Origin of the sequence: Rathayibacter sp. AY2B9, from assembly GCF_002931595.1 — a bacterium.
Classification (GTDB): Bacteria; Actinomycetota; Actinomycetes; order Actinomycetales; family Microbacteriaceae; genus Rathayibacter.
The window spans coordinates 450243-506621 of record NZ_PSUB01000001.1 but is presented as its reverse complement, the minus strand read 5'-3'; the positions used below and the strand labels follow the sequence as shown (position 1 = coordinate 506621).

Genomic DNA, 56379 nt, shown 5'->3' with positions numbered 1-56379 from the left:
CTGCTGCTCGACGGGGGCCTGGGCACGGAGCTGGAGGCGCAGGGCGCCGCGGTGGACTCCTCTCTCTGGAGCGCCCGGGTCCTGCTGGAGGAGCCCGGCCGGGTCGTCGCCGCGCACCGCGCCTTCGCCGAGGCGGGCGCCCGGGTCGCGGTGACCGCGAGCTACCAGGTGTCCGCGAGCGGATTCGCAGCCGCGGGGCTGGCCCCGGGCCTCGCCGAGCGCGCCCTCCGGGAGAGCGTCGACCTGGCCCGGCGCGCGCAGAGCGGCTGGGTCGCCGCCTCCGTCGGCCCTTTCGGTGCGAGCCTCGGCGACGGCTCCGAGTACCGCGGAGACGACGGCCTCACCGTCGGCGAGCTCGCCGCCTGGCACCGGCCGCGCCTGGAGGCCCTGGCCGCGGCCGGGCCCGACCTGCTCGCCGTCGAGACCATCCCGTCGGTGCGGGAGGTGCGGGCCGTCGTGGAGGCCCTCGCGGGCTCCTCGGTCCCCGCCTGGATCTGCGTGAGCGGCCGTTCGGGCCGCACCGCGGCCGGCGAGCCCCTGGCCGAGGCGTTCGCCGTCGCCGCCGCCTCCGAGGAGGTGGTCGGCGTGGGAGTGAACTGCTGCCCGCCCGGCGACGTCGCCGAGGCGGTCCGCATCGCCCGCTCCGTCACCGGCAAGCTGGTCGTCGTGTACCCGAACAGCGGCGAGGAGTGGGACGCCGTCGAGCGTCGCTGGGCAGGCGACGCGGCCTTCGACCCCGCGCTGGTCGCCTCCTGGCGCGCCGCGGGAGCGGATCTGATCGGCGGCTGCTGCCGCGTGGGACCTGCGGCGATCGCTGCCCTCGGACGAAGCCTGGAGGAGGAGTCGTGACCACCCTGAGAGCCGTGCGCGGCGACCTCACCCGCGAGCACGTCGACGCGATCGTGAACGCGGCGAACTCGTCGCTCCTCGGCGGCGGCGGCGTCGACGGCGCGATCCACCGCGCGGGCGGACCGGAGATCCTCGCCGAGTGCCGCCGGCTCCGCGGGACCGAGCTGCCGGACGGCCTGCCCGCCGGCTCCGCGGTCGCCACGACCGCCGGCCGCCTCCCCGCCCGCTGGGTCGTGCACACCGTCGGTCCCGTCCACTCGCGGTCGGAGGACCGCAGCGCCGTCCTCGCCTCGGCCTACCGCGAGTCTGTGCGCACCGCCGTCGGTCTCGGTGCGCGGACGCTCGCCTTCCCGGCCGTCTCGGCGGGCGTCTACGGCTGGCCGATGGACGACGCGGCGCGCATCGCGGTGGAGACGGTCCGCGAGGCGACCGCGGACGGCGCACTCGACGAGGTCCGGTTCGTCCTCTTCTCCGCGGACGCCCTCGCGGCCTTCGAGGCCGCCCTGGCCGCGGAATGACGGAAGGGGAGCCGACCCTGCGGTCGACTCCCCCTCCACTGTGCTGCGCTAGGCCGTCTTCGGCCGCGCGAACTCGTCGTAGGGCAGCGTGATCGGGCGGGTCCGCGGAGGCATCCGCACGACCGCCTCGAGCGCCGGGCCCAGAGCCTCGCGCCAGGCGCGGTAGCCGTCCTCGTTGAGGTGCAGGCCGTCCGGCGAGTACTGCTCGAGCAGTCCGCCGTCCTCGCCCGCGAGCACCGGCCACAGGTCGAGGTAGCCCGCGTGCGCCGTGGGCGCGAACTGCCACAGGTGGCGGTTGATCTCGCGGATCTGCGGCGCGAACTCGTGTCCGCGCGGCAGGACCGAGGTCACCAGGATGCGCACGTCCGGGAGGTCGCGCCGGAACGTCGCGACGATCGTCTCGATGTTGCGCACGACGTGCTCCGTCGTGCGGTGCCAGGCGAGGTCGTTGGTGCCGATCAGCAGCACCACCGTGTCCGGCTCCTGCGCGACCAGCTCGGCGAGCCGCGCGACGACGTCCGCCGTGGTGGCCCCTCCGACTCCCTCGTCGACGACCGTCGACTCCGTCAGCCACTCGCCCCAGGCTCCCGCCTGGATGATGCTGTCCCCGATGAAGAGGACCTTCCCCAGCTGGAGTCCGCGCCCCGCGTCCGTACTCGACCGTTCGCTCATCGTGCTCCTCTCGTCGGCGTCCCGGGCGGCCTCGCCGCCGCCGGACCCCTCCATTGTCACCGCTGCACCCGGCGCCCGCCAGGGGAGCGCTCGTCGCCGGAGTCCGGCAGGTCGGCCGCGGTGGCCGTGATGCGGTTGGCCATGCCGTTGAAGATGATGCCGTGGAAGGGCAGGATCGCGAACCAGTAGAGCCTGCCCGCGAGGCCCTGCGGGAAGAACACCGCGCGCTGCGTGTAGACCGAGCCGCCGTCTCCGGAGGGCTCGGCGCGCATCTCGAGCCAGGCCCCGCCGGGCACCTTCATCTCGGCGCGCAGGCGCAGGAGCTTCGGCCGCTCGATCTCCTCGACGCGCCAGAAGTCGAGGGCGTCGCCGGCGTGCAGGCGCGCGGAGTCGCGGCGCCCGCGCTGCAGGCCCACTCCCCCGACGAGGCGGTCCATCCAGCCGCGGATCACCCACGCGAGCGGGAAGGAGTACCAGCCGTTGGTGCCGCCGATGCCCTCGATGACGCGCCAGAGCTTGGCCGGGTCGGCCGGGGTGCGGCGCTCCTTGAGGTCCACGTAGACCGTGTGGCCGGCCCACTCCGGGTCGCTCGGCAGCGGATCGCTGGGAGCGCCGACGACCTCCGCGTTCTGCCAGCTCGTCTCGATCTCGCCCGCCTGCATCTTTCCCAGCGCGAGCCGGACGGCGCGGCGGTAGGAGGTCAGCCCGCCCTCGGGGTCGGGGATGAGCGCGCGGATGTCCTGCTCGTGCACGACGCAGTCGTACTGCAGCGAGGCGATGATGGGCACCGCGAGCGAGCGCGGGATCGGCGTGACCAGGTTGACCCACTGCGAGGCCAGCCACGGGGTGAACACCGGCAGGGACGCGATCGGCCGCTGCGGGAGTCCGGCCTCGACCGCGTAGCCGTTCATCATCTGGCCGTAGCGGAGCACGTCGGGCCCGCCGATGTCGAAGGTGCGGTTGAGCGTGGCGTCCTCGAGCGACGCGGAGCCGATCAGGTAGTGCAGCACGTCGCGCACGGCGATCGGCTGGATGAAGTTGCGCACCCACTGCGGCGCGGGCATGTACGGCAGCACGTCGGTGAGGTGGCGCACCATCTCGAACGAGGTCGACCCGGAGCCGATGATCACGCCCGCCTGCAGGGCGATCGTCGGCACTCCCGACTCCATCAGGATCCGGCCCACCTCAGCGCGCGAGCGGAGGTGCTTCGAGAGCTCCTGGCCCTCGGGGTGCAGGCCGCCGAGGTAGACGATGCGGCCGACGCCGGCCGACCTCGCGGCCGTGGCGACGTTCTGCGCGGCGCGGCTCTCGACCTCCTCGAAGTGGGCGTGGTCGTTGCCCGAGCCCATCGAGTGGACGAGGTAGTAGAGGACGTCGACGCCCTCGACCGCGGCCTCCAGCGACTCCGGATCGCCGAGATCGCCCTGGGCGACCTCGACCTCCTCCGCCCACGGCACGTCGACCAGCTTGCGCGGGTCGCGCACCAGGACGCGCACCCGGAAGCCCGCCTCGAGGAGGCGCGGCGTCAGCCGGCCGCCGATGTAGCCGGTCGCGCCGGTGACGAGCGCGAGGGGGCGCGCCGAGTCGGAGGGGGTTTCGCTCATGCGGCCACGGTACGCCGATGGCCCCGGGACCTCTCCCGCTGGTGCGGGCCCGCGGCCCCTGCTAGGCGGCGGCCGGCATCCCGCTCAGTCGATGCCGAGGACCTCGCGGACCTGCACCACGTCGTGGTTCATCTGGCGGATGAGGGGCTCGACGCCCTCGTAGGCGACCTGGCCGCGGATCCGGCCGACGAACGCCACGTCGACCACGCGGTCGTAGAGGTCGAGGGTGTCGAGCGTCTGATCGAGCACGTACGCCTCGACCTGCTTGGGCGGCACTCCGACGAAGGTCGGGTTGCTGCCGACCGAGATCGCGGCGGGATGCGTGACGCCGTCGGTGGTGAGCCGGCCCGCGTAGACGCCGTCGGCCGGGATCAGGCCCTGCGACTGCGGCGAGAGGTTCGCGGTCGGGAAGCCCAGCTCGCGGCCGCGCTTCGCTCCGTGCACGACCACGCCGCGGACGACGGGCTCGTGCCCGAGCAGGCGCGTCGCGTGCTCCACGTCGCCCTCGGCCAGCAGCTCGCGGATCCAGGTGGAGGAGACGCGGCGCCCGTCCTCGGGCCGCACGTCGTCGATCAGCTCCACATCGAATCCGTGCTGCCCGCCGAGCACGCGCAGCAGGTCGACGTCGCCCGCTCCCCGGGCGCCGAAGCGGAAGTCGGAGCCGACGAGGACCACGCGGGCCTCGAGTGCCTCCACCAGCACCTGCTCGACGAACTGCTCGGGCGAGAGCGCCCGGAACGCCTCGTCGAAGGTGAGCAGCAGGGTCGCGTCCACGCCGGTCCCGGCGAGGAGCTCGAGCTTCTGCTCGTTGCCGACCAGGACGGGCGGGCACTTCTCCGGCGCGATCACGCTGAGCGGATTGCGGTCGAAGGTGACGACGACGGCGGCGAGCCCCTGCTCGCGGGCCCGCTCGTGCAGCCGGCCGATGACGGCCCGGTGCCCGGAGTGGACGCCGTCGAACTTGCCGATCGTGACGGCGGAGGGTCCGATCCCGGCCAGGTCGCCGGGGCGGGTCTCGACGCGCATCAGGCGGCCGCCCGGGGCGTGCGCCGCCCCTGCACGCGGAGCCACCAGAGGCCGAGCACGGGCAGGACGAGCGGGATGAGCAGGTAGCCGGCGCCGAAGGCCGCCCACACCGTCGACTGGCGCCCGAACGGGTCGGCGCTCGCGAGCCCGAGGAGCTGCGGAGCGAGGAGGCTGAGCGCGCCGACCACGAGCACGCCCACCAGCTCGAAGGTGATCGTCACCCACGCGACGCGCTGCCAGGCGCGGCCCGGGACGATCAGGGCGACCGTCGCGACGATGTACACGACGGCCGAGAGCGCCGAGAGCGAGAACGCCAGCGGCGCCTCGTCGAACCGGTCGATGATCTGGAAGACGGAGCGCCCCGTCGCGGCGAGCGCGAGGATCCCGTAGACCACGACCAGGAGGCTGCCGATCCCGCGCGAGCGGGCGGAACGGTTCGGCTCTCCGCTCCCGGGGGCCGAGGGGACTGAGGGGTCGTGAGCGGCCCGTCCGGACGCATCGCTGGCTGGTTTCGACATCGCACGTCCATGCTAGGCGCTCGCCGGGCCGGGCCCGGTGGCGGACCCGATCAGGCGCTCTGGAAGAACCAGATCTGGTGCATCCGGTAGACCATGACCGCGATCGAGAGGCAGGCGACGCCCAGGATCACGGTGCTCCAGCGGCTCCGCTCGATGAGCGCCCAGAACCCGGCAGCGAGCGGCAGGAGCAGCGCCGAGATCAGGTAGATGTAGTACTCCGGCAGGCTCCCCGACGGGCGGTTGCCGACCAGCGGCGACACGATCGCGACCGCCAGCTGGACGATCAGCAGCAGCTCGACGATCGCCGTCGCGCCGACCGAGACGTCCGAGGGACGGCGGGCGAGCAGCCCGAGCACGAGGCAGAGCAGGCCGGCCGCGACGGCGATCCCCACCTGGAGGATCGTGAACCACTCGATCACGAGGCGGCCGTCCGCAGGTCCTCGGTCGGGAAGTTGACGACGCTCTTGAGCTGGGTGCCGCGCCGCTCGGCGAGGCCGATCAGCCGCTCCCCCGGGCCGACCGCGGCGAGGAGGCCCTTCGCTCCCGCCACCGCCTCCGGGGCCGGGATGCGCTTGCCGTTCGCGAGATCGCCCGCCTCCTGGGCGTCGAGGCGCAGCAGGGGGAACAGCTCGCCCGCCACGAGCGTCGGCGGCAGGAGCGCGGCGGGGACGTCGAGCTCGTCGATCTCGCCGGCCTGGGCCACGGAGAAGGGGCCGACCGCGGTGCGCCGCAGCGCGGTCAGGTGGCCGCCGACTCCGAGGGACGCGCCCAGGTCGCGGGCGAGCGCGCGGATGTAGGTGCCGGAGGAGCAGGTGACGCGCACGTCCAGGTCGAGGAACCCCTCGACCGGGCGGCTCGCCAGGACGGCGAACTCCGAGACGGTCACGGGGCGGGAGGCGAGCACGACCTCCTCGCCGTCGCGGGCGCGGGCGTAGGCGCGGCGGCCGTCCACCTTGATCGCGCTGACCGTGCTCGGGACCTGCTCGATCGCTCCGGTGAGGGCCGCGATCGCGTCGGACACCGGCTCCGGGGCGAGGGCCGCGACGAGGGCGGGCTCCGCCGAGGCGAGCACCTCGCCCTCCTGGTCGTCGGTGGTGGTGGAGGAGCCCAGCCGGATCGTCGCCTCGTACTGCTTGTCGAGGCCGACGAGGTAGGTGAGCAGGCGCGTCGAGGGGCCGAGACCGAGGATCATCAGCCCGGTCGCCATCGGATCGAGCGTCCCCGCGTGGCCGACCTTGCGGGTCCCCGCGCGGCGGCGGGTCCGCGAGACGAGGTCGTGGCTGGTGATGCCGCCGGGCTTGTCCAGCAGGAGGATCCCGTTCGGAGCCGGGGCGGGGGTCTCGAGCACGGGTGCGAGGATACACGGACGGATCGGGAGTACCCCCGGGGTGGGGCCGGAGCCCTCCCCCGCCCGTCCTAGGCTGTCCGGATGAGGATCGCAGTACTCGGAGCAGGCGCCGTCGGCGGCACCATCGCCGCCCTTCTCGACCGCGCCGGGCACGACGTCGAGGTCACCGCCCGAGGCGACCACCTCACCGCGATCCGCCGGTCGGGGATCCGGCTCGACGGGGCGTGGGGCGAGCACACCGCCTGGGTCCGCTGCGGCGAGTCCCTCGACCTGGTGCCCGATCTCGCCTTCGTCTGCACGAAAGCGCAGGACGCCGAGGACGCGCTGCGCACCAACCGCCGCACGGTCGACGGCACTCTCGTCGTCGTCGTCCAGAACGGACTGGACGGACTCACCGCGGCGGCCCGGCAGGTGCGCGACGCCCGGCTCGTGGGTGCTCTCGCCCTCTTCGCCGCGAGCCACCTCGAACCCGGCCGGGTCACCGTCACGGCTCCTGCCACGACCACGCTCGGCGTCCCCGGCCGCCCGGCCGACGACGACGTCCGACGGGCCGCCGCCGTGCTCGGCGAGGCGGTCCCCACCGCCGTCACCGACGACTTCACCGGAGCGCAGTGGACGAAGCTGCTGATCAACGAGGTCAATGCCCTGCCCGCGATCACCGGGCTCTCGGTCCAGGAGACGATCGACGATCCGGGGCTGCGGCGCGTCCTCGCCCGGTCGATGCGCGAGGCCGCCCGGACGGGCCTCGCGTCGGGCGTCCGCTTCGGCTCGCTGCAGGGACTCTCGAACACGTCCGTCCGCGCCCTGGCCGCCGCTCCCCTGCCCCTGGTCGAGCTGCTCCCCCGCCGGATGGCCGCGCGGATGGGCGAGGTGCCGAACCCCGGGTCGACGCTGCAGAGCGTCCGCCGCGGAGTGCCGAGCGAGATCGACCACCTGGCCGGGGCCGTGGTCCGCACCGCTCACCGCGGCGGGCGCGAGGCACCGGTCAACCAGCTGCTGGTCGACCTGGTGCACGAGGTCGAGCGGGCGGGCGCCTTCGTGCCGCCGGCTGAGGTCGTGCGCCGCGCCGCCCTGGTCTGAGCCCGCGGCCCTGTCGGACGGATGCCGCCCGCGGCGGCGGCCTCCGTCCCGAGGCTCAGCAGGAGTCGGCGAAGAGGCGCCGGGGCTGCTCCGGGTCGCGGATGTCGACGAGGATCCCCGCCAGTCGGCGCGGGTCCGTCGTGGCGCGGTACGCCGCGTCCACCGGCGGCTCCTGCGTGTCGAGGCGGATGCTGGTGCTCCACGCTCCGCGCAGCTCCGGCCGGAGGGCGAACTCGCCGTCGACGAGCAGCACCGCGTCGCGGCCGGCGGTCCGCCAGCGCGCCTGCCGCGCCTCGTCGCGCACTGCGTCGAAGCCCGCGAGCACGAACCCGGTGCTGCCGCCGAGGGTGAACGGATCGAGCAGCACGCGGCGCAGGAGCTCGTAGTCGTACCCGGCCGCGTAGGAGCGCTGCTCGTCGGGCACGGCGGGGTCGTCCCGATCGGCGCGGGGACGTCGGAAGTCGGCGAGTTGCGCGACGATCGCGTCCTTGCCGGCCCGGCGGAGCGCCTCCGCGAGGTCGAGAGCGAACGCCGCGCTCACCGCGGGGTCGTCGCCGTCGATCCCGACCTTGACCCGCCCGCGCCCGTAGTTGTGCAGCACCTCCGCCGCGAGAGCGTCGAGCACATCGGCCTTCTGCGGAGCCCACCTGGTCATCCGCCCACGATACGCGCCGCCGCCTAGTGTGGGCTGATGCCCTCCGACCCTCTCGCCGACGCGATCACCGCCTGGTTCCGCACGAGCGCCCGCGACCTGCCGTGGCGCCGCGAGGGCTTCCCCGCCTGGGGCACGCTCGTCAGCGAGTTCATGCTGCAGCAGACCCCGGTGGTCCGCGTCGTCCCGCGTCTGGCGGAGTGGCTGGAGCGCTGGCCGACACCCTCCGCGCTCGCCGCCGTCCCTCCCGGCGAGGCGGTGCGCGCCTGGCAGTCCCTGGGCTATCCGCGGCGGGCCCTGCGCCTGCACGCCTGTGCCGTGGCGATCGCCGAGGAGCACGGCGACGTGGTCCCCGACGACGTCGAGACCCTCCTCGCGCTGCCCGGCATCGGCGACTACACCGCCCGCGCCATCGCCGTGTTCGCCTACGGGAGGCGGCACCCCGTGGTCGACACCAACGTCCGCCGGGTCCTCGCGCGCGCGGTCGACGGAGCGGCGGAGCCCGGCCCGCCCCGCGCGAGGGCCGACCTCGCTGCGATGTCGGCGCTGCTGCCCGAGTCGCTCTCCGAGGCGGCGGCCTTCAACGCGGGCGCGATGGAGCTGGGGGCGATCATCTGCACCGCCCGCGCTCCGCGCTGCGACGAGTGCCCGATCCGCGACCTCTGCCGCTGGCGGGCGGAGGGGTACCCCGAGCACACCGGGCCCGTGAAGGCGAAGCAGAAGCGGTTCGAGGGCTCGGACCGCCAGGTCCGCGGCCTCATCCTCGCCGAGCTGCGCGCCGCGCACGGCCCGGTCACCGCGGCCGAGGTGGAGTCTCTCTGGCCGGACGCCGACCAACGCGGTCGCGCCCTGGCCGGGCTCCTCGCCGACGGCCTGGCGACGGGCGGCCCGGAGGACGGCTACCTCCTCCCCGGCTCCTGAGGGCCCGTCGACCGCCGTCCGCGTCGGAGGAGGCGGGTAGGGTCGGCGCCGTGACCGGTCGCCGCCTCCGCCTCCCCCGCCCCGACGCCGCCGTCGAGCGCGCCCTCGACGTCGACCTCGCCCAGGACGTCCAGCGCGCCCTCGCCGCGGTCCGCGTCGAGAACGACCTGCCCGGCCCGTTCCCGCCGGCCGCGCTGGCCGAGGCCGAGCACGCGGACGCCGGAGCGGACGACGAGGACCGCGTCGACCGGACGGACCTCCCCTTCGTGACGATCGACCCGCCCGGCTCGCTCGACCTGGACCAGGCCCTCCACCTGGAGCGCACGTCGGAGGGCGTCGTCCTCCGCTACGCCATCGCGGACGTGCCCGCGGTCGTCCGCACCGGCGGAGCGCTCGACGCCGAGACGCGCCGCCGCGGCCAGACCTACTACCTCCCGGACGGCCGCGTCCCGCTGCACCCCGCGGTCCTCTCCGAGGGGACCGCGTCGCTCCTGCCGGACGAGACGCGCCGAGCGCTGGTCTGGACGCTGACCCTCGACGAGCGGGCGGAGCCGCGCTCGGTGCACCTCGAGCGGGCGCTCGTGCGCAGCGTGGCCCGGCTCGACTACGAGGGCGTGCAGCGCAGCGTCGACGCGGGCGATCCGCACCCCTCCCTCGCCCTCCTCCCCTGGTTCGGACCCGAGCGCCTGGCGCGCGAGGCCGAGCGCGGAGGAGCGAGCCTGACACTGCCCGAGGAGGAGATCGTCGCCGCCGACGGCGGCTACCGGGTCGAGCGCCGCGCTCCCCTGGCCGTCGAGGGCTGGAACGCCCAGGTCTCGCTGCTGACCGGTATGGCGGCGGCGACGATGATGCTCGACGCGGGGGTGGGCATCCTCCGGACCATGCCCGAGGCCGACCCCGCCACCGTCGCGGCCTTCCGCTCCCGAGCCGCGGCGCTCGGCGTCCCGTGGCCCGAGGAGGAGGCCTACGGCGCCTACCTGCGCCGCCTCGACACCGACGACCCCGCCCAGCTCGCCATCATGTACGCCGCGGCGAGCCTGTTCCGCGGCGCCGGCTACACCGCCTTCGACGGCGCCCCGCCGGAGCATCCCGCGCAGGCGGCCCTCGCCGCGCCGTACGCGCACGTCACCGCGCCGCTGCGGCGCCTGGTCGACCGGTTCGGCCTCGCCGTCTGCCTCGCGGTGTCCCGCGGCGGAACGATCCCGTCGCAGCTGCGCGAGGCGCTGCCCCTGCTCCCGCCGCTCCTCGCCGCGAGCGACCGCCGGGCCGGAGCCGCCTCCCGTGCGGCGACCGCCATCGTCGAGGCCGCCGTCCTCCGAGGCCGCGAAGGAGCCTCCTTCAGCGGGATCGTCGTCTCCTCGGCGCGCACCCGCTCCTCGGTCCAGCTGCTCGACCCGGAGATCACCGTCGACCTCCCGGCCCCGCTCACGCCGGGAGCCCGTGTCGTCGTCGTCCTGGAATCGGTCGACGTCGCCACGGGCTCCGCGGTGTTCGGGCTCGGCGCCTAGTCCTCGTCGTCCTCGCGGGGCTTCACATAGGGGTCGGCCTCGCCGGCGTAGTCCGCCTGAGCGGCGAGCGACTGCACCTGCGAGTCCTGGCTGCGCGCGGCGGCGAGCAGGTCCTCGATGTGCTTCGCGTTCTCGGGCACCGCGTCGAGGATGAACTCGAGCGACGGCGTGAGCCGGGACGTGATGTTCCTGCCCACCTCGGTGCGGAGCATTCCGGTGGCGGCCTTGAGGGCCGCGGCCGAATCGGCGCGCTCCTCATCGGTGCCGTAGACCGTGTAGAACACCGAGGCGTGCTGCAGGTCGCCGGTCACCTGGACATCGGTGATGGTGACGAAGCCGAGGCGCGGGTCGCGGAGACCGCGCTCGAGCCGCTTCGCGACGATCACCTGGATACGTTCGGCGAGCTTCCTCGCCCGGGCCGGATCTGCCATGGCTGGTCCTCACATCTCTCTCGGCGAACCGTTCAGCTCGCCATTCAACCACTCTCCGCCCGGACGACCGGTCGCGTCCGAGGGGGCCTTGCTTCTGGGGCGTGATGCCCCTCGACCGCGCGTCTGCGACGGCGCGGGTGGGGTGCCTTCTCGCGGCTCCCTGATCCTCGGGGACCGGATGGGGAGGGAAGGCTCAGGTGCTGGATCGGGAGCCGGACATCGCCCGCAGGCTCGCTGCTCGCGAGCTGCTCGCTCAGCGGGCGCACCCACCGAGACGGGAGCGGCTGATCTTCGACGGCCTCCCACGCCCGGAGGTGCGGAAGCGCCCTCTGGAGGGTCCGCATCTCCGGGACACGGACGGCCCCCGATTCCTCCCGCAGGGCGCGAGAGGACGAGAGTCCCCTCCCGATCCCGCACGAACAGCGCCGTGAGACGCCGGAAGGCCCGGGCGCACCCGGGCCTTCCAGTGGAGCGGATCAGCCTCGCGGCTTCTCCTTCATCTCGATCGTCTCGATCTCGTCGCCGATCTGGATGTCGTTGTACTTTCCGAGTCCGATACCGGCCTCGTAGTCCGTACGGACCTCCGTGACGTCGTCCTTGAAGCGACGCAGCGACTCGATGGCCAGGTTGTCCCCGACCACGACGCCGTCACGGATGACGCGCGCCTTCGAGTTGCGGGTGATCGTGCCGGAGCGGACGATGACACCCGCGATGTTGCCGAACTTGGAGGAGCGGAACACCTCGCGGATCTCGGCGACACCGGACTGGACCTCCTCGAACTCGGGCTTGAGCATGCCCGTGAGCGAGTTCTCGACCTCTTCGATCGCGTTGTAGATGACCGAGTAGAAGCGGATGTCCACTCCTTCTCGAGCAGCGCGCTCGCGGGCCTTCGGGTCGGGGCGGACGTTGAAGCCCACGATGATCGCGTTGTCGATCGTCGCGAGGTTGACGTCCGACTCCGTGATCGCACCGACACCGCGGTGGATGATGCGCAGCTGCACCGAGTCGTCGACCTCGATCTTGACGAGCGACTCCTCCAGCGCCTCGACGGCACCGGACACGTCGCCCTTGATGATGAGGTTGAGCGACTCGACCTTGCCCTCCTCGAGAGCACGGGTGAAGTCCTCGAGCGAGATGCGCTTGCGGGCCTTGGCCAGCAGGGCGTTGCGCTGAGCGGCTTCGCGCTTCTCGGCGATCTGACGGGCCGTGCGGTCCTCCTCGGTGACGAGGAAGGTGTCGCCGGCGCGGGGCACGGACGAGAGTCCCTGCACCTGCACCGGACGCGACGGCACGGCTTCGAGGACGGCGTTGCCGTTCTCGTCCGCCATCGCACGGACGCGGCCGTAGGCCGTTCCGGCGACGATCGCGTCTCCGACGCGCAGCGTTCCCGACTGGATGAGCACGGTCGCGACCGCACCGCGTCCCTTGTCGAGCTTCGCCTCGATCGCGACTCCGCGCGCCTCCTTGTTGGGGTTGGCGCGCAGGTCGAGACCGGCGTCCGCGGTGAGCAGCACGGCGTCCAGGAGGTCCTGGATGCCGGTACCCGCGCGAGCCGACACGTCGACGAACATGACGTCTCCGCCGTACTCCTCGGCGACGAGCCCGAACTCGGTGAGCTGCTGGCGCACCTTGGCCGGGTTGGCGTCGGGCTTGTCCACCTTGTTCACCGCGACCACGATCGGCACGTTGGCCGCCTGGGCGTGGTTCAGCGCCTCGATGGTCTGCGGCATGATGCCGTCGTCCGCCGCGACCACGAGGATCGCGATGTCCGTGACCTGGGCACCGCGGGCTCGCATGGCGGTGAACGCCTCGTGACCCGGGGTGTCGATGAAGGTGATCGGGCGCTCGATGCCCTCGTGCTCCGCGACGACCTGGTACGCACCGATGTGCTGCGTGATGCCGCCCGCCTCGCCGGCGACGACGTTGGCGTTGCGGATCGCGTCGAGCAGGCGCGTCTTTCCGTGGTCGACGTGACCCATGACGGTGACGACCGGCGGACGGATCTCGAGGTCCTCGTCCGTCTCGTCGTCGAGCTCCTGCTCGAGGTCGAGACCGAAGCCCTCGAGGAGCTCCTTGTCCTCGTCCTCGGGCGAGACGACCTGGATCTTGAAGCCGAGCTCGGAGCCGAGCACCTCGAAGGTGGCCTCGTCGAGCGACTCGGTCGCCGTCGCCATCTCGCCGAGGGCGAAGAGGACCGTGACCAGGTTGCCGGGGGGCACCGGCACGCCGGTCATGGCCTCGATCTTGTCGGCGAAGTCCGAGATCGACGCGCCGCGGCGCAGACGGATGACCGTCCTGCCGTCGCCGCGGGGGACGCTGACGCCGCCGAGCGACGGGGCCTCCCTGAGCTCGAACTCCTGACGCTTCGTGCGCTTGGACTTCCGGGCCTTGCTCTTGCCGCCGCCGCGACCGAAGGCTCCTGCGGTTCCACCGCCGGGGCCGCGACCGCGACCGCCGCCGCCACCGGGACGCGGGGCGAAGCCGCCACCGGCACCGGGAGCGCCGCCGGGGCGCTGGAAGCCGCCGCCGGCCGGACGACCGGCACCGCCGGGACGTCCTGCTCCGCCGCCGGGTCCGCCGGGACGCTGGCCGAAGCCGGCGGGGCGCTGGCCCATGCCGGGTCCGCCGGGTCGGGGCGCGCCGGGGCGCGGAGCAGCCGGGCGGGGGATGTTGCCCGGGGTCGGACGCGATCCCATGCCCTGCGAGCTGGCGAAGGGGTTGTTGCCGGGGCGCGGGGCGGCGGGACGCTGTCCCATGCCCTGGTTGCTGGCGAACGGGTTGTTGCCCGGGCGGGGGGTGCCGCCGGGGCGGTTGGAGCCGCCCGAGGCGCCGCCGGGGCGCGGGGTGTTCGCGGCGGGAGCCGGACGCGGGGTCACGGGCTTGGGTCCGCCGGGGGTCGCGCCGGACGCAGGCTTCTCGGCGGCGGCCGGAGCCGCGGGGGCCTCGGTCGGAGCCGGAGCGGCGGCCTCGGCGGGCGCGTCCTTGGCTGCCTGGGCGCGCTGAGCGGCCGCGGCCTCCTGGGCGGCCTGAGCCTGGGCCTGGCGCTCGGCGACCGACATCGGCGGTGCCGGCGCCGGAGCGGGCGGCTTGGCCGGTCCGGGCGTGGGCGCGGACGGACGCGCGCCGGAGGGGCGCGGGGCCCCGGGACGGGCGCCGGCGGCGGGGGCGGCCGGGGTCGCCGACGCTCCCGCGGAGGAACCTCCCTGGCCCTGGAGGGCCTGGCGGAGCTTGCGCGCCACCGGGGGTTCGATGCTCGAGGACGGGCCCTTGACGAACTCGCCGAGCTCCTTCAACTTCGCAAGTGCGACCTTGCTATCGACACCCAGTTCGGATGCGATCTCGTGTACGCGTGGTTTTGCCACTTCTCTCCTGTCTTGGGCCTGCACCCAAGACGGGGGCAGGCGTCACGAACGGACGGGTCTCATTTCGAGCCGCTCATCAGTCTTCGCTCATGATCAGTTCACGGGCCGTTCTGCCTGTTCTCTATGGTGTGATCGTGCGCTGCTCCGGCCCCTCCGGTCGAGGGGCCGAGCCGGTCGGATCGTGCGATGTACTGCTCCAGCTCGCTCGCGTCCACGCTCTCGCGCGTCCGGAACGCTCTTCCGAACGCGCGGCGCTTGACCGCGAGCTCGTAGCAGTCGGCTGTGTCGTGGAGCCACGCTCCCCGACCAGGACGGACGGCACGCGGGTCTACCGCGAGGACGTTCGAGTGGAGGACCAGCCTCAGAAGAGAGGCCCGGGGGGCGCGCAGACGGCAGCCGACGCACGTTCTGACGGCTTCCACTCTACTCCCTCCCCTCCGGGACCGCTCCCCCGCACGGCCGATGCTCGGGGATCACTCCCCGTCCATCACCGAATCGGGCTGGATGTCGATCTTCGCGCCGGTCAGCTTGGCGGCGAGCCGGGCGTTCTGGCCCTCCTTGCCGATGGCGAGCGAGAGCTGGTAGTCGGGGACGAGCGCCCGGACGGCCTTGAGGCTCTGGTCGATCACGAACGCGCTGGTCACCTTGGCGGGCGAGAGCGCGCTGGCGACGAAGGTCGGCAGGTCGGAGGAGTAGTCGACGATGTCGATCTTCTCGTTGTTGAGCTCGGCGGTCACCGCGCGCACGCGCTGGCCGAGCTCGCCGATGCAGGCGCCCTTGGCGTTCACGCCGGGCTCGGTCGCGCGCACCGCGATCTTGGTGCGGTGGCCCGCCTCGCGGGCGAGGGAGACGATCTCCACCACGCCGGACGCGATCTCGGGGACCTCGAGGGCGAACAGCTTGCGCACCAGCGACGGGTGGGTGCGGGACACCTGGACCGACGGGCCCTTGGGTCCGCGGCCGACGCTCGTGACGTAGACGCGGATGCGGCGTCCGTGGCTGTAGTCCTCGCCGGGCACCTGCTCCTCGGGCGAGAGGATCGCCTCGATGGAGCCGAGGTCGACGTGGATCATCCGCGGGTTGGGGCCCTGCTGGATGACGCCGGCGACGATGTCGCCCTCGCGGCCCTTGAACTCGCCGAGCACGTGCTCGTCGGCGATGTCGCGCAGGCGCTGGTTGATGACCTGCTTCGCGGCGAAGGCGGCGATGCGGCCGAAGTCGCGCGGGGAGTCCTCGGCCTCGCCCACGACGGCGCCCTCCTCGTCGAGCTCGGGCACGAAGACCGAGACGTGACCGGTCTTGCGGTCGAGGTGCACTCGCGCGTCGACGGCGGTGGCCTTGTCGGCGTCGTCGGCCTGGCCGATGTGCTTGAGGTAGGCGGTCAGGATCGCCTGCTCGATGATCTGCACGAGTTCCTCGAAGGGGATCTCGCGCTCGCGCTCCATGAGTCGCAGAACGCTCAGGTCGATGTCCACGGGCGGGCCTTTCTCTCTATTCACTTGGATGCCGCGGTGGTGACCGCGGTCGTTCGCCTGCCGGGCTCTCACCCGGATCAGCCCTCAAGGGTACCCGACGCGGCCCGGGGTTCCACCCGCGGATCCTGCCGACGCACGGAGGGCCCCGCCTGCCACGGGAAGCGGTGGCGGGCCCCTCGGCGTGTCGGGTCTAGGCGCCCAGCCGGGCGAGCGCCTCGGCGACCGGGAGCTGCTCGCGCTCGCCGGACCGGCGGTCCCACAGCTCGACGATCCCGTCGGCCGCTCCTCGGCCCGCGATGACGATCACGGGCACCCCGATCAGCTCGGCGTCGCCGAACTTGACGCCGGGCGAGACCTTCGGGCGGTCGTCGATCAGCACGTCGCGGCCGGCGGCCTCGAGGGAGGCGCCGACCGACTCGGCGAGCTCGAGAGCCGCCGCGTCCTTGCCGGTCGCGATGACGTGCACGTCGAACGGCGCGACGTTCGCGGGCCAGAGCAGCCCTCGGTCGTCGTGGGTGGCCTCGGCGATGATGGCGAGGATGCGGGTCACGCCGATGCCGTAGGAGCCCATCGTGACGGTGACGAGCTTCCCGTTCTCGTCGAGCACCTTCAGCCCGAGGACGTCGGCGTACTTGCGGCCGAGCTGGAAGACGTGGCCGATCTCCATGCCGCGGGCGGTCTCGATCGGGCCCGAGCCGTCGGGCGCCTCGTCGCCGGTGCGGACGTCCGCGACCTCGACGGTGGCGTCGCCGTGGAAGTCGCGGCCGGCGACCAGGTCGAGGACGTGCTGCCCGGAGACGTTGGCCCCGGTGATCCAGGCGGTGCCGTCGACCACGCGCGGGTCGAGCAGGTAGCGGACGCCGGTCGCTGACTCCTCGCCCAGGACGGCTCCCTCGGCCGACCAGGGTCCGATGTAGCCCTTGACCAGTCCGGGGTGCTTCGCGAAGTCCTCCGCCGTGGCGGCCTCGACCTCGGCCGGGGCGAAGGCCACCTCGGCGCGCTTGAGGTCGACGTCGCGGTCGCCGGGCAGGCCGACGATCACGAGCTCGCGGGTGCCGTCGAGCGCGGTGAGCGCGAGGACGACGTTCTTCAGGGTGTCGGCGGCGGTCCAGGCGCGGCCGTCGGGGCGGGGCTGCGTCGCGTTCGCCAGGTCGACCAGGGTCTGGATGGTCGGGGTGTCGGGCGAGTCGAAGACGCGCGCCTCGGGCAGGCCCTCGACGGGCAGCGCCGCGGGGACGGGCGTGCGGTACGCCTCGACGTTCGCCGCGTACCCTCCCGCCGACCGGACGAAGGTGTCCTCGCCGACGGGGGTGGGGTGCAGGAACTCCTCGCTCCGGGAGCCGCCCATCGCTCCGGCGTCGGCCTGCACGATCACGTACTCCAGGCCCAGACGGGCGAAGATCCGCTCGTAGGCGTCGCGCTGGCGCTGGTAGCTCGCGTCGAGGCCGGCGTCGGTGTAGTCGAAGGAGTACGCGTCCTTCATCGTGAACTCGCGGCCGCGCAGGAGGCCCGCGCGGGGCCGCGCCTCGTCCCGGTACTTGTCCTGGATCTGGTAGATCGACAGGGGCAGGTCCTTGTAGGAGGAGTAGAGGTCCTTCACGAGCAGCGTGAAGAACTCCTCGTGCGTGGGAGCCAGCATGTAATCGGCGTCCTTGCGGTCCTTCAGGCGGAACACGCCGTCGCCGTACTCGGTCCAGCGGCCCGAGAGCTCGTAGGGCTCGCGGGGCAGGAGCGCGGGGAAGTGCACCTCCTGGGCGCCGGCGGCCTCCATCTCCTCGTGGATGATCCGCTCGATGCGGCGCTTGACGCGCAGTCCCAGCGGCAGCCAGGCGAAGACGCCGGGCGCCTGACGGCGGATGTAGCCCGCGCGGACGAGGAGGCGGTGGCCCGCGACCTCGGCGTCGGCGGGATCCTCCCGGAGCGTGCGGACGAACAGATGCGAGAGACGGGTGACCACGAGGGACGATCCTATCCGCTGCGCTCCCCCGGCTCGCGAGGGCGCCGGGAGCCTCAGTCGGGGATCCGCGAGAAGACGACCGCTCCGCCCGTGCCGTCCAGCAGCACGTCGTCGGGGGTGCCGCCGATCGTCATCGGGCCGGAGAGGAGCGCCCGGAGCCGGATGGCCTCGGGGCTCGGCGTGTCGGAGCAGGTGTCGGAGCCGGTCACCTCGTCGCCGGGGATCAGCACGCCGTCGTCGATCCGGTAGGCGGCGCTGACCACGAGGCAGCCCGTGCCGACGACCAGGGTCGGCGCACCCCCGACGCTCTCCGAGCGGAGGCGGACGCGGGCGTCCTCGACCCAGGCCGTGTACGGGGTCTCCCCCTCTGCCGCGGTCAGCACCCAGCGGTCGCAGCCGAAGGGGTCCTGCGGGGTGCGGCTGTCGATGCACTCGCCGGCCTCGGAGGACGGGCCGCTGCGGAGCGCGGCGACACCGGAGGCGAGGAGCGCAACGGCGACGACCACGAGCGCGAGACGCAGTGCGGGGCGGACCACGTCGATCCGCCCCGCGCCGTCAGTTCGCGCCGACGGTGACGACCGGGGCTCCGGTCGAGGTGTCGTCGGCCGGCATCTCGGCGGCCAGGCGGTTGGCCTCCTCGATGAGGGTCTGGACGATCTCGGCCTCGGGGACGGTCTTGATGACCTCGCCCTTGACGAAGATCTGGCCCTTGCCGTTGCCGGAGGCGACGCCCAGGTCGGCCTCGCGGGCCTCGCCGGGTCCGTTGACGACGCAGCCCATGACGGCGACGCGCAGCGGGACGCTCATGCCCTCGAGGCCGGCGGTGACGTCGTTGGCGAGCGTGTAGACGTCGACCTGCGCGCGGCCGCAGCTGGGGCAGGAGACGATCTCGAGCTTGCGCTCGCGGAGGTTCAGCGACTGGAGGATCTGCAGGCCGACCTTGACCTCCTGCGCGGGCGGGGCCGAGAGGGACACGCGGATGGTGTCGCCGATGCCCTCGCCGAGGAGGATGCCGAAGGCGGTGGCGGACTTGATGGTCCCCTGGAACTCGGGGCCGGCCTCGGTGACGCCGAGGTGGAGGGGCCAGTCGCCGCGCTCGGCGAGCTGGCGGTAGGCCTTCACCATGACGACGGGGTCGTTGTGCTTGACCGAGATCTTGAAGTCGTGGAAGTCGTGCTCCTCGAAGAGGCTGGCCTCCCAGACGGCGCTCTCGACGAGGGCCTCGGGGGTGGGCTTGCCGTACTTCTGCAGGATGCTCGGCTCGAGCGAGCCGGCGTTGACGCCGATGCGGATCGAGACGCCGGCGGCCTTCGCGGCGGCGGCGATCTTGCCGACCTGGTCGTCGAACTTGCGGATGTTGCCGGGGTTCACGCGGACCGCGGCGCAGCCGGCGTCGATCGCGGCGTAGACGTAGTTCGGCTGGAAGTGGATGTCGGCGATGACCGGGATCTGGCTCTTCTTGGCGATGATCGGCAGCGCCTCCGCGTCGTCGCGGCTCGGCACCGCGACGCGGACGATGTCGCAGCCGGACGCGGTGAGCTCGGCGATCTGCTGGAGGGTCGCGTTGATGTTCGTCGTCGGTGTGGTGCACATCGACTGGACGCTGACCTGCGCGTCACCGCCCACGAGCACCTTGCCCACCTTGATCTGGCGGGACTTGCGGCGGGGGGCGAGGGTCATGGGGACCTTGGGAAGACCCAGATTCACTGCTGGCACGCGCCCCATCGTACGCGCGCCGCGGTACCCCTCGTCCGCTCGCCGCACCTTCCCAGCCGCCGCCCCTCCTGCGCGCCTCGGAACCCGTCCACCGCACCTGCTCTCAACCCGAGACCTCACGACGATCCGCGGTCGCCTCGCCCCCGAGCCGAACCGCCGATCCCGTCCGAGCGATTCACCGCAGACGCTGCCAGCCCGCTCCCTTCACAGAGCGGACCGCGCCACGCCGGTCAGCGACCGCCCTGCCACCCCCGAGGCGAACGGGTGAATCGCGTCCCAGCGATTCGCCCCAGCCGTCCGCACCCCGCTCCACCCACGCCCCCACCCCGAGAAGCCGACCGCGCCACGCCGGGCGAGGCCCGGCGTGGAATCCGACTCAGAACAGCGTGATCGGCTTGACGATGTCGGCGTAGATGAGGAGGGCGCTCATGCCGCCGAGGACGAGGACGACGACGTAGGTGAGCGGGAGCAGGCGGGCGATGTCGACGGGGCCGGGGTCGCGGCGTCCGAAGAGCTTGGCGATCCGGCGGCGCAGGCCCTCCCAGAGGGCGCCGGCGATGTGGCCGCCGTCCATGGGGAGCAGCGGCACCAGGTTGAAGACGAGGAGGGCGACGTTGAGCGAGGCGAGGACGCCGACCATCGTCTGCACCTTGGACACGACGGGGAGCTGGTCGGAGGCGGCGATCTCGCCCGCGATCCGGCCCACTCCGACGACGCTGATCGGGCCGTTGGCGTCGCGCGCCTCCGAGCCGAACGCCGCCTGGGCGACGTCGATGAGGCGCTGCGGCAGGTTGAGGATGACGTGGGCGACGCTGGTGATGTTCGACCAGACCGTCTCGGGCACGGCGGTGACCGGCTGCTGCGCGAGGGCCGATGTGGGCGAGATGCCGATGAAGCCGACCGTCTGCGTCTCGATCGCACCGGAGGCGTCGGTGACGGGGGCGCCGTTCGCGTCGGTCACCGCGACCTCGTTCTCGGCGGGGGTGATCGTGAGGGTCAGCGGCGCGCCGTCGCGCTGGACGGACACGCTGAGCGGGACGCCCGCGGAGCGCTGGATGATCGGGGTCAGGTCGTTCCAGGTGCTCACCGGAGTGCCGTCGATCGCCGTGATCGTGTCGCCCGGCAGCAGGCCGGCCGCGGCTCCGGGTGCCAGCGGGTCGTCGGCGGTGCAGGTCGCGGTCGCGCGCTGCGACTCCGGGACCACGCACTGCGAGACCGCGGCGAGGGTGCTGGTGCTCTGCGGGATCCCGATGCCGCAGAGGAGGACGGTGAAGAGGACCGTGGCGATCACGAGGTTCATGAAGGGGCCGCCGGCCATGACGATCACGCGCTTCCACACGGGGAGCCGGTAGAACGCGCGATGGTCCTCGCCGTCGCCGATCGTCTCGGCGCTGGCGGCACGGGCCTCGTCGATCATCGTGGCGTAGGCGCCGCGCCGGGGCTCCTCGAGCTGGGCCTCGGAGGACGCCAGGCCGTTGAAGAAGCCGGTGCTCGACTCCGTGGGCCGGTCCCCCGGGTGCTTCGGCGGGTACATGCCGATCATGGCGATGTAGCCGCCGAGCGGGATCGCCTTGACGCCGTACTCCGTCTCGCCTCGGCGCCGGGAGAAGAGGGTCGGCCCGAACCCGATCATGTACTGCGTGACCTTGACCCCGAACAGCTTGGCGGGGAGGAGGTGCCCGACCTCGTGCAGGGCGATGGAGAGGGCGACGCCGACGGCGATGATGACGACGCCGAGGACGAAGAGCAGCACGGATTCCACCGACACACTGTAGGCCGGGCCCGCCCGTCCACGCTGGGGTGCGCCTGCACGGATCCGATGAACTCCGCGGCCGAGCGGATCAGCGGCGCGACGTCCGCCGACAAGGATCCGCGGAGACGGAGCCCGTCCGGATGACCCCTGGTCAGACTCCGGCGATCCGCTCGTCCGCCGTGCGGCGCGCCCAGTCCTCCGCCGCGGCCAGCGACTCGCGGGTCAGCGCGCCGTCGACGCTGTGCGCGTCGACCACCGCCTCCACCGTCTCGAGGATGTCGAGGTAGCCGATCCGCCCGGCGTGGAACGCCTGCACGGCCTGCTCGTTCGCCGCGTTGAACACGGCCGGGTAGGAGGCGCCCGCCTCCCCGACGCGCTTCGCGAGCCGGACCGAGGGGAACGCCTCCTCGTCCAGCGGCTCGAACGTCCAGGAGTGGGAGCGGGTCCAGTCGAGCGGGACGCCGACCCCGGCGACGCGGTGCGGCCAGTCGAGGCCGAGCGAGATCGGGAGCCGCATGTCCGGCGGCGACGCCTGGGCGATCGTCGAGCCGTCGACGTACTCGACCATCGAGTGGATCACCGACTGCGGGTGCACGGTGACGTCGATCCGGTCGTAGGGGACGTCGAAGAGCAGGTGCGCCTCGATCACCTCGAGCCCCTTGTTGACCAGAGTGGAGGAGTTGGTCGTGACGACCAGGCCCATGTCCCAGGTCGGGTGTGCGAGCGCCTGCGCCGGAGTGACGTCGCGGAGGGAGGCGCGGTCGCGTCCCCGGAACGGCCCGCCGGACGCGGTCAGCACGAGGCGGCGGACCTCGCGGTGCTCGCCCGCGAGGAGGGCCTGGGCGATCGCGGAGTGCTCGGAGTCGACCGGCACGATCTGGCCGGGACCGGCGAGCGAGGTGACGAGCTCGCCGCCGACGATCAGCGACTCCTTGTTGGCGAGGGCGAGCGTCCTGCCCTCCTCGAGCGCCGCGAGCGTCGGGCCGAGCCCCACCGAGCCGGTGATCCCGTTCAGCACGACGTCCGCGTCGACCGAGCGGATCAGCTGCTCGGCCTCCTCCGCGCCGAACGCCGTGTGCTCGACGCCGAACGCGGACGCCTGCTCGGCGACCGCCGCCCGGTTCGAGCCGGCGGCGAGGCCGACGACCTCGAACCGCTCGCGGTTCGCGCCGATGACGTCGAGAGCCTGCGTGCCGATGGACCCGGTCGAGCCGAGGATGATGACCCTGCGCATCCGCCCATCCTGGCACGGAGCGCCCAGCGCCTCCCGGTCAGCTGATGGCGAGGATGTCGACCACGAAGACGAGGGTGTCGGTCCCGCTGATCCCCGCGTTCTGGTTGCCCTGGTCGCCGTAGCCCTTCGACGGCGGGATGGTGACGAGCACCTGCGAGCCGACGGTCTGGCCGACCACGGCCTCCTTGAAGCCCTCGATCACGTCGCCGGTGCCGAAGGCGGCGGGAGCGGGCTTCCCCCAGCTCTGGTCGAACGCCTCGCCGGTGCCCCAGACCACGCCCTGGTACTGCACGATCAGCTGGTCGCCGTCGGCCACGGTCGTGCCGCTCCCCTTCTTGAGGACGGCGAGCTGCAGGTCGGCGGGCGGGTCGGTCGAGGGGATGGTGACGGTGGGCGCCCCGTCCTCGGCGAGCGCCACCGTCGGCAGGCCGTCGACCGGGGGCTGCGGCTCGCCGTCGGCGGCGGTCGGCACGATCTGCTCGACGTCGATCACCATGACGATCGAGTCGGTCGCGGCGATGCCGAACTGGCTCTGCCCGGCGTCGCCGAACGCGTCGGCCGGGGGAACGACGGCGACGACGCGCGAGCCGACGGTCGCGCAGTTGACGGCCTTCACGAGGCCGGCGAGGTACTGGTCGGTGTCGACCTCGAAGGCCGCGCGGCCACCGGACGCGTAGCTGCTCGCCGAGAACTCGGCACCGCTCGTCCCGTTGTAGAGCGTGTAGTCGACCAGCACGGTGTCGCCCTCGGCGACCTCCTCGCCGGTGCCCTCGATCGCGACCGAGCGCTCGGTGACGTCCACGCTGACCGGGCTGGGGAACACGGTGACCGGCTTGGTGGCGAAATCGCCGCTGGTCTGCACCGCGGCGGTCGCCTCGCCCTCGGTCGCGCAGCCGAGCGGGGTGGCGGAGGCGGACGGCGCTGCATCCGGCTCCCCGGGGGTGCAGGCCGCCAGGCTCAGGGAGGCGCCGAGGACGGCGAGGATCGCGAGGGTTCTGCGCACAGGGGCACCTTTCGTGACCGGCGGCGGCCGGTGGACGTTCGGGGATCGCCTCCATCCTGCACGGCGCGCCTCGCAACGCGCTGGGTGCGGGTCCTCGAACGGTCCCAGGCCTACCATCGGGGAATGCGTGAATTCTCGGTCCCCCAGTCCCGAGAGCTCGTCACCGAGCTCCCCGGCCCGCGCTCCGTCGCCCTCCAGGAGCGCCGCGTCGCCAGCGTCTCCCGCGGCGCCGGGACGCTCGCGAACATCTACATGGACCACGCGTCGGGCGCGGTCCTGGTCGACGTCGACGGCAACCGCCTGATCGACCTCGGCTGCGGCATCGGAGTGACCACCATCGGCCACGCGCACCCCGCGGTCGCCGCGGCGGCCGCCGCGCAGGCCGAGAAGCTGACGCACACCCTCTTCACCGTCACTCCGTACGAGAACTACGTCCGGGTCGCCGAGAAGCTCGCCGAGATCACCCCCGGGGACTTCGAGAAGCACTCGATCCTGGTGAACTCCGGCGCGGAGGCGGTCGAGAACGCCGTCAAGATCGCGCGGAAGTTCACCGGCCGCCGCGCCATCGCGACGCTCGACCACGCCTTCCACGGCCGCACCAACCTCACGATGGCGATGACCTACCGCCCCTGGCCGGAGCGCGCGGGCATGGGCCCCTTCCCGGGCGAGATCTACAGCCTCCCGATCAGCTACCCGTTTCGCGACCCCGAGGGCATGACGGGCGAGGAGGCGGCCGAGCGCACCATCGACTACATCACCACCCACATCGGCGCGCAGGAGCTGGCCGCGCTCTTCGTCGAGCCGATCCAGGGCGACGGCGGCATCATCATCCCGGCGCCGGGCTACTTCCGCCGCCTGTCCGAGTTCTGCACCGAGAACGGCATCGTCTTCGTCGCGGACGAGATCCAGGCCGGCATCGCCCGCACCGGCACCTGGTACTCCATCGAGCACCACGGCGTGGTCCCGGACCTCATCACGACGGCCAAGGGCATCGCCGGCGGCTTCCCGCTCGCCGCCGTCACCGGCCGCGCCGAGATCATGGACGCCGTGCAGCCCGGCGGCATCGGCGGCACGTTCGGCGGCAACCCCGTCTCCACCGCCGCGGCGCTCGCGACGTTCGAGGCGATCGAGTCCGAGGGCCTGCTGGAGGAGGCGCAGCGGGTCGAGCGCCTGCTGCAGGCGCGGATCGGCGACTGGGCCGAGCGCTTCGCGGTCGTGGGCGAGGTCCGCGGCAAGGGCGCCATGTGGGGCGTCGAGCTCGTCCACCCGGGCACGAAGAAGCAGTACCCGGAGGCGCTCACGGCGATCCTGAAGCACGCCACCACGAACGGCGTGATCGTCCTCGACGCGGGCAGCTGGGACAGCGTGCTGCGGATCATGCCGAGCGTGGTCATCAGCGAGGAGCTCATCGACGACGCCGCGACGGTCATCGAGGAGGCGCTCGCCCAGTTCGGCTGATCCGCCGCATGACCGGAGCGGCATGGACGCCCCGGTAGCTTCGTCGGAATGCGGATCGACGACGACCACGAGAGGCCGACTCCCCCGGGGATCGGCCTCTCCGCGCGTCTGGCGCGCCTGTCCATCGGCGGCGTCGGCCGGCTGGTCTACCGGCCGATCGTGGAGGGGCGCGACAACGTCCCGGCCGAGGGACGCGTGATCCTGGCGGCCAACCACCTCTCGTTCATCGACTCCCCTGTGCTGACGCTGCTCGCCCCGCGGCCGGTGCAGTTCCTGGCCAAGTCGGACTACTTCATGGGGACCGGCGTGCGGGGCGCCCTCTCTCGCGCCTTCTTCACGAGCGTCGGAGCCGTCGCGGTCGAGCGCGGCGCCGGCCAGGCCGCTCAGGAGGCGCTGGACCTCGGCCGGGCGATCCTCGAGCGGGACGAGGCGTTCGCCGTCTACCCCGAGGGCACCCGCTCCCGCGACGGGCGCCTCTACAAGGGCCGCACCGGAGTGGCGTGGCTCGCCCTCACCACGGGCGCGCCGGTGGTCCCCGTCGGCATGATCGGCACGCAGGAGCTCCAGCCGGTGGGCACGAGGGTGCCGCGCCTGCACCGGATCACGGTCCGCTTCGGGGCTCCGCTGGACCTCTCGCGGCACGGCTCCGCCGACTCCGGCCGCGCCCGACGCCACGCCACCGACGAGGTGATGGCGGCCGTCCACGCGCTCTCCGGGCAGGAGCTCGCCGGTGCGTACAACGAGTCGCCTCCGACGACCACGGTCGAGCGCATCCGCCGGGCGCTCCCGCACGAGCGCCGCTGAGCCTCAGCGCGCAGACGCCTCCGGCTCGTGGGAGACGGGGAAGTTCACCGAGTTGGCGATGAAGCAGAGCCGGGAGGCCTCGGCGTGCAGCGTCTGGGCGATCGCCACCATCGACTCCTCGGCGACAGTGACGCGGGGCCGGAGGGTCACCGAGGTGAAGCGGCCGCTCTCCCCCTCCTGCAGCATCGAGCCCACCGCGTCGTCCGTGTAGCCGGTGACGACGACTCCGTTCTTGACCGCCACGTGCAGGTAGGAGAGGAGGTGGCACTGCGCGAGCGCCGCGAGGAGCAGCTGCTCCGGGTTCCAGCGGTCGGCGTCGCCCCGGAAGGGCGTGTCGGCCGAGGCGAGGATGGGCGCCCGGCCCTCCGCCGTGACGGTCAGCTGGCGCCCGTACTCGCGATAGCCGCTCGTGCCGGTGCCCCGGTCGCCCTCCCAGACGACGGACACCGCGTACTCGTGCTCGGACTTCATCGGGCTCCTCCTCGACGGCGGTGGATCAGGCCGGTCGCGCCGGTCTGGACCTCTGGACGCGGAACCCCCGCGGGTAGACTCCGAGGACCATGACAGACACGCTCGCCCCCCAGGTTCCCACGTCCGCAGTCCCCCAGGAGCGGCGCGTCGCGACCGAGATCCCCGGGCCGCGATCCCGGGCCCTGCACGAGCGCCGCCTCGCCGTCGTGCCCACCGGCGTCGGCACCGCGCTCCCCGTCTACATCGACCGCGCGCACGGCGCGATCCTGGTCGACGTCGACGGCAACAGCTTCATCGACCTCGGCGCCGGCATCGGCGTCACGACGATCGGGCACACCGACGACTCCGTCGTCGCGGCCGCCGCGGAGCAGCTCGCGCGCCTCACGCACACCCTCTTCACCGTCACTCCGTACGAGCCCTACATCCGCGTCGCGGAGCTGCTGGCCCAGCACACCCCCGGCGACTTCGCCAAGAAGACCGTCCTGGTCAACTCCGGTGCCGAGGCGGTCGAGAACGCCGTCAAGATCGCGCGCAAGCACACCGGCCGCCCCGGCGTCGCGGTGCTCGACCACGCGTACCACGGACGCACGAACCTCACGATGGCCATGAACTTCAAGGCGCTGCCCTACGGCCTGGGCTTCGGACCCTTCGCCAGCGACGTCCACCGTGCGCCGAGCTCGTACCCGTACCACGACGGCCTGTCGGGAGCCGAGGCCGCCCAGCGCGCGATCTCGTACCTCGAGAAGACCGTCGGCGCGTCCGCCCTGGCCTGCCTCGTCGCCGAGCCCATCCAAGGCGAGGGCGGCTTCATGGTCCCCGCCGACGGCTTCCTCCCGGCACTGCAGGAGTGGTGCACGGCCAACGGCATCGTCTTCGTCGCCGACGAGATCCAGTCGGGCATGGCCCGCACCGGCGCCTGGTTCGCCAGCGAGCACCTCGGCCTCGTCCCCGACCTCGTCCTCTCGGCCAAGGGCATCGCCGGCGGCCTGCCGCTCGCGGGCGTGACGGGCCGCGCCGAGATCATGGACTCGGCGCAGGCCGGCGGACTGGGCGGCACCTTCGGCGGGAACCCCGTCGCCGCCGCCGCCGCCGTCGCGGTCTTCGAGCGCATCGAGCGCGAGGGCCTCCTCGCCGAGGCCGACCGGATCGGCGCACGCCTGGGCGCGGCGCTGCGAGGCCTGCAGGAGCGCTACGACATCATCGGCGACGTCCGCGGCATCGGCGCGATGATGGCGATGGAGCTCGTGCAGCCCGGCACCGCCGGCACCACGAAGGAGCCGAACGCCGTCGCGGTCCAGGCGATCATCGACTACGCCGCCCAGCACGGGGTCCTCGTGCTGAGCGCCGGCACCTACGGCAACGTGGTCCGCTTCCTGCCGAGCCTCGCTCTCACCGACGAGCTGCTCGACGACGCCGTGTCGGTCATCGCCGACGCGTTCGCCACCCTCTAGACGCGATCCTCCGAAGGCCACCGCGGGCGCCGAGGCGCTCTCCGGTGGCCTTCGGCGTCTCCGGGAGCGCGGGACCGGTCGGCGCATCGGGCAGGATGGGGGGATGCCAGCAGGAACCTTCACCGTCGCCGAGTCCGTCGAGCTGGCCGTCGTCGAGCGATCCGGGTTCGTCGAGTCGCGCCACGCCGGCTCCGCCGTCCTCCTCGACTCCGAGGGCCGCGTCGCCCGCAGCCTCGGCACCCCGACGGCTCCCGTCTTCCCCCGCTCCTGCCTCAAGCCGTTCCAGGCCCTCGCGGTGATGACCGCCGGAGTCGAGCTGAACGGCGCGGAGGCGGTCATCGCCACCGCGAGCCACGCCGGCATCCCCCAGCACGTGGCGCTGGTGCAGAACCTGCTCTTCCGCGCCGGCCTGGACCACACCGCCCTGCAGTGCCCGGCCGACTGGCCCGGCGACTCCGGGACCCGCGCTCAGCTGCTGCGGGCGGGCGCGACTCCGGACCCGCTCTACATGAACTGCTCGGGCAAGCACGCGGCGATGCTGCTGGCCTGCGTGCAGAACGGCTGGAGCACCGAGGACTACCTCGAGCGGACGCACCCGCTGCAGCAGCACATCGTCGACACGATCGAGCGCCTCACCGGCGAGCGCGTCGTGGCCTCGGGGATCGACGGCTGCGGAGCTCCCGTGCACGCCCTTCCTCTGACCGCGCTGGCGAAGGGCGTCTCGCGGATCGTGTCCTCCTCCCCCGCCTCACCGTTCGGCCTCTACCGCCAGGCCGGCGTCCTCACGGCCGCGATCCTCGAGAACGCGTGGGCGATCGACGGCCCGGGCCGGGACAACACCGTCGTGATCGAGCGCCTGGGCCTGGTCGCCAAGCTCGGCGCCGAGGGCGTGCTCGTGATGGCCTCGCCCGACGGCACCACCGTCGCCCTGAAGATCCTCGACGGGAGCCTCCGCGCCGCGACCGTGGTCGCGCTGAAGCTCCTGGTCGAGGCGGACGCGGTGGACCGGACCGCGGCGAACGACGTGCTGGTGCGGCTGAACCCGGTCGTGTCGGGCGGCGGGCGCCCGGTCGGCGCGATCCGCGCCTCCTACGTCTGACCGCACGTCCCGGCACGCCCTGAGCTACTGCTCGCGCGCGAGGCGCTTCGCCCGGGCCGCCGCGGAGACCTGCGTGATCACCACCACGAGGATCGCCAGGACGAACACCGCCGATGCGATGACGTTCGCCTCCGCCGGGATGCCGCGCGCCGCCGCGATGTAGATGTACTTCGGGAACGTGGTGACCGATCCGGAGTTGAAGTTCGTGATGATGAAGTCGTCGAAGCTCAGCGCGAACGAGAGCAGCGCCGCGGCGAGGATGCCGGGCAGCAGCAGCGGGAAGGTGATCCGCCAGAAGACCTGGTTCGGCGACGCGTAGAGGTCGCGTCCCGCCTCCTCCAGCTTCGGGTCCAGGCTCGCCACCCGCGCCTTCACCGTGACCACGACGAAGCTGATGCAGAACATCGTGTGCGCCAGCACGATCGTGACCAGCCCCTTCTCGGCGCCCACGCTGAGGAACTGCGCGGCGAGGCCGGCTCCGAGCACCACCTCCGGAGTCGCCATGGGGAGGAACAGCAGCAGGCTGATCGCCGACCGGAACCGGAAGCGGAACCGCACGAGCGCGATGGCGATCATGGTGCCGAGCGCAGTGGCCAGCACGGTGGCGATCACACCGACCAGCAGGCTGTTCCCGAAGGCGGTCATCACCTCTTCACTGGTCCAGGCCGACACCCACTTGTCGAGGGTGAAACCGCGCCAGGCGAGGTTGCTCTTCCCCGAGTCGTTGAAGGAGAAGACGAAGGTGTACCCGATCGGGATGAGCAGGAAGAGCAGCGCCAGCGCCGTGTAGACGCCGAGCCCGAGGCCGCGGAAGCGGCGGCGGCCCCGGACCGGGGCGGGGGGCGGCGCGCCGAGCGCCTCCTGGGCGCTCCCGAGCGGATGGTCGGCCGTCGCGGTCACAGGAGGTCCTCCGTTCCACTGCGCTTCACGTAGAAGCCGACGATGACCAGGATCACGGCCATCAGCACGATCGAGAGCGCGGCGGCCGCCGGGTAGTTCTCGAGCGTGAGGAAGTTCGCCTCGATCGCGTTGCCCACCATCGAGGTCTGCGACGAGCCGAGGAAGTCCCGGCTCGCGTTGATGTAGTCGCCCGCCGCGGGGATGAACGTCAGCAGCGTGCCCGAGACGATGCCCGGCATCGACAGGGGGACGGTCACGCTCCAGAACACGGAGGCGGGGTGCGCGTAGAGATCCGACCCTGCCTCCAGGAAGCGCACGTCGAGGCGCTCGAGCGTCGTGTACAGCGGCAGCGTCATGAACGGGATGAAGTTGTAGGTGATGCCGAAGATCACGGCGATCGGCGTCCCCGTGAGGTGGCCGTCGCTCGGCAGGACCGCCACGGCCTTGAGCGCCTGCACGAGCGGGCTCTCGTCCGCGAGGATCTGCTTCCACGCCAGCGTCCGGAGCAGGAAGCTGATGAAGAAGGGCGCGATCACCAGCGTGAGGAGCAGGTTCTGCAGCAGCGGCCAGGGCCGCGCCTTCACTCCGATGAAGTAGGCCAGCGGGTAGCTGATCACCAGCGCGAGCACCGTCGCGATCAGCGCGTAGCCGAAGGAGCGGAGCACGTGCGGCCAGTAGTCGCCCATCACCACGAGGTAGTTCTGCCAGGCGAACCCGGGGGCGTACTCGCCGATGTCCCCGTCCGGCACCTCGGCCTGGAAGGACGTGAGCACGAGCGAGATCAGCGGCGCCAGGAAGAACAGCAGCATGTAGGCGATGCCCGGCAGCAGCAGGACGAGCGCGATCGTCGACCGCCGGCGGACCGGAGCGTCCTGAGGATCCGCCTGCCCCGTGGCGAAGGCGGCGAAGGCCATGCCTACGCTCCCCCGCTGCGACCGGCCAGGAGCCCCCGGCGCTGCACGGCGATGGCGCTGGTGGAGTCGTCCGCCTCGAAGCGCGGGACCGAGCCCGGTTCGTCCGCGAGTCCGAAGCCGTGCTCGGTGCTGAAGCCGACCCACACCTCCGCTCCCTCGCCGACGACCGGCCCGAAGACCATGTTCTGCGCGAAGACGACCACCGGGCCCAGGCCCGGCATCCGGATCGTGTACTGGGTGCTGACCCCGCTGAAGGAGACGTCGACCACGCGGCCGGGCCCGAGCACGTTCCGGCCGGAGTCCGCCGGCGGCTCCTGCGTCAGCAGCAGGAGCTTCTCGGGGCGGACGCCGACCGTGATCTCCCCGCTCGTGCGGGCGCAGCGGGCGACGGGCACGACGATCCGGTGCCCGCCCGCGTCGACGGTGAGTGCGCGGTCGGTGCTGCCGACCACCTCACCCGTGAAGAGGTTGGACTGGCCGAGGAAGTTCGCGACGAACGCGGTGCGCGGGAGCTCGTAGAGCTCCTCCGGCGCGCCCATCTGCTCGATCCTGCCCTTGTTCATCACCGCGACGGTGTCGGCCATCGTCATGGCCTCCTCCTGGTCGTGCGTGACGTGGAGGAAGGTGAGGCCCACCTCCTCCTGGATCGACTTGAGCTCCAGCTGCATCTGCCGGCGGAGCTTGAGGTCGAGGGCGCCGAGCGGCTCGTCGAGCAGGAGCAGGGCGGGCCGGTTGACGAGGGCGCGCGCGAGGGCGACCCGCTGCTGCTGACCACCGGAGAGCTGCGCGGGGCGGCGCTGGGCGAGGTGGTCGAGCTCGACCAGGCGGAGCGCCTCGTGCGCCTTGCCGACGGGGTCGGCGATCCTCCGCCGCTTCAGGCCGAAGGCGACGTTCTCGAGGATCGACATGTGCGGGAACAGCGCGTACGACTGGAACACGGTGTTGACGGGCCGCTGGTACGTCTTCGTCTCGGTGACGTCCCGCCCGCCGATGAGGATCCGGCCGGCGGAGGGCTCCTCGAGCCCGGCGACCAGGCGCAGCGTCGTCGTCTTGCCGCAGCCCGAGGGGCCCAGCAGGGCGAAGAAGGAGCCCGCCGGGATGGTGAGGTCCAGGGAGTCGATGGCCGTGAAGCCCGGGTACTGCTTGCTGATCCCGACCAGCTGGAGGTCGGCGCCGCTCTCGGCGAAGGTCCCGATCACCATCAGATGCCCAGGAGCACCTTCTGGAACTCGGCCTGGTACTCCTTCTCCTCCGCGGCGGTCAGGGTCCGGAACACGTGCGCCTGCGCGAGCGTGTCCTCGTCGGGGAAGATCAGCTGGTTCTCGGCCAGCTCCGGATCGATGCTCTCCATGACGTCCTTCGCTCCATCCACGGGGGTGATGTAGTTGACCCAGGCGGCCACCTCGGCGGCGACCTCGGGCTCGTAGTAGTAGTTCATCAGGGCCTCGGCGTTGGCCTTGCGCTCGGAGCCCATCGGGACCACGAAGGTGTCGTTCCAGAGCGCGCCGCCCGAGTCGGGGAAGGCGAACTCCCACTTGTCGCCGGCCTCGGCGTTGATCAGGGTGATGTCGCCGGACCAGCAGATCGCCGCGAGGGTGTCCTCGTTCTGCAGGTCGTTGAGGTACGCGTTCCCCTTGATGTTGCGGATCTGTCCGGCGTCGACCTGCTCGCGGAAGACGTCGATCGCGTTCATGTACTCGTCGTCGCCCCAGGAGCCGGCGATGTCCGTCCCCTGAGCGAGCATGATGAGCCCGATCGTGTCGCGCATCTCGCTCAGCACGCCGACGCGGCCGCGGAGCGACGGATCCCACAGCTCCTCGATGCTCGAGAGGCCCTTCGGCAGCTTCTCCCTGTTCCAGCAGATGCCCGAGAACCCCGCCTGGTACGGGAGGGAGAGCCGGCGGCCCGGATCGAAGTCGGGGTTCGCCAGCGAGGGCGTGAGGTTGGCGATGTTCGGGATGTTCGCGTGGTCGAGCTCCTGCACGTAGCCGCGGCGGACCAGGCGCGAGACCATCCACTCCGTCAGGCAGACCGTGTCGGCGCCGATGTACTGCCCGAGCGCGAGCTGGTCCTTCACCTTGCCGTAGTACGAGTTGTTGTCGTCGACGGCGACGTTGTAGGTCACCGCGATGCCCGTCTGCTCCTCGAAGCCCTGGAGCGTGGGGTGGTTCCCGTCGTCGTCCTCGTCCATGTAGGCGGGCCAGTTGTCCCACACCAGGCGCGGGTCGCCGGCCGATCCGTCGGCGGCGGCGGTCGGAGCGGCACGGGTCTGCGGGGCGCAGGCGGCCAGGGCGAGGGCGCCCGCTCCGAGGCCGATCCCGCCGAGGACCGCCCGACGCGAGAGGACCGCCCGGCGCTCGCGCTCGTGCGAGCGTGCCGCGGCGACGGCCCGGCGGAGGACGGGATCCCTCGGGAGGGGACGGGTCATGGCGGGGGCTCCTGACTGCGTCGGGGCTCGTGCCTCGGGGGCCGAACGTGGGGAAATACTGGCACAGCGCTCATCCGCCTGTCACGGCGAACGGAGGAGAACGCTCATCCGGAAACATGATCGTCACGAATTCCGCACCCGGAGGCCGTGTCGACCACCGATTCGGTCCCCGGAGGCCGTGCCGTCAGCGGGTGAGGGGCGGGCGTCCCGAGCCGCCGGCGGACCCGTCGACGCGCTCGACCGCCATCTCGACGGAGGAGAGCAGGATCCGGCTGCCGAGCTTCGCGCGGTAGCGGCGGCCGGCCTCGAGCGGGAGCGGCGCCTGGGTCGGCGCGACCAGCACGGACCCGTTGGCCGACCAGCGGTCCCTGACCCAGAGCCCGCCCTCGTCGAAGCCGAACTCGAGGTGGGTCTTGGAGAGGGATCGCGACGGATCCGGGATCGCGAGGATGTGCCGGAACGTCTCGTTGGGGTCCGGGAGCGGCTGGCGTCCGATCAGGCCGTTGCCGGTCACGATCGCGTGCTGCCCGGTCGCGAAGCTGAGGCGCACGAGCCCCTGCGAGGGCGGCGCCATCGGAGCGCCGGGGGCGGGACGCCGGTGCCGGCCGGGGGCCAGGCCCGGCAGCCAGGCACGGCGGGACGGATCGAGGACCGTCGTGTCGCCGGAGGACGAGGGGCGGGGCGCACCCGTCGTGGCATGCGCCGCCACCGACGAACCGCACTCGCCGCAGAGGATCGCCCCGGGAGCGAGGTTGGAGCCACACGTGCTGCAGATCACCGAGAACGCCCTTCCGCTCACCATCGTACCCAGCGCCGGCGCGGGGAGCCCCGAGCCGGCCGAACCCGACGCGAACCGGCAGGCGCAGGATCGTCGTACGGCCGTTCGGCGCGTGCGGGCGGTCCGGCGGCACCGCCACCGCGGCCGTCCCGTGCCGGAGCGCTGCTCGTCAGACCGGTGCGCCGGCCTCCTCGTCGCCGGTGACCGCGAGGACGTCGACGACGATCACGGTGACGTTGTCGCGCCCGCCGTTGTCCAGCGCGGCGTCGACCAGGGCGTCGGCCGCCTCCTGAGCGGAGCCGGTGCCGCTGAGCAGGTGGCCGACGCCGGCATCGGTCAGCTCCTTCGTGAGTCCGTCCGAGCAGATCAGCAGACGCGATCCTGCGAGGACGGGCACGAGCCGGTAGTCGGGGACGGGCGCTTCGTGGAAGCCGACCGCGCGGGTGATCACGTTGCTGTGCGGATGCACGTCGGCCTCGTCGCGGGAGATCAGGCCCGCGTCGACCAGCTCCTGGACGATGGAGTGGTCCACGGTGAGCTGCACGAGGGTCCCGGCGACGCTCAGGTACACGCGCGAGTCGCCGATGTTGAAGACGGACCAGTAGGGCTCTCCCCCGACCACCGTGAGCGCGATCCCGGTGACCGTGGTCCCGGTGCCGACGTCGGCCGTGTGCGACTGCCGGGCGATGTCCCCGACCGCCTCCCGAAGCGCCCGGTCGATCTCCTCCGCTCCGACGGTCGCGCCGAGCGCCGCGGTGGACAGGCGCGACACGACCGCGTCGCTGGCGACCTCTCCTGCCGCGTGCCCGCCCATCCCGTCGGCGACAGCGAAGAGCGGGCTCTTGGCGAGGTAGCTGTCCTCGTTCGCGCTGCGCACGTGGCCGGTCTCGGTGCGCGCGGCCCAGCCGAGGGTGACTTCGGCCGAGGGTGCGTCGGAGCTCCAGGCGGAGACGGGGACGGTGACGGACGCGCGGCTGCGGCCGATCTGCGTCATCGCTGCTCCTCGCATCCCCGTGGCCCGCGGCCGTCCGGTCCGACGGCCCGTGACCGCCGGCGCCAGGGGTGCCCGGCCGCCTCCCGATGGTAGTCGCTGACGGCCCTCCGCCGAGCCGGCCGCCATCGCCGTCGCCCGATGTCCGTCGCGCAGACGGGTCGACGCTCCGACCACCGGATCCGATGCCGGATCGAGCTCCGACGTGCGGATCCACTTGCCCGGGCACCCGTGGACTGCCAGAATCGCCGCATGGCCCCGTCTCGCCCGCCCTCTCAGCGTCCTGTCCAGCTCGACGAGGTGTCGAAGGCGATCATCGAGCAGCTGCAGGCCGACGGTCGGCGCTCGTACGCCGAGATCGGCAAGGCCGTGGGCCTGAGCGAGGCGGCCGTCCGGCAGCGGGTGCAGAAGCTCACCGAGTCGGGCGTCATGCAGATCGTCGCGGTGACGGATCCGATGCAGCTCGGCTTCTACCGCCAGGCGATGATCGGTGTGCGCGTCACCGGCGACACCCGCGACGTCGCGGACCGGCTCGCCTCCATCCCCGCCGTCGACTACGTCGTGCTGACGGCCGGCTCCTTCGACATCCTCGCCGAGGTCGTGTGCGAGAACGACGACGATCTGATCGCCCTGCTCAACCAGGAGATCCGGTCGCTTCCCGGCGTGCTCTCGACCGAGACCTTCGTCTATCTGAAGCTCCACAAGCAGTTCTACAACTGGGGAACGCGGTAAAAGATGACCACCGAGACAGCCTTCTCGACCTCCGGCCTCGAGTCGGGCGATCCCGTCCGCGGGACCGACGCGCCAGGGGGGATCGACGACGCCTCCCTGCAGAAGAAGGCGAAGGACCACCTCTGGATGCACTTCACCCGTCAGTCGACGATGGACTCCGGCGCGGGCGTGCCGATCATCACGCGCGGCGAGGGACACCACATCTGGGACAGCACCGGGCGCAAGTACTTCGACGGCCTGTCCGGCCTCTTCGTCGTCAATGCGGGACACGGGCGGCGCCGACTGGCGGAGGCCGCGGCGAAGCAGGCGTCCGAGCTCTCCTTCTTCCCGCTCTGGTCCTACGCGACCCCCTCGGCGATCGAGCTGGCCGACCGGCTCGCCGACCACGCGCCGGGCGACCTCAACCGGGTCTTCTTCTCGACCGGCGGCGGCGAGGCTGTGGAGACGGCTTTCAAGCTCGCCAAGCACTACTGGAAGCTGCAGGGCAAGCCGGGCAAGCACAAGGTCGTCTCGCGCTCGGTCGCGTATCACGGCACTCCCCAGGGAGCGCTCGCGATCACGGGCATCCCCGGGATGAAGTCGATGTTCGAGCCGCTGGTGCCGGGCGGCTTCCGCGTCCCCAACACCAACTTCTACCGGGCTCCCGAGCACGGCGACGACCTGGAGGCGTTCGGCCTGTGGGCGGCGAACCGCATCGAGGAGATGATCGAGTTCGAGGGGCCGGACACGGTTGCCGCCGTGTTCCTGGAACCCGTGCAGAACTCGGGCGGCTGCTTCCCGCCCCCTCCCGGGTACTTCCAGAGGGTCCGCGAGATCTGCGACAAGCACGACGTGCTGCTGGTGTCCGATGAGGTGATCTGCGCGTTCGGCCGCATCGGGCACATGTTCGCCTGCGACGAGTACGGCTACGTGCCGGACATGATCACCTGCGCGAAGGGGATGACCAGCGGCTACTCCCCCATCGGCGCGACGATCGTCAGCGATCGGATCTACGAGCCCTTCCGCCACGGTCAGGTCGTCTTCCCGCACGGCTACACCTTCGGCGGCCACCCCGTCTCGGCCGCGGTCGCGCTCGAGAACCTCGACATCTTCGAGGAGGAGGGCCTGAACGAGCGTGTGCGCGAGAACTCGCCCGTCTTCCGGTCCACGCTCGAGAAGCTGCTCGACCTGCCGATCGTCGGCGACGTCCGGGGCGACGGCTACTTCTTCGGCATCGAGCTGGTGAAGGACAAGGCGACGAAGGAGACGTTCGACGAGGACGAGTCGGAGCGGCTGCTGCGCGGATTCCTCTCGAAGGGGCTCTTCGACGCGGGGCTGTACTGCCGGGCGGACGACCGCGGCGATCCCGTCGTCCAGCTCGCGCCGCCGCTCACCATCGGCCCGCGCGAGTTCGACGAGATCGAGCAGATCCTCCGGAGCGTGCTCACCGAGGCCTGGTCGCGGCTCTAGCGCCCTCACGCGGCGCGCTCCCGCCGATCGGCGGTGAGTGCGGCCGCGACTCGGCGCGCACCTGCGTGGTGCGGATCGAGAGCGACGGCCTCGTCGGCGAGCCGTCCGGCCTCGTCGGCACGGCCCTCACCGGCCAGGATCCGGGCGAGGAGGACGAGCACTCCGGCTCGCTCGCTCGCGGGTGCGACGACGGCGGCACGGCGGAGCAGCGGGGCGAGCGCTCCCGCCGCGCCGGGGTCACCGCTCCGCGCCGACCGCAGCACGCGGTCCGCACCGCGGCTGCGCTGCACGGCCACGACGAGCGCAGCCAGGCCCGCAGGCCGGACCTCGGGATCGGGACCGGCGAGAGCTCGCCGGACGAGGTCGTCGACACCGCGCAACAGCACGTCGGGCAGTTCAGCCCGCGGGTGGCGGTCGAGGAGACGGTCGACCGCGGCGGCCACCGCTCGCGGGTCGTCCCGGTCGCCGGCCTCGAGCCCGTCGTCGTCGCCGGACGACGTGAGCACGGCGACGCGGAGGGCGAGACCGGGGAGCCGGCGCGCACGCTCCTCGAGGGCGGCGACGAGTCCCTCGCACGACTCCGGACCCGCCTCGCCGGGATGCACCAGCGCGAGTGCTCGCCGCACCCGCCCGAACCGGCCGAGCGCACCGAGGCAGGCCCGCGCGACCAGGGACGGATCCGCCCCCGACAGCTCGAAGCGGAGCGAGCCGCTCGGCGCGCCGGCCCGGAACGGGACGAGCACGAGGCTCGCCTCCGCCGCACCCCGCCGGGACCCGTGAGCGGCATGGAACAGTGCGGCGTCGTCGGGTGAGGCCGGGACACGCGAGGCGGGAGCGGGGTGGAGGAGGAGCGCTGAGGAGGTCATGCTGCGATCCTGCCGACCACCGCACCCGCCGGGAGCGACGGTCCTCCGGGATCATCGGAAGGATCCCGAGATCGCCGCCTGTGGAGGGAGAGGTCCCATCGACACCGAATCGCCGGCGCACGGATGGCGCCCTCCGGCCCCCAGGAATTCCCCCACAGGGACCGATCGGCCGAGTTCTGCACCGGTGTCCGATTCCCGCCGGTCGGTGGGGAGTCCCGCGGATACTCTCGACGCATGAGAACGACTCCCCTTCACGTCCGACGGACGACGAGCCCCCTCGGCCGCATCGAGGTGGGCAGCGACGGCGATGCGATCGTCTCGCTCGCCATCGAGCAGGCCGGTCTGCTCCCGCACGAGCACCTCCCGGAGTCGGACCTCCCGGTGCTCCTGCGGGCCGTCGAGCAGCTGGACGAGTACTTCGACGGGACCCGCCGCTCCTTCGATCTGCCGGTCGCTCTGCGCGGCACGCCCTTCCAGCTCGAGATCTGGCAGCGGCTCCAGGCTCTGGGCTTCGGGGAGATCACCTCCTACGGCGCACTGGGCACGGCCGCCGGTCGCCCCCGGGCGGGCCGGCCGATCGGCGGAGCGGTAGGTGCGAACCCGGTGCCGATCATCGTGGGCTGCCACCGCGTCCTCGCGAGCGACGGACGGATCACCGGCTTCAGCGCGGGCGAGGGCGTCGCCACGAAAGCCTGGCTTCTCGATCACGAGGGGATCCCCCACCGATGAGCACGGCCGACGGACTCGTCGAGGGAGAGGACGGCCTGGTCCGCTGCGCCTGGAGCGGCGCGGATCCGGAGTACCGCCGCTACCACGACGAGGAATGGGGCACCCCGCTGCACGGAGATCGCCTGCTGTTCGAGAAGATCTCCCTCGAGGCGTTCCAGTCCGGCCTCTCCTGGATCACGATCCTCCGCAAGCGGCCGAGGTTCCGCGAGGCCTTCGACGGCTTCGATCCGGCCCGGGTCGCCCGGTACGACGACACCGATGTCGAGCGGCTGATGGAGGACAGCGGCATCATCCGGAACCGCGCGAAGATCATCGCCACCCGGGACAACGCCCGGGCCGTGCTCGCGCTCCTGGAGCAGAGAGGCGAGGGCGCGCTCGACGAGCTCGTGTGGTCCTTCCACGATCCGGACGTCGAGGACCGGGTGGTCCGAGCCGCCGACGTCCCTGCGACGACGCCCGGGTCGACGGCGCTCGCGCGAGCGCTGAAGGCCGCGGGGCTCCGCTTCGTCGGACCGACCACCGCGTACGCGCTGATGCAGTCGGCCGGAGTCGTCGACGATCACCTCACCGGCTGCTGGCGCCGACGCTGACGCCTACGACTCCTGCACGACGAGGTCGAGCTCTCCCGTGTGCCGGTTCTCGGCGAGCAGGAACCCGCGCCCGGCCGCCCACGCCGAGAGCTCGCCGAGCGACTCCGTCGCCACCCGGTCCTCCGCCAGCGCCCTGACGAAGCGCCCCTTGCCCTGCTTGTTGAAGTGGTTCAGCGACCGGAGGGCGCCGTCGGCCCCGCGCGAGCGGACGCGGACGAAGAACCGCCCCTCGCCCGCGGGAACCGGTCCGAGCGCCGCGTACGCCTCGCTCCGCAGATCGAGGACGAGCCCGTCGAGCGCGCTCAACACCCGCCCGGCCTCCGCCGCCCACCACCGCTTGAGCGGTCTCCCCGGCACACGGGAGTCGTGGGACAGACGGTAGGCAGGGATCAGGTCGAGGGCGCGGATCGGCCCCCAGAGCGCGGACTGCACGATCGCCGTCCGACCGAGCACCTCCCGTGCACCGGAATCGAGGCTGCGCGCGTCGAGCGCATCGAAGAGCACCCCGTCGAAGCGGTCGACCGCGGGGAGACCTGCCGCGGTCGCGAGCCCCGCGTTGCGATCGATCTCGCCGAACTGACGCGGACCGAGCTTCAGCGCCCGGGCGGAGAGCTCGCGGTCCCCGGCCAGCGCGATCAGCGCCTCCGCCAGCTCGCGCCGCTTCGCGTGGAGCTCGGGGAAGGCGAGCGACTCGAGCACGAACGGCTCGTCGCCGCCGTCGCGCTTCGTCTCGGACGGTGGCAGCAGGACGTGCACAGGACTCCTTCGGAGAAGAGGGACGGGCGGCACGACGAAGGGGCCGGACGATCGCGATGATCGTCCGGCCCCTCCGTGCCGCGGTGAGCGGCGGTGTACTAGACCAGCGATGCCTGACGGGCGACCACGGTCACCACGTCGTTCTCGACGGACAGGAAGCCGTCGTCGGCCTGCGCGGTGAGACGCGTGCCGTCCAGGGCCGTGACGCGCACCTCGCCGGTGGCGAGGATCGCGAGCATCGGCTCGTGGCCGGCGAGGATGCCGATCTCGCCCTCGACCGTGCGAGCCGTGAGCTGCTTCGCCTCTCCGGACCACACCTCGGCGTTCGCGGACACGACGCTGACCTTCAGGGTCCCGGCCATGATCAGCCGTTCTCCTTCTGGATCTGGGTCCACTTCTCCTCGACGTCCGAGATCGAGCCGACGTTGAAGAACGCCTGCTCGGCCACGTGGTCGAACTCGCCCTTGGTGATCGCGTCGAACGACTCGATCGTGTCCTTCAGCGGGACGGTCGAGCCCTCGACACCCGTGAACTTCTTCGCCATGTAGGTGTTCTGCGAGAGGAACTGCTGGATCCGGCGCGCACGCGACACCGTGATCTTGTCCTCCTCCGACAGCTCGTCGACACCGAGGATCGCGATGATCTCCTGCAGCTCCTTGTTCTTCTGCAGGATCTGCTTCACGTTCGTCGCCACGCGGTAGTGGTCGGCGCCCAGGTACCGGGGGTCGAGGATGCGCGAGGTGGACGTGAGCGGGTCGACTGCCGGGTAGAGGCCCTTCGACGCGATCTCACGGGAGAGCTCGGTGGTCGCGTCGAGGTGGGCGAAGGTGGTCGCCGGCGCCGGGTCGGTGTAGTCGTCGGCGGGGACGTAGATCGCCTGCAGCGAGGTGATCGAGTGTCCGCGCGTCGAGGTGATGCGCTCCTGGAGCACACCCATCTCGTCGGCGAGGTTCGGCTGGTAGCCCACCGCGGAGGGCATGCGGCCCAGGAGGGTCGACACCTCCGAGCCGGCCTGCGTGAAGCGGAAGATGTTGTCGATGAAGAGCAGCACGTCCTGCTTCTGCACATCGCGGAAGTACTCCGCCATGGTCAGGGCCGACAGGGCGACGCGCAGACGCGTTCCCGGCGGCTCGTCCATCTGGCCGAAGACGAGAGCGGTCTTGTCGAAGACGCCCGCCTCCTCCATCTCGGCGATGAGGTCGTTGCCCTCACGGGTGCGCTCGCCGACGCCGGCGAACACGGACACTCCACCGTGGTCCTGCGCGACGCGCTGGATCATCTCCTGGATGAGGACGGTCTTGCCGACGCCCGCTCCGCCGAACAGGCCGATCTTGCCGCCCTGCACGTACGGAGTGAGCAGGTCGATGACCTTGATGCCGGTCTCGAACAGCTCGGTCTTGGACTCGAGCTGGTCGAACTGCGGGGGCTTGCGGTGGATGGGCCAGCGCTCGGTGATCTCGAACGACTCTCCGTTGATCTTCCCGTCGGCGTCGGCGTTGAGCACCTCGCCGATCACGTTGAAGACCTTGCCCTTGGTCACGTCGCCGACCGGGACCGAGATCGGCAGGCCGGTGTCGTGGACCTCCTGGCCGCGGACGAGTCCGTCGGTGGGGTTCAGGGAGATGGCCCGGACGAGGTCGTCGCCCAGGTGCTGCGCGACCTCGAAGGTCAGCTTGCTCGAGACGCCCTCGACCTCGACGTGCGTGTAGAGCGCGTTATAGACCTCGGGGATCGCGTCGTGGGGGAACTCGATGTCAACGACGGGGCCGGTGACGCGGGCGATGCGGCCGATGGCCCCGCCCGACGTCCCGGTCGCCGCCTCAGGTGCGGTCAGTGTCATTGCTACTTCCTTCTGTGGTCTCACCGCTCCCGGAGGGCGGAGTCGAAACTGTGTGGAGCGGAGCCCTCTTACTTGGAGGAGGACAGGGCGTCGGCGCCGCCGACGATCTCGGCGATCTGCTGCGTGATCTCGGTCTGGCGGGCGTTGTTGGCGAGACGGGTGTAGGTCTTGATCAGCGTGTCCGCGTTGTCGCTCGCCGACTTCATGGCCTTCTGGCGTGCCGCGTGCTCCGAGGCCGCCGACTGCAGCATCGCGTTGAAGATGCGGCTCTCGACGTACACGGGCAGGAGGCGGTCGAGGACCGTCTCGGGGTCGGGCTCGAACTCGTAGAGCGGGTACAGCTCGCTGTTCTGCTCCTCTGCGCCCTCGACGACCTCGAGCGGCAGCAGCCGGACGACGGTCGGCTGCTGGGTGACCATGCTGACGAAGCGGTTGTAGACGAGGTGGATCTCGTCCACGCCGCCCTCCTCGTCATCGAGGTTGTACGACTCGACGACCGCGTCCGCGATCTCCTTCGCCGTCTCGAACACGGGCTGGTCGGTGCCGCCCGTCCAGACGCGGACGCTGGCCCGCTTCCGGAACGAGAAGTACGCGTTCGCCTTGCGGCCGACCAGGTAGAAGACGACCTCCTTGCCCTCGCTGCGCAGCAGCGCGGCCAGCTCCTCGGCCTCCTTGAGCACGCTCGAGGAGAACGCGCCGGCGAGGCCGCGGTCGGAGGTGAAGATCACGATCGCGGCCGTGTCCAGCTTCTCGCGCTCGGTCGTGAGCGGGTGCTCCACGTTCGAGTAGGTCGCGACAGCGGACACGGCGCGCGTGATCGCGTTCGAGTACGGCGCCGCGGCAGCGACCCGGTTCTGCGCCTTCTGGATGCGCGAGGCCGAGATCAGCTCCATGGCCCGAGTGATCTTCTTGGTCGTCTGGGCCGAGCGGATCTTCGACCGGTAGACCCGGAGTTGCGCTCCCATGTGTCTCCTGTTGTCCTAAAAGTGGCGAATCGTCGGGGTGCCGCTGGTCAGCGACGGCCCTTGACGATCTTCTCCTGGCCGACCTCGTCGGCCGCGATGGCCTGGTGCTCCTCGCGCCCGACCGAGGCGAGCGGCTTGCCCTCACCGGTCTGGAACTCCAGCTTGAAGCCGTCGACGGCACGGTTGAGCTCGGCGACGGTGTCGTCGGAGAGCACGTTGGTGTCGCGGAGGGTGTTCAGCACCTGGGTGTTGCGGCCCAGGTAGTCCAGGAGCTCGCGCTCGAAGCGCAGCACGTCGGGGACCGGGACCTCGTCGAGCTTGCCGTTCGTTCCGGCCCAGATCGAGACGACCTGCTCCTCGACGGGGTACGGCGAGTACTGCGGCTGCTTGAGCAGCTCGGTGAGGCGGGCGCCGCGGGCGAGCTGACGGCGCGAGGCGGCGTCGAGGTCGGAGGCGAACATCGCGAAGGCCTCGAGCGAGCGGTACTGCGCCAGCTCGAGCTTCAGCGTGCCGGAGACCTTCTTGATCGACTTGACCTGCGCGTCGCCGCCGACCCGCGAGACCGAGATGCCCACGTCGACCGCGGGACGCTGGTTGGCGTTGAAGAGGTCGGACTGGAGGAAGATCTGGCCGTCGGTGATCGAGATCACGTTGGTCGGGATGTAGGCCGAGACGTCGTTCGCCTTGGTCTCGATGATCGGGAGACCGGTCATCGAGCCGGCGCCGAGCTCGTCGGACAGCTTCGCGCAGCGCTCCAGCAGACGGGAGTGCAGGTAGAAGACGTCACCCGGGTACGCCTCGCGTCCCGGCGGGCGGCGCAGGAGGAGCGACACGGCGCGGTAGGCCTCGGCCTGCTTCGACAGGTCGTCGAAGATGATCAGGACGTGCTTGCCGCCGTACATCCAGTGCTGGCCGATGGCCGAGCCGGTGTAGGGGGCGAGGTACTTGAAGCCGGCGGGGTCGGAGGCCGGGGACGCGACGATGGTCGTGTACTCCATCGCTCCGGCGTCCTCGAGCGCGCCCTTCACCGAGGCGATGGTCGAGCCCTTCTGGCCGATGGCGACGTAGATGCAGCGGACCTGCTTGTTCGTGTCGCCCGACTCCCAGTTGGCCTTCTGGTTGATGATCGTGTCGATCGCGATGGCCGTCTTGCCGGTCTGGCGGTCGCCGATGATGAGCTGGCGCTGGCCGCGGCCGACCGGGATCATCGCGTCGATAGCCTTGATGCCGGTCTGCAGCGGCTCGTGGACCGACTTGCGCGACATGACGCCGGGAGCCTGGAGCTCGAGGGCGCGGCGGCCCTCGGAGGCGATCTCGCCGAGTCCGTCGATCGGGTTGCCGAGCGGGTCGACGACGCGGCCGAGGTAGCCGTCGCCGACGGGGACCGAGAGGACCTCGCCGGTGCGGGTGACCTCCATGCCCTCCTCGATGCCGGAGAACTCGCCGAGGACGACGACGCCGATCTCGTTCTCGTCGAGGTTCTGGGCCAGGCCCAGGACGCCGTTGGAGAAGCGGATGAGCTCGTTGGCCATGACGCCGGGGAGGCCCTCGACGTGGGCGATGCCGTCGGCGGCGTCGATGACGTAGCCGACCTCGGTGGTGGAGGCCTTGCCCGGCTCGTACGACGAGACGAAGTCCTTCAGCGCGTCGCGGATCTCATCCGGGCTGATGGTGATATCTGCCATGGGAATTCCTATTCGTTGGGTCCGTGCGAGCCGAAGAGGTCGTCGGGGCCTGACCTGGATGGTGCGGGGGTCGAGGGCAGTGCCCTCTGAGGATACGTGCGCCCGTCAGGACGCGAGCTGGAGCTTCAGGTCGGACAGCCGTGCGGAGACGGTTCCGTCGATGACCTCGTCGCCGACGTGCAGGCGCATCCCGCCCAGGAGGGAGGGATCGACCACGACGTTGACGGAGACCGGTCGGCTGTACTGGCGCGTGAGCGCCGAGCGGAGCCGGTCGAGCTGCTCGGGGGCGATCGGTGCGGCGACCGAGACCGTGGCGAGGATGAACCCGCCCTGGTCGGCGACCACGCCTGCTGCGAAGCGGACGAGCTCCGGGATGCGGCGACCGCGCGGGTGCGCGATCAGCTGCCGGAGGATCGCCAGCGTCTCGGCCGCCGCCTTGCCCTCGAGGAGGCGCTGCACGAGCGCGACCTTCGAGTCGGCGGCGGCGAGCTTGCTGCCGAGCGCGAGCTCGAGCTGGGCGTCGGAGGCGACGACCTCGCCGAAGGAGTGGAGCTCCTTCTCGAGGTTGACGCCCTCCGGAGCGGAGGACGCGATCGCGCGGACCCCGACCTCCTCGACCCCGGCGACCATGTCGCTCGGGCTCGACCAGCGGTGGCCGACGATCACGGTGAGCAGGCGCTTGGCCGGCTCGCCGAAGGGACCGAACACCCGGGCGACGAGAGCCTGCTTGCTGCTCGAGTCGGCGCTCGGGTCGGCGAGGGCCGCGCGCAGCTGCGCCTGGCCGTCGATGACCCGTGCGGCCTCGAAGAGCTGCTGGGCCGTGTCGAGGGACGCCTGACCGGCGAGGGCGGAGAGCTCCGCCTTCGCCGATGCGAGTGCCTGCCTGGACGCGCTGCCCATCAGTTGTTCGCCTTCTCCGAGGCCTCGAGGTCGGCGAGGAAGCGGTCCACGATCGCGGACGCCTTCGCGTCGTCGTTGAGGCTCTCGCCGATCACGCCGGAGGCGAGGTCGATGGCGAGGGTTCCGACTTCGGAGCGGAGCGAGACCACGGCGGCCTGACGGTCCGCCTCGATCTGGGCGTGCGCGTTGTGGAGGATGCGCTCGGCCTCGACCTGCGCCTGCTCCTTCTTCGCCGCCACGATCGCGTTGCCGTCGGCGTTCGCCTTCTCACGGATCACTCCGGCCTCGGCGCGGGCCTCGGCCAGCTGGGCGGTGTACTTCTCGAGGGCGGCCTCGGCCTGTCGCTGGGCCTCGTCGGCCTTCGCGATGTTCCCCTCGATCGCGGCGGAGCGCGCGTCGAGCATCTTCTGCAGGCGCGGCAGGACCAGCCTCCAGAAGAAGAACAGCAGGATGAGGAAGATCACCCCCGACCAGAAGAAGTCGTAGAACTCCGGGATCAGAATGACCGCGGGGACGTCACCTTCTTCCGCAGCGATGTTCACAGCGGTGCTGAACACGACTACGCCGCGAAGATGAAGTAGGTGGCGAGGCCGATGAGCGCGAGCACCTCGGTGAACGCGATGCCGAGGAACATCGTGGTCTGGAGGCGGCCGGCCATCTCGGGCTGGCGCGCCATGGCCTCGACGGTCTTGCCCGCGACGATGCCGACACCGATGCCGGGGCCGATCGCTGCGAGGCCGTAACCGACCGTCGCGATGTTGCCGGTGAGTTCGGCGAGAACGGTGACTGAGTCCACGAGTGGGTCCTTTCAGTGGGGTGATCGTGAGAACGGGCGGGAGCCCGTGAGTAGTGGGGTCAGTGCTCCTCGGCGACGGCCAACTGGATGTAGACCGCAGCGAGGAGGGTGAAGATGTAGGCCTGCAGCACGGCGACGAGGAGCTCGAAGAGCGTGAACGCACCGCCGAAGGCGAAGGTCACGACGCCGAAGAGCTTGAAGCCCGGGTCGATCTGGGAGCTGAAGAGGAAGAACTGCGTGGCCGAGAAGCACAGCACCAGCAGGAGGTGGCCGACGATCATGTTCATCACGAGCCGCAGCGCGAGCGAGAGCGGACGGATGATGAACGTCTGCAGCAGCTCGATCGGCGTGAGGATGAAGTAGATCAGGAACGGCGCTCCGGGCGGGAACAGGGCGTTCTTGAAGAAGCCCATCCCCCGGTCCTTGATGCCGGCGTAGATGAACGTCACGTAGGCGACCAGGCCGAGGAAGAGCGGCATGCCCACCACGGAGGTCCCCGCGATGTTCAGGAACGGGACGATGCCGGTCAGGTTCATCGAGATGATCGCGAAGAAGATCGTCACGAGGATCGGGAGGAACCGGCGCGCGTCCCTCTCGCCGAGGATGTCCTTGGCGATGGTGACGCGGACGAAGTCGAACGCGAGCTCGACGACGTTCTGGAAGCGGCCGGGGACGAGGCGCAGCTTGCGCGTCCCGAGCCAGAAGAACAGCATCAGTGCGATGACCGCGATGAAGCGGACCAGCATGACGCGGTTGATCTCGAAAGGGGTTCCCTCGAAGAGGAAACCGGGCGGGAAGAACTCGGAGATCGACGGGGTGTGGAAGTCACTCTCACCGGTCGAGGACGAGACCAACAGGGTCACAGCGTTAGCAAACAGCGCTAGCTCCTGGAATTCGGGGCGTGGCACGTTGCAGCCGACCGAATCGAATCATTCGGACGCAACGCTCTCGCGACGACGAAAGGTGGGGTTTTCCGCTCGGACGGCGATCGTGCTCGACGACCGCCATCAACGATGAGACGATCTGAGGACACGTTCGCCTGCGGGATTCGTCCCTACTGTAGCAACAGAACGGCCTGAGAGCCGAATCGTGGTCCTCTCAGGAACCGTTCGGCTCGTCCTCATCGGGCGATGTCGCTGACGTTCGGCATGCGCGAGCGCGAGACGACCAGGACGTCGATCACCAGGGACCCCAGGACGGCGACGATGATCGTGACGAACATCGCGGTGCTGTTCAGCCACGGCTGATCGCGCAGGACCAGGGCGGCGATCACGAACAGCACGAACTTGGCGAGCCACGTGCCGAGGACGACGGCGAAGAACCCGCCGATGTCGAGGCGGTTGGCGACGAGGATGCTCGCGGCGGTGAGGAGCACCATCACGCCGCCGACGATCGCGCCGAGGAGGGCTCCGATCGCGCCCTCTCCCCCGGCGGCGATCCCGCCGACGACGGTGCCGAGAACGGCCAGGGCGAGCACGAAGAGGCCGCCCACGACCAGCGCGCGGCGCAGGACGGGGACGGACGCGGGCTGCGGACGGGGGGTGGCCGGGGAGGCTCCGGTCATGATGCTTCCTTCCGCGCCGTGGTCGGCGCTGTCGTGTCCCGGTCGATCGGGAGTCCGGCCGGCGGACGGAGCAGCTCCGTCGAGGACGCGCGGTCGAGGGGGTCGAGGACGGGTGAGGCCTCCGCGGACTGCGCCGCCGCCTCGAGCCGCTTGCGGCGGCTGAGCGGGGCGAGCGTGACGACGGTGCAGACCAGCAGACCGACTCCGAGGAAGACGAGCGGGACCCACAGCACGTCGACCACGAACATCAGCAGGCAGCTGACGGCGACGACGGCGGTCCACGCGTAGAAGATCAGCACGGCGTGCAGGTGGGAGTGCCCCATGTCGAGCAGGCGGTGGTGCAGGTGCTTCCGGTCGGCGCTGAACGGCGACTTTCCCGCGCGCAGGCGCCTGATCACGGCGAGGCCGAAGTCCATCAGCGGCACCACGAGGATCGCGAACGGCAGGATGATCGGGATGAACGCGGGCAGGAGCTCCTTCGCCGCGAGCTGGGCCGGGTCGATCTGGCCGGTGACCGCGATCGCGGAGGTGGCCATCAGCATCCCGATCAGCAGTGCGCCGCTGTCGCCCATGAACATCCGCGCCGGACGCCAGTTGATGGGGAGGAATCCGGCGCAGGCGCCGACGAGCAGGACCGCGATGAGCGAGGCCAGGTTGAAGTAGTCGGTGGGCGAGGTCTGCTGCACCAGCAGGTAGCTGTAGAGGAAGAAGACCCCGTTGGCGATCAGGGCGACGCCCGCCACGAGGCCGTCGAGGCCGTCGATGAAGTTGAGAGCGTTGGTGACCAGGACGATCGCGAGCACGGTGATGATCAGCGACATCCACGGCGAGCCGACGGTCAGGCCGCCGATCGGCAGGGAGACGATCTGCACGCCCTTCCAGGCGATCAGGCCCGCGGCGATCAGCTGACCGGCCAGCTTCGTGGTCCAGTCCAGGTCCCAGATGTCGTCGGCGACGCCGATGAGGACGATGAGCAGGCTCGCGCCGAGGATCGCGAGGATCGGCTCGGGATTGGCGAACACCAGCCGGAAGTAGGGCAGCTGGGAGGCGATGCCGAAGCCGACGAGGATCCCGAGGAACATCGCGATGCCGCCCAGGCGGGGGGTCGGCCGCGTGTGCATGTCCCTGACGCGGATCTTCGGGTAGAGCCGGTACTTCAGGCTCAGCTTCCAGATGACCCACGACAGCGCTCCGGTCACGAGCGCGACCGCGAGCGAGACGAGGGCGAAGGTGATCACCGGTTACTCACCCGGAGCGGAGTCGGTGCGGGCGGCGCCGGTGCCGGTGTTGGGCGTCGGCGCGTTCGTGCTCGACGAGCCCGTGTCCGGCGCATCGGCGGAATCGACGGGAGCGGAGTCGTCCTGCAGGCGGGCGCCGGAGGCCCAGTCGGGGCGCGCTGTCGGGGTCCGCTCGAAGGCGTACGGGTCGCTGCCGGTCGCGGTCTCGGCGGGCTCCTGCTGGTCCCCGGCCTGCGCCGCGCCGGCCGTGGAGGCGTCGGGCTCCGACGTCTCGGCGCGGGGCGCGTCCGGATCCGGCAGCAGGTCGCCGACGACCTCGCGGATCCGCTCGGCCGACACGACGCCCTGGCGCAGGATGCGCAGGGTGCCGCCCTCGAAGCTCAGCGCTGTCGCATCGACGATCGTCGAGGACTCGCTGGCGCCCGCGGGGCGGTCGCTGTAGCGCGATCCGGCGGCGCCGGCGTCGAGATAGACGTCGACGGAGTCGCCGAGCTGGTCGAACGCCTCCTGTGCGGTCGTGGCCGAGGGCTGCCCCGTGCGATTGGCGGAGGAGACCGCCAGCGGGCCGGTCTCGGCGAGGAGCTCGATCGTCACCGGGTTGTCCGGCATGCGCAGCGCCACGGTCCCGCGCGTCTCGCCCAGGTCCCAGACCAGTGAGGGCTGGGCGTGCAGGACGATGGTGAGCCCGCCGGGCCAGAATTCGCGCGCGAGGTCGCGCACCGCCTCCGGCACGTTCTCGGCGAGGGCGTCGAGGGCGGCCACGTCCCCGATCAGGACGGGCGGCGGCGACTGCCTCGTCCGTCCCTTCGCGTCGAGCAGGCGCTGGACCGCGGCGGCGTCGAACGCGTTGGCCGCGACGCCGTAGACGGTGTCGGTGGGGATCACCACGAGCTCGCCGCGGCCGATGGCCGTCCGCGCGAGACGGGTGCCGGTCAGGAGGTCCGTGTCGACGGAGCAGTCGTAGATGCGTGCCATAACGGGTCGATGATACCGGCGCGGTCCGTGTCCGGACCGGCTGCGGCGCGGCGGTGGCGTCAGCGCCGCCCGAGGCGGGGGCTCGGCGGCCGTCGCAGCGGCGCCCGACCCGCGCCGGCCGAGGCCGCCGGAGCGCTTCCGTGAGGCACTCGGCCCGGCGTGGCGGGCGCCTCCGCCGACAGGACGCCCACGAGCGCCACGGAGACGGCGAGCGTCGCGAGCGAGTGCTGATCGCCGAACCAGGTGGTGTTGTCGGCCATCCCGTGCAGGAACGTCCAGAGGACGGCGACGGCGAGCGCCCCGACGGCGACGGCCTCGTTCCGGGCGACCCGGAGGAGCAGGCGCACGACGGCGACGGTGGCGAGGAGGAGGAACGCGAGGACGGGGAGCGCGATCAGGAGCCCGCCGTTGGTCCACGCGGTGACGAGGAGGTTGTGAGGCGGGCGCGGCTCGCTGTGCTGGGTGAACTGCGACCCGCGCGCCAGCCACAGCTCCTGCCATCCGCCGTACCCCAGCCCCAGCAGCCAGTTGTCGGGGAACGCACTCGCAGCCAGGCGCAGGAAGTCGCCGCGGGCCCCGAGCGTGAGCAGGCCCGCCTCCGCCAGCTGAGGGAAGGACACGGCGACGGCGTACACGGCCGTGATCCCGGAGGGGATGGTGATCATCCAGGCGACCGGACCGAGGCTGCGTCCCTTGAGTCCGCGGATCGCGGCGACCAGCAGGGGCAGGACGATCGCGAGGACGATCGCGGTCTTGGACAGCGTGAAGAGGGCGCCGACCAGCCCGGCGACGGCGACGAGCAGGAGGAGCCTCCCCCGCTGCCGTCTCCAGACGGCGAAGGCCAGCGCGCCGGTCGTGGCCATGTACATCGAGGCGATGTTGCCGTTGAGGAAGAACCCTCCCGACTTCTCCTGCAGGACGTTGTTGAAGGACGTCGTGAAGATGTCCCGCACGTAGATGTCGGAGAACAGCACCGCGTCCGGCCACCGGAGGTAGGCGGTCTCCTGGACGGGATCGAGCTGGAAGAGGATCGTGAGCGTCACCTGGAGGAGGAACACGGGCGCCGCCCAGTTGAGGGCGCGGCCGACGACACGCCAGGCGCCGTCGCCGAGCCCGCGGACGGCCAGGTACGGAGTGAGGAAGGAGACGACGGAGACCACGTCGCGCAGCGCGGCCGCGCGTGCTCCGGAGTAGGTGAGCGCGAAGAGGGTGCCGGCGATCACGAGGAGGACCACGACCACGAACCGGTCGATCCGCCCGCCGGGCAGCCGCGCCACGGAGTACGGGAGGAAGAGCAGGCTCCAGGCGACCGGAGCGGTGACGGGCCCCAGGGTGTAGAGCTGCACGACGCTCAGCGCCAGGAGCACCGCGAGGAAGACGAGCACGATCCGCTCGTGCCGCCGCTGAGCGATATCCGCCGGCGCGCGCGACGGCCGCCCGCGGGTCTCCGGAGCGTCGGTGACGCGGGTCGCGGCGATGACGGAGGGACGAGAGGCGGTCGGGCGGCGGAGGAGGGCGTCGTCGGTGTGGCGGCCCATGTCAGAGCCGTTCCGCGGAGGTGCCGGTGGCGGCCTCCGTCTGGCGGAGCGGAGGAGCGGCGCGCCGATTCCGGGACGACGGGCCGACCTCTCGCGGCGGGAGGGTCGTCCGCGGGCGCCGGTCCGGAGCGGGAGGCGGATCGAGCAGCACGGGAGAGGCGGTGGCGTCGGCGGACGCGGGCGGGAGAGGGGATGCAGGTGGCATGTCGCGCCGACACTAATCGCGCGGCACGAGCCTCGACGGGCTTGGCGCGGAACGTCGATCCGCGTGCGCGCGGCGGCCCCGCGCCTCAGCCACGGGGGTCTGCCAGCAGCTCGTCCGCGCGGCGGGCGATGCCCGGCCAGCCGAAGTCCTCCGCTCGGCGCCGCGACGCCGCAGCGACCTCCGCGCGCCGCCGGGGATCGCGCAGCGAGGCGATGAGGGCGGGGAGCTCCGCGAGGACGGCGTCCGCGACCTCCTCCTCCGTGCCCGGCGGGACGAGGACGGATCCGTCGACCACTCCGTCGGAGGTGCGCAGGATCTCGGGGAGGCCTCCGCGCTCGACCGTCACGACGGGGATCCCCCGCGAGAGCGCCTCCACCACCACCATCCCGAACGGCTCGTCCCAGCGGCAGGGGTAGAGGAGGAGCGCCGAGGAGCCGAACAGCTCCAGCAGGTCCTCGTGCCGGAGGAACGGGAGCCGGCGCACGGCGCCGGGCAGGGTGGCGACCGCCTCGTCGAGCGCTCGGACGTACGGGGTGGGCGTCGCATCGTCCCCGAGGCCCGATGCGCCGGCGATGACCAGTCGCAGATCGGCGCCGTGCTCGGTCCGCATCCGCCTCACGATCTCGACGGCCTCGCGGGCTCCCTTCTCGGCCACCAGTCGCCCGGCGAAGACCGCCTCCGCAGTCCCGCCGAGCGGCGCCGGCGGGACCTCGGGCGGAGGGACGACCCCGTTGTACAGGACGGCTGTGGCGATCAGGCCGTACCGGTCGACCGCTCGGGCGCGCAGGAACTCGCTGCAGAAGATCCACTCGTCGACCGCGTCGAGGTAGCGCCGGGCCGCGGCGGGATCGGGCGGCAGGTGATCGAGCAGGTCGTTGTGCAGGTGCGCGACGATCCGCCCCCGGTAGCCCAGGCGGCGCAGGCGCACGGCGTAGCGGGGGCGGTTGTGGATCCAGACCGTCGGGACACGGCGCAGCGACGGAGCGAGCACCAGCAGCCAGAAGCGCCCGCCGAAGGACAGCCGGCGCAGCTCGGCGCCGGGGTCGCTGTCGCGTCGATGCGCCAGGAGGAGTGCCGCGCGCCGCTGGACAGCGTAGATCCGCCGGTACAGACGATGGGGCCTGACGTCCACGCCCGGTGACGCCGACGACCACGGCGCGTGCACGGCGATCCGGAGCGAGGACCGGGACACCGTCTCGCGGACCCAGGTCGCCACGGCTCCCCCGCTGCCGTCGAAGCGCTCCTCAGCGGCCAGCACCACGGCGACCTCGACCGGGGCGGCGGCGCCGGGCCGGAACCGGGCGGGCAGTCGTGACAGGACGAGCGATCGCGCCTCGGCGATGTCGCGCCCCGGCGCCAGGAGGGCGGTCGCTCCCAGCACGAGGCCCGCGAGCGCCAGCTCCACCGGGAGCAGCCGCAGGGGCGCGCCCTCGGGGAGGATGCGGAGCAGGAGCAGCACGATCGCCATCGGTGCGGCGAGCAGCGGCCCCGCCGCGCACGCGCGCAGGAACGCACCGAGGCGCACTCCGAGCACCACCCGCAGCACGGCGCAGGTGACGGCGAAGCCGAGAGCGCTCGAGAGCAGCAGCCCGCCGATCAAGCCGTCGAGTCCGAACAGCACTCCCCCGCCGACGATCATCGGGACCGTGATCGCGGTCTTCACGATGTTCACGACCAGCCCGAACCGCACCCGGTCCATCGCCATCAGGATGAAGCCGACCGGATTGCCGATCGCCCGCACCGCGCCCACCACCGTCAGTGCGCTCGTCATGCCCGCGATCCAGCCCCAGCCGGGTCCGTAGAACAGTCGCACGATCTCCTCGGAGCGCAGCGCCACCAGCATCAGCGGCGGGATGCTCGCCATGCTGAGCACCGCGGTGACGCGGAGGTGGTTCCGCGCGACGCGCTCACGGTCGTGCTGGATCGAGGAGAACACCGGGAACATCACCCGCGTCACGATCGGGTTGACCCTCGCGGGGAGGTTCACGGCGAGGTTGTATCCCAGGGTGTACCCGCCCAGCTGGGCCGGTCCGAGCAGGCGGCCGATCGCGAGCGAGCCGGCGTTCGAGCCCAGGTAGTTGACGATGCCGTCGAGGGTCTGGAAGACGCCGAAGGAGAGGAAGCGGGCGGTCTCGCGGATCCGGAACCGGAACCGCAGCCGGAACCAGCGGCGGGCCTGCACGAGGGCGAGCACGGAGCGCAGAGCCGCGGTCGCGACGAGCCCCCACGCGTAGGAGAGCGCCCCCGCGCCCGAGACCGCGAGGCAGACCGTCACGGCGAAGCCGCCGACGAGAGCGATCGTCTCGGACACGGCGACCGCTCGGAACCGGATCCCCTTCTCGAGCACCGCTCTCGGCACCTGCCCGGCTGCGCTGCCCACGAACACGAGCGAGGCGACGGTGAGGACCGGCGCCGCGGCGGCGGAACCGAGCAGGGAGGCGATCGGTGCGGCACCCAGGAGGACGGCGACGGTGACCAGGAGCCCGACGGAGAGGTTGAGCCAGAAGACCGACGAGAGCTCGAAGCTGGTCGCCCGCCGGCGCTGGATGATCGCCTGGGCGACCCCCATGCCGAGGAAGATGTCGACGAACGCGTTGAGCAGGGCGACGATCGCGATGATCCCCATCTCGGAGGGGTCCAGCAGTCTCGCCAGGAGCGCGAACTGCCCGAGCTGCACGACGAGCGCGACGGCGAACGAGACCGCCGTCCAGGCGGTCGCGTCGACGGTGCTCCGGCGCAGGCTCACCTCTCCCGCCCGGCGGAGGCCGGACGGAGGCCCGGTCGCGGATCGTCGGCGCGGTGCTCGGCGCGGCTCATCCGCGATCTCCGTCCGTCGTCGTCGGCATCGATCGGCCGGCCGCCCGGTCGTAGAGGTCCTCGAGGTCGCGGATCCGCTCGGCGAGGTCGAACGAGGCGAGCACGCGCTCCCGTCCCTCCGCGCCCATCCGCTCCGCGCGGTCCGGGTCCCGGAGCAGGGCGGCGAGCGCCCCGGTCAGGCCGGGCACGTCCCCCTCCGGGACGAGCAGCCCGGTGACGCCGTCCTGGACCGCCTCCGGGACGCCGCCGTGGCGGTACGAGACGACAGGGACGCCTGCGAGCGCGGCCTCGAGGAAGACCATGCCGAAGCCCTCGGAGTCGCCTGTCGCCGCGGTCCGAGACGGTGCGCAGAAGACCGCGGCGCCGGCGAGGATGCGGGCGACCTCGGCGGGGGGCAGGGAGCCGGTGAAGGTCACCTGCAGGCCCAGCCGCGCCGCCTGCTCGACGAGCGCCTCCCGCAGGTGGCCGTCGCCGACGACGGTCAGGGGGACGTCGCGGATCGGTCCGGGGAGGGCGGCGACCGCCTCGAGCAGATCCGGAACGCCCTTCTTGTCGGTGAGGCGTCCGACGAAGACGATTCCCGCGCGCTCCGCAGCCGGTGCGGCCTCGGGGCGGGAGGTCGGGACGCCGATGTAGCCCACTCCGGTGCGCCGCGGGTCCGCCCCCAGGCGCAGGAGCCCGTCGGTGATGAAGCGGGACACGCCGATCACCGCGTGCGCGGTACGGAAGACGGTGCGGGCCTCGAGGGCGCGGTGAGCTCGGGCGAGGGGTCGGAGCAGGCGCGGAGCTCCGGTCGCGAGCGGCCAGCTGGTCACGTCGTAGCCGTGCCCCGTCACGACGAGCGGAAGGCGCCTCCTCCGTGCGTACCGGGCGATGGAGACGGCGTCGATGAGGAAGTGCGCGTGGATGAGGGCGGGCCGGTGCTCATCGACGATCGCGTCGAGCCGTCGTGACACTCCGAGCCACCGCAGGAGGAGGGACCGCCGCCCGCGAGGGGTGATCGGATCGTGCAGGACGATGTCCGTGCGGTCGTGGAGGACGCCCGAGCCGGTGCGCTCGAGGCCCACTCCGAGGGCGCGCCAGCGCTCGAGTCCGTGCATCTGATTGCGGACGAACGTCTCGGAGTCCTGCAGCCACGCGCGCTTCCAGACCAGGACCAGCGGCCTCTCGCCGGCGACGCCGCCCGCGTGCTCAGCGGACGGCACGGCGCACCCGGTAGCGGAGGGCCACGACCACGCTCGGCAGCACCCGCACGGCGTCGCCCAGATAGCGCCGCCAGAGCCTGCCGGGCTCCCGGCTGAGCCGGTGCGCCCACTCGAGGCCGAGGCGCTGCACCACGAGCGGCGCCCGCGGGATCTCGCCGGCGAGGAAGTCCACGGCGGCGCCGACGCCGAGGCACACCGCTCCCGTGCCGCCGACGGCGAGCAGGCGCTCGCGAACCTCCTCCTGCTTGGGGGAGCCGAGGCAGAGCGCGACGATGCGGACGTCGGCCGTGCGCAGAGTCGAGGAGAGGCGGGCGAGGTAGGCGTCGTCCGCGAGCTCGGCCGGCTCCGGCGAGACGACGACCGGAACCTGGAGCCCGGCGAAGCGCTGCTGCAGCTCGGCGGCTGCGCGATCGCCGACTCCGGGGCGTCCGCCGATGAGAGCGATCGGCGCGCCCTCGAGCGCCGCGCGACGGCAGACCTCGGTGAAGAGGTCGATGCCCGTCACGCGGCTCGCCGTGCGGTGACCGTACGAGCGGGCCAGCCAGACCAGAGGCGCCCCGTCGAGCACCACGAGGGACGCCCGGCCGTAGTACCGCCGGAACTCGCCG

Annotated in this window: 54 protein-coding genes (2 of these 54 running past the window's edge); 13 read left to right on the top strand and 41 right to left on the bottom strand. The window is 72.0% G+C overall.

Features of this window, described 5'->3' with window-relative positions:
• Together mmuM and C5C25_RS02400 are read left to right on the top strand one after the other, a co-directional pair.
• Positions 1 to 849: the 3' portion of a homocysteine S-methyltransferase gene (mmuM, locus tag C5C25_RS02405; RefSeq protein ID WP_104249602.1), read on the top strand. The gene continues 39 nt to the left of window position 1, outside the view; the window shows 849 of its 888 coding nt (coding positions 40–888); its start codon lies off the left edge, out of view; the stop codon is at positions 847 to 849.
• Positions 846 to 1367: an O-acetyl-ADP-ribose deacetylase gene (locus C5C25_RS02400; RefSeq protein WP_104225600.1), complete on the top strand. Its 522-nt coding sequence runs from the start codon at positions 846 to 848 to the stop codon at positions 1365 to 1367. Before mmuM ends, C5C25_RS02400 begins: the two co-directional genes overlap by 4 nt.
• A 48-nt stretch (positions 1368 to 1415) precedes the next feature.
• On the opposite strand, the gene C5C25_RS02395 is transcribed toward C5C25_RS02400, so the two are convergent.
• From C5C25_RS02395 to truB, 6 genes are all read right to left on the bottom strand, one after another.
• On the bottom strand, positions 1416 to 2039 hold the full coding sequence (locus C5C25_RS02395; RefSeq protein WP_104225671.1) for a GDSL-type esterase/lipase family protein: 624 nt from the start codon (positions 2037 to 2039) through the stop codon (positions 1416 to 1418).
• 56 nt (positions 2040 to 2095) lie between these two features.
• On the bottom strand, positions 2096 to 3643 hold the full coding sequence (locus tag C5C25_RS02390; RefSeq protein WP_104225599.1) for an SDR family oxidoreductase: 1548 nt from the start codon (positions 3641 to 3643) through the stop codon (positions 2096 to 2098).
• An 84-nt stretch (positions 3644 to 3727) separates the two neighbouring features.
• Positions 3728 to 4669, bottom strand: coding sequence for a bifunctional riboflavin kinase/FAD synthetase (locus C5C25_RS02385; RefSeq protein WP_104249656.1), 942 nt, complete (start codon positions 4667 to 4669; stop codon positions 3728 to 3730).
• Entirely contained in the window at positions 4669 to 5187 is a 519-nt protein-coding gene (locus tag C5C25_RS02380) for a hypothetical protein (RefSeq protein WP_258066596.1), read from the bottom strand. Before C5C25_RS02380 ends, C5C25_RS02385 begins: the two co-directional genes overlap by 1 nt.
• A 50-nt stretch (positions 5188 to 5237) precedes the next feature.
• Positions 5238 to 5606, bottom strand: coding sequence for a hypothetical protein (locus C5C25_RS02375; RefSeq protein WP_104223058.1), 369 nt, complete (start codon positions 5604 to 5606; stop codon positions 5238 to 5240).
• Complete coding sequence (gene truB, locus C5C25_RS02370; RefSeq protein WP_104249601.1) at positions 5603 to 6535, bottom strand: tRNA pseudouridine(55) synthase TruB; 933 nt, start codon at positions 6533 to 6535, stop codon at positions 5603 to 5605. The genes C5C25_RS02375 and truB overlap by 4 nt, the downstream gene beginning before the upstream one ends.
• Before the next feature lie 81 nt (positions 6536 to 6616).
• Here truB and C5C25_RS02365 point away from each other — a divergent pair, with 81 nt between their 5' ends.
• Positions 6617 to 7615: a ketopantoate reductase family protein gene (locus C5C25_RS02365; RefSeq protein WP_104249600.1), complete on the top strand. Its 999-nt coding sequence runs from the start codon at positions 6617 to 6619 to the stop codon at positions 7613 to 7615.
• Positions 7616 to 7670: 55 nt separating this feature from the next.
• On the opposite strand, the gene C5C25_RS02360 is transcribed toward C5C25_RS02365, so the two are convergent.
• On the bottom strand, positions 7671 to 8270 hold the full coding sequence (locus C5C25_RS02360) for a hypothetical protein (protein WP_146079414.1): 600 nt from the start codon (positions 8268 to 8270) through the stop codon (positions 7671 to 7673).
• 36 nt (positions 8271 to 8306) lie between these two features.
• Between C5C25_RS02360 and C5C25_RS02355 the strand changes: the two genes are divergently transcribed.
• Positions 8307 to 9188 carry an A/G-specific adenine glycosylase gene (locus C5C25_RS02355; protein WP_104249598.1) on the top strand — a complete coding sequence of 294 codons (882 nt, stop codon included), beginning with the start codon at positions 8307 to 8309 and terminating at the stop codon, positions 9186 to 9188.
• A gap of 50 nt (positions 9189 to 9238) precedes the next feature.
• Positions 9239 to 10696 carry a ribonuclease catalytic domain-containing protein gene (locus tag C5C25_RS02350; protein ID WP_104249597.1) on the top strand — a complete coding sequence of 486 codons (1458 nt, stop codon included), beginning with the start codon at positions 9239 to 9241 and terminating at the stop codon, positions 10694 to 10696.
• On the opposite strand, the gene rbfA is transcribed toward C5C25_RS02350, so the two are convergent.
• The 10 genes from rbfA to C5C25_RS02300 form a co-directional block, all read right to left on the bottom strand.
• A complete protein-coding gene (gene rbfA, locus C5C25_RS02345; RefSeq protein WP_104223052.1) occupies positions 10693 to 11127 on the bottom strand; it encodes a 30S ribosome-binding factor RbfA in 435 nt (144 codons plus the stop codon). The two genes, C5C25_RS02350 and rbfA, sit on opposite strands and share 4 nt — an antisense overlap.
• Before the next feature lie 476 nt (positions 11128 to 11603).
• Positions 11604 to 14489 (bottom strand): translation initiation factor IF-2, encoded by a 2886-nt coding sequence (infB, locus tag C5C25_RS02340; RefSeq protein WP_104246572.1) that lies wholly within the window; start codon positions 14487 to 14489, stop codon positions 11604 to 11606.
• Between the two features lie 98 nt (positions 14490 to 14587).
• Positions 14588 to 14911, bottom strand: a complete 324-nt coding sequence (locus tag C5C25_RS02335) for a YlxR family protein (protein ID WP_104225593.1) — start codon at positions 14909 to 14911, stop codon at positions 14588 to 14590.
• A gap of 51 nt (positions 14912 to 14962) precedes the next feature.
• Positions 14963 to 15964, bottom strand: a complete 1002-nt coding sequence (gene nusA / locus C5C25_RS02330) for a transcription termination factor NusA (RefSeq protein WP_104225180.1) — start codon at positions 15962 to 15964, stop codon at positions 14963 to 14965.
• Positions 15965 to 16154: 190 nt separating this feature from the next.
• On the bottom strand, positions 16155 to 17921 hold the full coding sequence (locus tag C5C25_RS02325) for a proline--tRNA ligase (protein ID WP_104225179.1): 1767 nt from the start codon (positions 17919 to 17921) through the stop codon (positions 16155 to 16157).
• A 53-nt stretch (positions 17922 to 17974) separates the two neighbouring features.
• Positions 17975 to 18457 carry a hypothetical protein gene (locus C5C25_RS02320; protein WP_104249596.1) on the bottom strand — a complete coding sequence of 161 codons (483 nt, stop codon included), beginning with the start codon at positions 18455 to 18457 and terminating at the stop codon, positions 17975 to 17977.
• Between the two features lie 19 nt (positions 18458 to 18476).
• Positions 18477 to 19637, bottom strand: a complete 1161-nt coding sequence (ispG, locus tag C5C25_RS02315; RefSeq protein WP_173244694.1) for a flavodoxin-dependent (E)-4-hydroxy-3-methylbut-2-enyl-diphosphate synthase — start codon at positions 19635 to 19637, stop codon at positions 18477 to 18479.
• A gap of 376 nt (positions 19638 to 20013) precedes the next feature.
• A complete protein-coding gene (locus C5C25_RS02310) occupies positions 20014 to 21399 on the bottom strand; it encodes an RIP metalloprotease (RefSeq protein WP_258062217.1) in 1386 nt (461 codons plus the stop codon).
• Between the two features lie 142 nt (positions 21400 to 21541).
• Complete coding sequence (locus C5C25_RS02305) at positions 21542 to 22624, bottom strand: 1-deoxy-D-xylulose-5-phosphate reductoisomerase (protein WP_104249595.1); 1083 nt, start codon at positions 22622 to 22624, stop codon at positions 21542 to 21544.
• 37 nt (positions 22625 to 22661) lie between these two features.
• Positions 22662 to 23627, bottom strand: coding sequence for an FKBP-type peptidyl-prolyl cis-trans isomerase (locus tag C5C25_RS02300; protein WP_181133613.1), 966 nt, complete (start codon positions 23625 to 23627; stop codon positions 22662 to 22664).
• 123 nt (positions 23628 to 23750) lie between these two features.
• Between C5C25_RS02300 and C5C25_RS02295 the strand changes: the two genes are divergently transcribed.
• Together C5C25_RS02295 and C5C25_RS02290 are read left to right on the top strand one after the other, a co-directional pair.
• Positions 23751 to 25085 (top strand): aminotransferase class III-fold pyridoxal phosphate-dependent enzyme, encoded by a 1335-nt coding sequence (locus tag C5C25_RS02295; RefSeq protein WP_104223043.1) that lies wholly within the window; start codon positions 23751 to 23753, stop codon positions 25083 to 25085.
• A gap of 48 nt (positions 25086 to 25133) precedes the next feature.
• Complete coding sequence (locus C5C25_RS02290) at positions 25134 to 25889, top strand: 1-acyl-sn-glycerol-3-phosphate acyltransferase (protein ID WP_104249593.1); 756 nt, start codon at positions 25134 to 25136, stop codon at positions 25887 to 25889.
• Between the two features lie 3 nt (positions 25890 to 25892).
• Here C5C25_RS02290 and C5C25_RS02285 read toward each other — a convergent pair whose 3' ends face one another.
• Positions 25893 to 26360 (bottom strand): OsmC family protein, encoded by a 468-nt coding sequence (locus tag C5C25_RS02285; protein ID WP_104249592.1) that lies wholly within the window; start codon positions 26358 to 26360, stop codon positions 25893 to 25895.
• 89 nt (positions 26361 to 26449) lie between these two features.
• On the opposite strand from C5C25_RS02285, the gene gabT reads away from it, so the two are divergent.
• Both gabT and C5C25_RS02275 read left to right on the top strand, forming a co-directional pair.
• Complete coding sequence (gene gabT, locus C5C25_RS02280; protein ID WP_104223040.1) at positions 26450 to 27811, top strand: 4-aminobutyrate--2-oxoglutarate transaminase; 1362 nt, start codon at positions 26450 to 26452, stop codon at positions 27809 to 27811.
• Between the two features lie 103 nt (positions 27812 to 27914).
• Positions 27915 to 28910, top strand: coding sequence for an asparaginase (locus C5C25_RS02275; protein ID WP_104223039.1), 996 nt, complete (start codon positions 27915 to 27917; stop codon positions 28908 to 28910).
• A 24-nt stretch (positions 28911 to 28934) separates the two neighbouring features.
• Here C5C25_RS02275 and C5C25_RS02270 read toward each other — a convergent pair whose 3' ends face one another.
• The 6 genes from C5C25_RS02270 to C5C25_RS02245 form a co-directional block, all read right to left on the bottom strand.
• Positions 28935 to 29690 (bottom strand): ABC transporter permease, encoded by a 756-nt coding sequence (locus tag C5C25_RS02270; RefSeq protein ID WP_258060352.1) that lies wholly within the window; start codon positions 29688 to 29690, stop codon positions 28935 to 28937.
• Between the two features lie 116 nt (positions 29691 to 29806).
• Positions 29807 to 30724 (bottom strand): ABC transporter permease, encoded by a 918-nt coding sequence (locus C5C25_RS02265; protein ID WP_104223037.1) that lies wholly within the window; start codon positions 30722 to 30724, stop codon positions 29807 to 29809.
• A gap of 2 nt (positions 30725 to 30726) precedes the next feature.
• Complete coding sequence (locus tag C5C25_RS02260; RefSeq protein ID WP_104249590.1) at positions 30727 to 31926, bottom strand: ABC transporter ATP-binding protein; 1200 nt, start codon at positions 31924 to 31926, stop codon at positions 30727 to 30729.
• Positions 31926 to 33152 (bottom strand): PotD/PotF family extracellular solute-binding protein, encoded by a 1227-nt coding sequence (locus tag C5C25_RS02255; protein ID WP_104249589.1) that lies wholly within the window; start codon positions 33150 to 33152, stop codon positions 31926 to 31928. Before C5C25_RS02255 ends, C5C25_RS02260 begins: the two co-directional genes overlap by 1 nt.
• A gap of 184 nt (positions 33153 to 33336) precedes the next feature.
• Positions 33337 to 33861, bottom strand: a complete 525-nt coding sequence (locus C5C25_RS02250; protein ID WP_104249588.1) for a hypothetical protein — start codon at positions 33859 to 33861, stop codon at positions 33337 to 33339.
• Between the two features lie 238 nt (positions 33862 to 34099).
• A complete protein-coding gene (locus C5C25_RS02245; protein ID WP_104225583.1) occupies positions 34100 to 34924 on the bottom strand; it encodes a PP2C family serine/threonine-protein phosphatase in 825 nt (274 codons plus the stop codon).
• A gap of 249 nt (positions 34925 to 35173) precedes the next feature.
• On the opposite strand from C5C25_RS02245, the gene C5C25_RS02240 reads away from it, so the two are divergent.
• Both C5C25_RS02240 and C5C25_RS02235 read left to right on the top strand, forming a co-directional pair.
• Entirely contained in the window at positions 35174 to 35653 is a 480-nt protein-coding gene (locus C5C25_RS02240; protein WP_104223032.1) for an Lrp/AsnC family transcriptional regulator, read from the top strand.
• 3 nt (positions 35654 to 35656) lie between these two features.
• Positions 35657 to 37102 carry an aspartate aminotransferase family protein gene (locus C5C25_RS02235; protein ID WP_104223031.1) on the top strand — a complete coding sequence of 482 codons (1446 nt, stop codon included), beginning with the start codon at positions 35657 to 35659 and terminating at the stop codon, positions 37100 to 37102.
• Positions 37103 to 37107: 5 nt separating this feature from the next.
• Here the strand turns inward: C5C25_RS02235 and C5C25_RS02230 are convergent, their stop codons facing one another.
• Complete coding sequence (locus C5C25_RS02230; RefSeq protein ID WP_104249587.1) at positions 37108 to 37968, bottom strand: hypothetical protein; 861 nt, start codon at positions 37966 to 37968, stop codon at positions 37108 to 37110.
• 234 nt (positions 37969 to 38202) lie between these two features.
• On the opposite strand from C5C25_RS02230, the gene C5C25_RS02225 reads away from it, so the two are divergent.
• Positions 38203 to 38697 carry a methylated-DNA--[protein]-cysteine S-methyltransferase gene (locus C5C25_RS02225; RefSeq protein ID WP_104223029.1) on the top strand — a complete coding sequence of 165 codons (495 nt, stop codon included), beginning with the start codon at positions 38203 to 38205 and terminating at the stop codon, positions 38695 to 38697.
• Positions 38694 to 39287: a DNA-3-methyladenine glycosylase I gene (locus C5C25_RS02220; protein WP_104232699.1), complete on the top strand. Its 594-nt coding sequence runs from the start codon at positions 38694 to 38696 to the stop codon at positions 39285 to 39287. Before C5C25_RS02225 ends, C5C25_RS02220 begins: the two co-directional genes overlap by 4 nt.
• 3 nt (positions 39288 to 39290) lie before the next feature.
• Here the strand turns inward: C5C25_RS02220 and C5C25_RS02215 are convergent, their stop codons facing one another.
• The 16 genes from C5C25_RS02215 to C5C25_RS02140 form a co-directional block, all read right to left on the bottom strand.
• Entirely contained in the window at positions 39291 to 40043 is a 753-nt protein-coding gene (locus C5C25_RS02215; RefSeq protein WP_104249586.1) for a YaaA family protein, read from the bottom strand.
• Between the two features lie 98 nt (positions 40044 to 40141).
• On the bottom strand, positions 40142 to 40405 hold the full coding sequence (locus C5C25_RS02210) for a F0F1 ATP synthase subunit epsilon (protein ID WP_104223026.1): 264 nt from the start codon (positions 40403 to 40405) through the stop codon (positions 40142 to 40144).
• Positions 40406 to 40407: 2 nt separating this feature from the next.
• Complete coding sequence (gene atpD / locus C5C25_RS02205) at positions 40408 to 41883, bottom strand: F0F1 ATP synthase subunit beta (protein ID WP_104223025.1); 1476 nt, start codon at positions 41881 to 41883, stop codon at positions 40408 to 40410.
• Between the two features lie 68 nt (positions 41884 to 41951).
• Entirely contained in the window at positions 41952 to 42848 is an 897-nt protein-coding gene (locus C5C25_RS02200; RefSeq protein WP_104223024.1) for a F0F1 ATP synthase subunit gamma, read from the bottom strand.
• Positions 42849 to 42895: 47 nt separating this feature from the next.
• Positions 42896 to 44533, bottom strand: coding sequence for a F0F1 ATP synthase subunit alpha (atpA, locus tag C5C25_RS02195; protein WP_104223023.1), 1638 nt, complete (start codon positions 44531 to 44533; stop codon positions 42896 to 42898).
• Between the two features lie 105 nt (positions 44534 to 44638).
• A complete protein-coding gene (locus C5C25_RS02190) occupies positions 44639 to 45433 on the bottom strand; it encodes a F0F1 ATP synthase subunit delta (protein ID WP_104232703.1) in 795 nt (264 codons plus the stop codon).
• Complete coding sequence (locus C5C25_RS02185) at positions 45433 to 45990, bottom strand: F0F1 ATP synthase subunit B (protein ID WP_244229449.1); 558 nt, start codon at positions 45988 to 45990, stop codon at positions 45433 to 45435. Before C5C25_RS02185 ends, C5C25_RS02190 begins: the two co-directional genes overlap by 1 nt.
• A 2-nt stretch (positions 45991 to 45992) precedes the next feature.
• A complete protein-coding gene (locus tag C5C25_RS02180) occupies positions 45993 to 46229 on the bottom strand; it encodes an ATP synthase F0 subunit C (protein WP_055794702.1) in 237 nt (78 codons plus the stop codon).
• A gap of 59 nt (positions 46230 to 46288) precedes the next feature.
• Positions 46289 to 47092 (bottom strand): F0F1 ATP synthase subunit A, encoded by an 804-nt coding sequence (gene atpB / locus C5C25_RS02175; protein WP_104249585.1) that lies wholly within the window; start codon positions 47090 to 47092, stop codon positions 46289 to 46291.
• A gap of 257 nt (positions 47093 to 47349) precedes the next feature.
• A complete protein-coding gene (locus C5C25_RS02170) occupies positions 47350 to 47793 on the bottom strand; it encodes a hypothetical protein (RefSeq protein ID WP_104223021.1) in 444 nt (147 codons plus the stop codon).
• Positions 47790 to 49031 carry an MraY family glycosyltransferase gene (locus tag C5C25_RS02165; protein ID WP_181065442.1) on the bottom strand — a complete coding sequence of 414 codons (1242 nt, stop codon included), beginning with the start codon at positions 49029 to 49031 and terminating at the stop codon, positions 47790 to 47792. The genes C5C25_RS02170 and C5C25_RS02165 overlap by 4 nt, the downstream gene beginning before the upstream one ends.
• A gap of 3 nt (positions 49032 to 49034) precedes the next feature.
• Entirely contained in the window at positions 49035 to 50006 is a 972-nt protein-coding gene (locus tag C5C25_RS02160; protein ID WP_104249584.1) for an L-threonylcarbamoyladenylate synthase, read from the bottom strand.
• 59 nt (positions 50007 to 50065) lie between these two features.
• The gene (locus C5C25_RS02155) at positions 50066 to 51544 is read right to left on the bottom strand and encodes an O-antigen ligase (RefSeq protein ID WP_104249583.1); all 1479 of its coding nucleotides are present in this window, start codon (positions 51542 to 51544) and stop codon (positions 50066 to 50068) included.
• A 290-nt stretch (positions 51545 to 51834) separates the two neighbouring features.
• Complete coding sequence (locus tag C5C25_RS02150; RefSeq protein WP_104249582.1) at positions 51835 to 54495, bottom strand: MOP flippase family protein; 2661 nt, start codon at positions 54493 to 54495, stop codon at positions 51835 to 51837.
• A 67-nt stretch (positions 54496 to 54562) separates the two neighbouring features.
• Positions 54563 to 55771 (bottom strand): glycosyltransferase, encoded by a 1209-nt coding sequence (locus C5C25_RS02145; RefSeq protein WP_104249581.1) that lies wholly within the window; start codon positions 55769 to 55771, stop codon positions 54563 to 54565.
• A protein-coding gene (locus C5C25_RS02140) for a WecB/TagA/CpsF family glycosyltransferase (RefSeq protein ID WP_104249580.1) crosses the window boundary here: on the bottom strand, positions 55758 to 56379 show its 3' portion. 155 nt of this gene lie beyond the right edge of the window; only the last 622 of its 777 coding nucleotides appear in the window; its start codon lies beyond the right edge, outside the window; the stop codon is at positions 55758 to 55760. The genes C5C25_RS02145 and C5C25_RS02140 overlap by 14 nt, the downstream gene beginning before the upstream one ends.

What these genes read in the sequence shown, in the direction of transcription:
- C5C25_RS02395 (WP_104225671.1), bottom strand. Translation starts at nt 2,039, where the DNA reads ATGAGCGAACGGTCGAGTACGGACGCGGGGCGCGGACTCCAGCTGGGG.
- C5C25_RS02390 (WP_104225599.1), bottom strand. Translation starts at nt 3,643, where the DNA reads ATGAGCGAAACCCCCTCCGACTCGGCGCGCCCCCTCGCGCTCGTCACC.
- C5C25_RS02385 (WP_104249656.1), bottom strand. Translation starts at nt 4,669, where the DNA reads ATGCGCGTCGAGACCCGCCCCGGCGACCTGGCCGGGATCGGACCCTCC.
- C5C25_RS02380 (WP_258066596.1), bottom strand. Translation starts at nt 5,187, where the DNA reads ATGTCGAAACCAGCCAGCGATGCGTCCGGACGGGCCGCTCACGACCCC.
- C5C25_RS02365 (WP_104249600.1), top strand. Translation starts at nt 6,617, where the DNA reads ATGAGGATCGCAGTACTCGGAGCAGGCGCCGTCGGCGGCACCATCGCC.
- C5C25_RS02360 (WP_146079414.1), bottom strand. Translation starts at nt 8,270, where the DNA reads ATGACCAGGTGGGCTCCGCAGAAGGCCGATGTGCTCGACGCTCTCGCG.
- C5C25_RS02355 (WP_104249598.1), top strand. Translation starts at nt 8,307, where the DNA reads ATGCCCTCCGACCCTCTCGCCGACGCGATCACCGCCTGGTTCCGCACG.
- rbfA (WP_104223052.1), bottom strand. Translation starts at nt 11,127, where the DNA reads ATGGCAGATCCGGCCCGGGCGAGGAAGCTCGCCGAACGTATCCAGGTG.
- C5C25_RS02305 (WP_104249595.1), bottom strand. Translation starts at nt 22,624, where the DNA reads ATGCGCAGGGTCATCATCCTCGGCTCGACCGGGTCCATCGGCACGCAG.
- C5C25_RS02295 (WP_104223043.1), top strand. Translation starts at nt 23,751, where the DNA reads ATGCGTGAATTCTCGGTCCCCCAGTCCCGAGAGCTCGTCACCGAGCTC.
- C5C25_RS02290 (WP_104249593.1), top strand. Translation starts at nt 25,134, where the DNA reads ATGCGGATCGACGACGACCACGAGAGGCCGACTCCCCCGGGGATCGGC.
- C5C25_RS02285 (WP_104249592.1), bottom strand. Translation starts at nt 26,360, where the DNA reads ATGAAGTCCGAGCACGAGTACGCGGTGTCCGTCGTCTGGGAGGGCGAC.
- gabT (WP_104223040.1), top strand. Translation starts at nt 26,450, where the DNA reads ATGACAGACACGCTCGCCCCCCAGGTTCCCACGTCCGCAGTCCCCCAG.
- C5C25_RS02275 (WP_104223039.1), top strand. Translation starts at nt 27,915, where the DNA reads ATGCCAGCAGGAACCTTCACCGTCGCCGAGTCCGTCGAGCTGGCCGTC.
- C5C25_RS02265 (WP_104223037.1), bottom strand. Translation starts at nt 30,724, where the DNA reads ATGGCCTTCGCCGCCTTCGCCACGGGGCAGGCGGATCCTCAGGACGCT.
- C5C25_RS02260 (WP_104249590.1), bottom strand. Translation starts at nt 31,926, where the DNA reads ATGGTGATCGGGACCTTCGCCGAGAGCGGCGCCGACCTCCAGCTGGTC.
- C5C25_RS02255 (WP_104249589.1), bottom strand. Translation starts at nt 33,152, where the DNA reads ATGACCCGTCCCCTCCCGAGGGATCCCGTCCTCCGCCGGGCCGTCGCC.
- C5C25_RS02245 (WP_104225583.1), bottom strand. Translation starts at nt 34,924, where the DNA reads ATGACGCAGATCGGCCGCAGCCGCGCGTCCGTCACCGTCCCCGTCTCC.
- C5C25_RS02240 (WP_104223032.1), top strand. Translation starts at nt 35,174, where the DNA reads ATGGCCCCGTCTCGCCCGCCCTCTCAGCGTCCTGTCCAGCTCGACGAG.
- C5C25_RS02235 (WP_104223031.1), top strand. Translation starts at nt 35,657, where the DNA reads ATGACCACCGAGACAGCCTTCTCGACCTCCGGCCTCGAGTCGGGCGAT.
- C5C25_RS02230 (WP_104249587.1), bottom strand. Translation starts at nt 37,968, where the DNA reads ATGACCTCCTCAGCGCTCCTCCTCCACCCCGCTCCCGCCTCGCGTGTC.
- C5C25_RS02225 (WP_104223029.1), top strand. Translation starts at nt 38,203, where the DNA reads ATGAGAACGACTCCCCTTCACGTCCGACGGACGACGAGCCCCCTCGGC.
- C5C25_RS02220 (WP_104232699.1), top strand. Translation starts at nt 38,694, where the DNA reads ATGAGCACGGCCGACGGACTCGTCGAGGGAGAGGACGGCCTGGTCCGC.
- C5C25_RS02210 (WP_104223026.1), bottom strand. Translation starts at nt 40,405, where the DNA reads ATGGCCGGGACCCTGAAGGTCAGCGTCGTGTCCGCGAACGCCGAGGTG.
- atpD (WP_104223025.1), bottom strand. Translation starts at nt 41,883, where the DNA reads ATGACACTGACCGCACCTGAGGCGGCGACCGGGACGTCGGGCGGGGCC.
- C5C25_RS02200 (WP_104223024.1), bottom strand. Translation starts at nt 42,848, where the DNA reads ATGGGAGCGCAACTCCGGGTCTACCGGTCGAAGATCCGCTCGGCCCAG.
- atpA (WP_104223023.1), bottom strand. Translation starts at nt 44,533, where the DNA reads ATGGCAGATATCACCATCAGCCCGGATGAGATCCGCGACGCGCTGAAG.
- C5C25_RS02190 (WP_104232703.1), bottom strand. Translation starts at nt 45,433, where the DNA reads ATGGGCAGCGCGTCCAGGCAGGCACTCGCATCGGCGAAGGCGGAGCTC.
- C5C25_RS02170 (WP_104223021.1), bottom strand. Translation starts at nt 47,793, where the DNA reads ATGACCGGAGCCTCCCCGGCCACCCCCCGTCCGCAGCCCGCGTCCGTC.
- C5C25_RS02160 (WP_104249584.1), bottom strand. Translation starts at nt 50,006, where the DNA reads ATGGCACGCATCTACGACTGCTCCGTCGACACGGACCTCCTGACCGGC.
- C5C25_RS02155 (WP_104249583.1), bottom strand. Translation starts at nt 51,544, where the DNA reads ATGGGCCGCCACACCGACGACGCCCTCCTCCGCCGCCCGACCGCCTCT.